The organism is Paenibacillus sp. FSL H8-0034, assembly GCF_038000305.1.
Lineage (GTDB): Bacteria > Bacillota > Bacilli > Paenibacillales > NBRC-103111 > Paenibacillus_S.
In genome coordinates, this window is the sequence record NZ_JBBOBS010000001.1 from 7,980,001 (window position 1) to 8,037,671 (window position 57,671).

Genomic DNA, 57,671 nt, shown 5'->3' on the forward strand with positions numbered 1-57,671 from the left:
AAATACATACGGATACCAGAAAGAAAAAAATAACCTCCACTGCCCACTAAATATGGACTAAGAGGAGGTTGTATAAAGTCTAATACTACTTTTTAATAGAAATTGCGTTGGCTGTAGTCAACTCATGTTGAAGCTGGTCATGGATCAATCCGTTCGACGCAAGCACATTCCGTACATGTAATGTATAGGGATTACCTTCCGTATCCGTTATCGATCCACCGGACTCTTGTATGAGCAAAGCCCCAGCTGCCATATCCCACGAATTCAGGCCTATCTCCCAAAAGCCACTCAAGCGGCCAGCAGCTACATATGCCATATGCAAAGCTGCAGATCCAGCAACACGGATATTTCTAACCTTAGGAGACAATGCATTCAAGCCACGCAGGTTAACAGGCAATGCACCCTCGCGATCTGCTGGTAATCCGGTCGCAACAAGACTCTCGATGAGCTTGCTTTCCTGCGATACCTGCATCCTTTTGCCTCTTAAATAGGCACCTTTCCCTTTTTCAGCCACGAACAGTTCATTATGAATAGGATTATAAACCACACCCACGATGACCTCCCCTTTGTGCGCCAGCGCTATAGAGACACTGAAAAACGGAAAGCCATGAACAAAGTTAGTCGTACCGTCCAAAGGATCAACAATCCACAAATATTCAGCATCGCTAACATCCTTCAATGCTTGGACCGAAGCGGCTGGCCCTGGCTCAACTCCTTCTTCCCCAAGAATCGAATGATGCGGAAAATGGGTTTGAATCAAATTGCGGATCATTTTTTCCGCACCTTTATCTACTTCAGTTACTAGATCATGAGAAGAGTATTTGGTATTCAAGCTGTTGAAATCTCCCAATTTGCTTTGAACCCATTCGCCTGCCTTGGAGGCCGTATTAATGGCTACAGCGGTAAAGCTTTTACTTCCAACCGAGAAGGAGTTATTTCCTTCATTAGACATTCCAATCAGCCCTTTTTCCAAAAAAGTTTTATAGTAGTGGTACAACTACTAGTTAGTATAGTGAATATACGCTTTAATTGCCACAAAGTTTCAACATACTTCTGAATTGTCACACTCCATACCGATAAGACAATCTATTAGTAGATTTCTAATGTTATCTTATGATGCTCACTCTTCAATCGCTTGTACGAAAGAGCAATAAAAAAAGCTGTTGATTCCTCAACAGCTTTACTGGTTTAACTATACTATTTACTTGTAATCTAAATTATACCCCTACGATATGGTATCCATTGTCTACATATATGACTTCTCCAGTTATGCCGCGGGACAAATGGCTCATCAAGAACATCGCAGTATCGCCCACTTCTGCAACTTCGGTAGTACGGCGCATCGGCGCTTTTTCCTCAACACTGCGCAGAATGGAGTTAAAATCCTTAATGCCTTTGGCTGCCAATGTACGAATAGGACCTGCAGAAATGGCATTAACACGTACATTAAACTGTCCAAGATCACTAGCCAGGTAACGAACACTTGCTTCTAGGGCAGCCTTGGCAACACCCATAACATTGTAATTTTTCATTGCACGTTCGGCACCAAGATAAGTCATTGTCATGATACTGCCACCTTCGGTCATCAACGGATACATCCTTTGAGCTACAGCTACCAAGGAGTAGGCACTAATATCCTGAGCCAGCGCATAGCCTTCACGTGAAGTATCTACAAACAAGCCTTCGAGCTCTTCTGTTTTGGCAAATGCAATACTATGTACCAAACCATGCAGCACACCAAACTGTTCCTTGACGATAGCAGCCAATGTGTCGATTTCTGCATCAACCGTTACATTACAAGGCAAAACCGTTGTATTGGGAAGTGTATTCGCCAACTTGCGTACCCGTTCCTCTACACGTTCATTCTCAAACGTAAAAGCAAGTGTCGCCCCTTGTGCAGATAAAGATTGGGCAATTGCCCACGCAATGCTGCGGTCGTTCGCAACACCCATAACAAGTATATTTTTACCGGATAAAAGTCCACTCATACTAATAAATTCCCCTCTCAACATTAAAATACGTTCATTATCACTCCTTTCTCAAGGTACTTCATTTGGACAAAATATTCAAGCAATAACGAAGTTTTTCATATGAATTATCTAATACGTTTACAACCTGATCTCAAAGCTTAAAGGAAGCCTGACTTAAAACCTCCAGATCAGATTCCTCAGTGATTTCCTTCATCAGCTGGAATAAGGCATCATCTTTCTTTTTGGCCTCAATCATCACATCAACCCTTGGCGTTAGCGGGGCAATTGACCTTAGAAATGTAAGCAGGGGTCCGGGATCAATAAAGTCGGCATGACTCCTCGCATCTTTTTCACTTTTGGGACTGGATACATGAATTTTGGGGGGAAGCTCCAATTGTGTTCCCTGCTCCGTTTGTCCTTTCCATGTCTGCAAAATACGCGGCCACAGGACTGTACAATCTGCTAATTCCTCCTCATGATTGACTTCATGATGATGTATATCGAGTACCATCGGTGTATTCGTAATTTCACATACTTCCAGTGTTTCGGAGGCTGTGAAGGTTTTATCGTCATTTTCCAATGTCATTCGATTGCGAATCCGCTCCGGCAACGCCTTGAAGCGTTCGATAAATCGCTGTGAAGCAGCTTGTTTGTCTCCATACATACCGCCAACATGGATGTTGCATTTAGCTGACTCATCAAGACCCATCGCCTCCAGCATAGCAACGTGGGAGTCCAGATCAGCAAGCGAGTTTGCGAGCACATCTGCACGCGGAGTGCTCAGGACGGTGAAATGATCGGGGTGAAAGCTGAGTCTCATCGCATTTTTAATAGCATAGCCTCCGAGCTCCGCAAATGCTTCCGTAAGCACCTCCATCGGGTTCCAATCATTCAGCATCTCATGACCACGCAGAGGGATCAGTTTGGAGGAGCATCGATATAATTCGATATCGTGTGCCCGGTTGTGCTTAAGAAGACGCAGCGTATTATGTATATTTTCTATGGCTATACGCTCCAGCTTGCGGACCGCTGCGGCCCGATTATTCAATTTATCAAAGCTGGCGGCTGTCATTGTTTTGGATGGAGACGCGTTAGATACCTGCATGGACATCGCAACATAACCAAGACGTACGATCATAGTGGCATATCAGCTCCAATTTTCAGATATGTTCATAGGATGCCCTACAATCACAGGGTCTATAAAAATTATGACAACAATAAAAAGAACACCTTGCCGCTGCTGCGCAAGATGCTCGAGGTTAATCTAGCTATTAGTTGGACACCTGGCTAAAATACATTTCATCAGCCAAAGCGGTCTGGATGCGTGCCTCTTCTTCCGTTAATCGGCGAACCAGCTCCATTTCAACCTGGGTAATCTCTTCGCCTTGAAAATTAATTTCGGCGATTGACACCAAAATTTTGACTATGGCAACCGCTTTGTTATCGAGGCTGTACGCAATAACCATTTGGCCTGTCGGGTACACACGAAATCCGCTTTTAACCATTTTGCTTCGGCCGTACTCCAATAACTCGTAGAGCTCCTGCTCGGATTTGAACTTGCATACAGAATTGAACTCAGTCTGGAACCCCATATGAACTCCCCTTTCAAAATAATTATTGTAAAAGACTTCTCATCCAATTATACCTCAAATGAATACTGCAGCCGCTGCTTGTCTTGATGGCGCTTCAATGCAAGTCCAATCAGTTCATCCAACAATTGAGCGTAAGGCTTGCCGGTTTCCTTCCAGAGTAGAGGATACATGCTGAAAGGCGTAAATCCGGGCATCGTATTAATTTCATTAATGAATAGCTGATTGTCTTCTTTACGTATGAAAAAGTCAATTCGGGACAATCCAGAACCGTCCACTGCCTGATAAGCGCGAATAGCAAGCTCTCTAATTCGTTCAGACAGCTCATCAGGAATTTCCGCAGGTATAATCATCGAGGAGGTCCCGTCTACATACTTGGCCTTGTAATCGTAAAACTCTCTTGTGGAAACCACCTCTCCCACCACAGATGCTTCAGGATCATCGTTCCCCAAAATTGCAACTTCCACCTCTCGGGCATTCACATTCTCTTCTACAATAACTTTACGGTCATATAGAAAGGCACTATGAATGGCTTCGATAAGCTCCTCACGATTTTTGGCTTTGCTGATTCCGACACTGGACCCGAGATTAGCAGGCTTAACAAAGCAAGGATAGCCGATGGCCACTTCAATCTCCATAATGAAGTAAGCATTGTCCTTCTCCCATTGTGTTCTTGTAAAGTGGCGGAATATGCATTGAGGCAAGCCTTCCTGCTCAAATACTCTTTTCATCATGACCTTGTCCATACCAACCGATGAAGCCAGAACACCTGCACCTACGTATGCAATATTGGCCATTTCCAGCAGACCCTGGATCGTACCGTCTTCTCCAAATGTCCCATGCAATAAAGGTAGAACCACATCAATCTGTTGGTTGGTCGCAGCTCCATCGGTTGCAATTGATCCTGAGGGCTGCAGGGAATTGAAAATAGGCTGAATGGAAAAAGCTTCTTCAGAGCTGGCAGCCGGTTCAAATTGCAGCTCTGCAATATGCTTGGGGGGTCCTTGCAGCTGCAAGCCTGAGCGCCATTCGCCCTGTTTGGTTATGTAAAATGGTATAATTTCATATTTACTCATGTCAATGGCTGCAGTAACGGCAAGTGCAGTTTGAAGCGAAACTTCATGTTCTCCAGACTTTCCACCGTAAATTAAGCCAATGCGAATTTTGTCGTTCATAATAACCTCCGAAAATGAATTGTAAGATGTGAATAGTAACCTACTGAATCCCGTAAGCTAAGAGCATGTTTAACCATCAGTCTTGGTCGATCACATGCAAAAACCGATACCGCGTCTGTTCTGTCCAGGCATACGAATCTTTATAGCTCCAGTATCGATGCTTGCTGTTTGTCGTATGTGCATTGACCAAGGGCATCCCATTGGCATCCTTAGCAGTTACAATCGTGCTGTGGCGATAACGCCCGTCACCATTCCAATCGTAGCTAATGACATCTCCCAACTCAAGGTTTTCGGCCTTATGGACTTCTTTTGCCCGCAGTCCATGATCATTTGATGTCATATATCCTTGTAGACTCTGTGCTACAGCCCAACTGAAGCTCCACAGCTCCTGACTGTTATTGCGGCCTTTATACCACCAGCCAGAATCTCTTTTTCCAGTATAGTGCATAGGAGCTTCACCTGCAAAGAGGCATTGGGATATATAATTGCTGCAGTCGACTTCAAACTCCAGATAGGCCGGATTAGCTTGATCCCACCATCGGTCGGCATATTGAACTGCTTTATGGCGATCGTAGTAATTTTTCCTAAGAGCCGGCTCCAAATAAGGAAGCACCTCATAATTTAAAAACGGCATAGAGGAAAGCTTCAGCAGTCCCTGGTCAACGGTTTGGGGGACTGAGGCTGCAGAAGGGGACATAGCTACACGCTGGGTAGGCTGAAGCAGCTCATTGCCTGTGGATTGAATGTTTGTAATGACCCATTTTCCTTCTTGCTCTTCGAAGGTAAGCTGCTCACTTTCCAGCCGCCTCTCTTCATGCTCAGTGACTCCTATGATTCCGACCATGGACTGCCTGAGTCTGATGGATGCTGTCACATAGGCGGGCTGCTCAGTGGTTTGTGTGATGGTAAGTCTTGTCTCATTTTTTACTGGGGAATAATGTCGATCCTGATCGTTTTGCGAGGTCCTGGCCAGACGCCTGATTTGTGCCTGCAGGAATGGAACATCCGTGACGAATGGCAGTAAGGGTTCAATCGAATAATCCAGATTCATTTGATTTTTATGATGAACATATTCGTAGAGCATCATTTTCCATGACATGCGGTCTACCTCCATTGATATCAAATGACCGATTTTCATCCAATTTGTATCACAGTCAGGACAAGCTTATGCACATACCTTAATGATTCCAATATATGAAGGAATACGTCTGATAATGATTCAATTTAACCTTTACGTAGCCTTCCGCAGCATGTATACTTAACTTATAACAATTATGAAATCTTGTTTCATTCTGTGAAACAAAAGTTGTTTTGGACAATAGCTCATTCTGAATTACAGACTTATCATTCAAAGGAGGACATTCACACATGGCTAGAAAAGATCATTACTCAGTACGCACACCGCTCGAAGTTAATGGTAAAACCTACCAATATTACAGTTTGCCTGGACTTCAAGAACAAGGTCACGGCAATATTTCCGCACTGCCTTTTTCCATTAAGGTGCTTCTCGAAGCAGCGGTTCGTCAATTTGATGGCAGAGCTATCACATCTGAGCACGTCAAACAAATCGCAACCTGGACGGAAGGCAGAGAAGAGAAGGAAATTCCTTTTATTCCCGCTCGTATTGTTTTGCAGGATTTCACAGGGGTTCCGGTTGTAGTTGACTTGGCCGCTATGAGAGATACGGTAAAGCTTGCTGGTGGAAATCCTAAGCAAATTAATCCGCTTGTACCTGTTGATTTGGTTATTGACCACTCGGTTATGGTTGATGCTTTTGGTACTGCCGACGCTTTGGAAACCAATATGAATATCGAATTCGAGCGTAATGAAGAGCGTTATCGTTTCCTTCGTTGGGCTCAAACCGCATTTGACAATTTCCGTGCTGTTCCGCCAGCTACAGGTATCGTGCATCAGGTTAACCTAGAGTATTTGGCTTCCGTAGCTGCTACCAAGCTAATTGACGGCGAGACTGAAGTATATCCGGATTCACTGGTAGGTACGGATTCCCATACAACGATGATCAACGGTCTTGGTATCGTAGGCTGGGGAGTTGGCGGTATCGAAGCTGAGGCCGGTATGCTTGGACAACCTTTGTATTTTGTCACACCTGAAGTTATTGGCTTCAAGCTGACTGGCAATCTTCCAGAAGGTTCCACGGCTACCGATTTGGCCCTGACTGTTACACAAATGCTTCGTAAAAAAGGTGTTGTCGGTAAATTTGTTGAATTCTATGGTCCTGGTCTTAGCAATATCAGTCTGGCTGACCGTGCAACAGTTGCCAATATGGCTCCCGAGTATGGTGCTACAGTAGGATTTTTCCCTGTTGACTCCGAGTCACTTAATTATTTAAAAGGAACTGGCCGTGAGGATGATCAAATCGCTCTGGTTGAGGCTTACTATAAAGCACAAGGCATGTTCCGTACTGATGATACACCTGACCCTGTATTCAGTGACGTTATTGAGCTCGATATGTCAGCAGTCGTACCAAGCTTGGCAGGTCCAAAACGTCCACAGGATCGTGTTGAACTAACTTCCATGAAGCAGGCTTTCCATGATATTGTTCGCACACCGATCGAAAAAGGCGGTTACGGCTTAAGTGACGCCAAAATCGAAGAAGTTATTGATGTACAGCATGCCAATGGCGATGTTAGCAAAATGGGTACAGGCGCTGTTGTTATCGCCGCGATTACCAGCTGCACCAACACTTCCAACCCAAGCGTTATGATCGGTGCCGGTTTAGTAGCCAAAAAGGCAGTTGCCCGCGGCTTAAGAAAACCTGCTTACGTAAAAAGCAGCTTGACTCCAGGATCGCTGGTTGTAACTGACTATTTGAAAAATGCAGGTTTGCTGGAATCCCTTGAAGCTTTGGGCTTCTACGTTGCAGGCTACGGCTGTGCCACCTGTATCGGAAACTCCGGTCCTTTGCCGGATGAAGTGAGTCAAGCGATCACTGATAACGACATGACTGTGGCTGCCGTATTATCCGGTAACCGTAACTTTGAAGGCCGTGTGCATGCTCAAGTCAAAGCTAACTATTTGGCTTCCCCGCCGTTAGTTGTCGCTTATGCTCTGGCTGGTACTGTTAACATTGATCTGGCTAACGATCCAATTGGCTATGACCAAGCTAATCAACCTGTTTATTTAAAAGATATTTGGCCATCCAATGCAGAGATTCAAGAGGCTATTGCTACAGCCATGAGCCCAAGCATTTATCGTGAGAAGTACTCAAATGTGTTCCGTGCTAATGAGCGTTGGAATGCGATCGAGGTTCCTGAGGGTGATCTGTACGAGTGGGACGAAAAATCGACTTATATCGCAAATCCTCCATTCTTCGAGCGTTTAGGCGATGGTGTAGCCGATATGGCTGATATCCATGGTGCAAAAACATTGGCACTGCTTGGCGATTCGGTAACAACCGACCATATCTCTCCTGCTGGTAACATTAAGGCCGACAGTCCTGCTGGCAAGTTCTTGATGGAGCATGGCGTTAGAAAAGAAGATTTCAACTCTTACGGATCCCGCCGCGGTCACCATGAAGTGATGATGCGCGGAACGTTCGCTAATATTCGTATTCGTAATCAGGTAGCACCAGGAACTGAAGGCGGCGTAACTACCTATCTTCCAACAGGTGAAGTCGAATCGATTTATGATGCTTCCATGAAGTATCAGGATCAAGACACGAATCTTGTCGTTATTGCAGGTAAAGAATACGGTACGGGCAGCTCCCGTGACTGGGCCGCAAAGGGTACATTCCTACTGGGTGTTAAGGCCGTTATAGCTGAAAGCTTTGAGCGTATTCACCGCTCGAACCTCGTAGGTATGGGCGTGCTTCCTCTGCAATTCAAATCAGGACACGGCTGGAGTGCACTTGGTATTACAGGTACTGAAACCTTTGATATTACAGGCTTGGATAACAATGTGCAGCCGGGTCAGGATGTAACCGTCACTGCTACTCGACTGGACGGAACCAGCTTCAGCTTTGAAGTCATTGTACGTTTGGACAGCTCGGTAGACATCGATTACTATCGCAATGGCGGTATTCTCCAAACAGTACTTCGTCAAATGATCGCCGAATAAGTTGAGGCAATAGCATAATGTATGAGAGGCTATTTCTGAGGTCCATAAACTTCAGGGATGGCCTCTTTATTTGTGGGTTATCATACCGATAGTGAAGAACACAAAGAGGAGGCTGTTCCGTAAGCACACAATCTGCTTAAGGAAACAGCCTCCTCTTTTCACCTACCTACAACCTACAGGTTAGCTGGCAGAGCCTTCAAATATTTTTGCAGCAATCGTACAGCAACTTGTCCTGCTTCAGCCCTTGTCATATTGGCTAAAGGATAGAAGTTAACAAGCGGTTTATTCTTGGAAGGGATTGGTGATACGACATTGCTGCCGACCATAATTCCTGCAGAGTTTAATGCATCAACTGCCGAGCGAGCGTAATTATTGATAGAGTCACTGTCAGCAAAAGCTTTTTCAACTTTCGCTTTAAGCTTGTCATCATTAACGGCCAGCTTCACATTCAACGCGCGTGAGATCATCACCGCAGCATCTTGGCGTGTTAATTGTAAATCCGGTGCAAATACGAGATCATTCAAGCCTTGTACAATACCAGCCCTTGCAGCTGTTTCGATTTCTTCATAATTCCAAGTGGCCGAACGGCTTCCTGGGATAATGTCGAAAAACGTCTTTTTATCATCATAATTCAATCTCATACCTAAGGAACGAACAAGCAGTGCGGCAAATTCACCACGTGTTACGTAATCGGAAGCCCCAAAATCGTTGCTGCGAAGTGCAGGCATGTACCCTTTAGCCAGCAGTGTTTGCAAAATGTTCCTTGCCCATTCATGATTGGATACATCCTCATAACCATATTTCAGCTTACCAACCATATAGTATCCGAAGTTATCAAATGGAACCTCAATGGTTTTTGCTTTAACATTGACTTCTCCGCCAATATTTCTCCAAATTCCATCGTCTCCCAAATAAAATACCGTTACTTCCGTAGCCGATTGATCCACGACAGCATCATTGTATTTAAGGGTTAACGTTCCACGGTCAGTTGGTAAAATTTTACGATTGGCGTAATTGTTATAACGCGTGTAGGTTCCTTCTGTGGAATAAGGAGCTAATCCACCTGTAACATATTTATAATCAGAAGCTCCTACCTTGGATTGCTCACCAAGACCTGCGGAAATCCAGAAATAATCTGATACTCTTGTAAAATGATCACGACCCAAATCATTTGAGAACTGCGTGGACAACGAGCTATCGATAGGGATGACAGTTTGTGATGTTTGCGGTGTCCGGTAATCAATATCTGTTCCCAATTTTTGATTATAATCATTCACAAGATCGGTATTACCATTCTGAGGATCGGCAATCCCGAACAAAATATTACCTGTCGGCTCAATCTTTCCATCAATGACGCGGCGCAGAACGTTTGTCTTAGGGAAAGTTAATTGCAGATTTTTGTTGAATACATCATGCTTTGTGCCAAGCGGTTCCATGAACATGGCGCCCACACCATTACTCGTTACATAGCGTACAGTAATCGTTTCCTTGGCTTGGTTAGTACCATTCTGTACGACCAGATTGATTTTATTATCAGTGTCACCCTTTAAACCCGTTAACGTGTAAACAAAACGATTCGCAACGTCTGTACGAGGCTTTGCAGAATTTCCATTAATCTTTACATCAGAAGCCCCAACCGCTTCCACATCGAAAGTAATAAAATTCTTATTTACAATGATCGCTTCACCCGTATTGGCAATAGGTGCAAGCAAGCGATATGGAACACTTTGACTTATAACGGTGAGCGTCTGGTTTACCTTGGCACCAGCGGTATTCGTGAATTCAATCGTATACACATGGGTTCCGGCAGATAGGGGAACATCATTCATACGAATTTTAAACCCGCTAGTTGTCCCATCATAGTTAACTGAGCTGTAATAAGCATTACCAGCAGTAGAACCTGGTGTAGGAGTACCGGTATACATCAGATTCTGACCTTCTCTGACAGTGACAAGATTCGCTCCTGCACCTTCAATGAAAAAGTCGAATTTAGCCAATGTTGTCGTATACGTGTTATTACTTAAAATTAGTTCTGGTGAAGCTGGTAAATAAATGGTTGGATCTGTACTGCTGATATCTCCACGCGGCCCGTTCGGAGGCGTTAGCGGACGAACGATGTTGATGTTAGGTGTGTTCTCATCCACGACATAGAATGTAACTTCCTTCGTGTACTTACGTAAAACACCCGGTGTAGGAAGTGCGCTATCACTGTAATCGACAATAATTTTGAGTACGTTCCGCCCTGTGAAGAGTGGTCCAGGCTGTACGCCAGGAGTGGCAAGATCCGAATCTCCAATGACTAATTGAGTCGGGTCTATATTGTATGAACCATCTGGCTGCACTGCAGAAATATTTGGAAATGGAACACTCGTATTATTAATAATTAATTGCTTAGCCAGCATACTTGTACCGAAACCAATGATTTTACCCTTTAACGTGATGCTTTGAACCGATGCTGATGAAGAATTAATGTTGAACACCTGGTCGTTGTAGATATTATCCAGATCGACATACAGCTTGGCTACGAAAGTAATTTTACCTGTATAGGAGACCGGAGCTGCTCCAGCGGAGAACGCCAACGTCTGGGTACCTTCAGGCAAACCAGTTATTTTATATATCTGCTTGCCTGCGTTAACCGTACCGGTTGGAACAACTGCTTCCAATGTCAATCCCAGTGATACAGTTCCAAGAGGCTGAATGGCAACCTTTAATTCATTAGCAGTCCCCGCTGCAGTCAAAGGTTGTGATGGATTTACCATGATATAAAATTCCGATCCGGTTACACTTGAACCATTGAAAGGAACCGCTGAAGTACTGTCGTCAACAGCACCACCTGTGTATTCAGGCGACAGCAGCTCAACACCTCTGATTACTGTTCCAGATACATGCTTGAAGCTAAAAGCTTTACCAATAGCAATCGGAGCTGCTGCTAATGTAGGATACGATAGAGACACAATAACCGGCTGTGTGGAGCTTGGATCGGTAATTGTTGCGGGCAGGTTAAAGGTAGTAGTCGTAAACTTGACCAATTTATAAGCAGGGTCGCCATACGTATTGGTAATTACCGTTTCGGCAGCAGCACCACCATCTATCGTTACAGCTTGACCGTTTATGGTAATGGCTGTATTTGCATCGTTATATGGTTCAGCTTGAAAAGGATACAGCACTTCCATCGTAAGTGATGCTGTGCCAGCTGGGTCCGTTAATGTCGGAATTGTGCCCAGAATATCCTTCGTTTCTGATCCTTCAGTGATACTAACTGCAGTGAACGGTTGAGTCGGGTCGTAGTAATAAACCTGACGCTTTACACTAACAGAATCCGTGTTGTTGGACAATGTGATATCGAATTTATTTAGCCCGGGCGTCAAGGTAATCGCAGGAGCGTAATAAAGCCCATTGCTTAGCACAGAGGCACTTTGTCCATTAACGGTTACTTTCGTGGCATTACTTGCATTCCCTTGAATGTAAGCCACACTATTCGTCAGAACCAAGCCTGTACTCTCATTCAAATCATAATTCTGGTTGTTCGATGTAATTTGCATAGTATTAATCAATGGTGCCGTATCGTACAGCACATAAAACACATCGGTTTTCGTTGCACCGCCCTGTGATCCAGTAAAGGTCAATCGGTTATAGCCGGGAAACAACTGAACACCGCTAATCTGAAACCGATTATTGGTAGCCCCCACAGACGTATTGAAAGTTCTGCCGGATTGTGCCGACCAAGGTGTATTATTTATTGAAACGATCTGATCGACAGTTAAGACCAAGGTACTGCCAGTCATTTGCTGAAATGAACCTGTGATGGAAAGTGTGGCTGCATTCGTAACTTTTGCTGTCGTACGATTCAGAGCGGCTGGCGAGGTTACGATATCCATATTACCTGTTACCGCCAGTGACGCGTCGTCAGGAATAAAAAAACTGGATGCTGCCTGAGCCGCAGGTAACGGAAGAATCGACACCAGCAATGCAAACATAAGCGTAAAGTTTATTAATTTCTTCATGTGTTTCAAGTATTTCAATGCAATCGCTCCTTATTTATAAATCGTAATTTGGCTCCAACTTCCCCCGAACTTGTCCTACCATCACCACCCTAATTCTAACCCCTCTAGCATTATTGACCTGAAAGCAGAATTTCCCCAATAGACTATGATACTTATATCGGCTTGAGAGCATATTTTTTTTAACAATCATTGAAAAAAGTTCCCCGCTCACAATCTTGCAATACAAATATCAACTTTCCTCTAAGTTTTACCGATATAATGGGAGAGATTGGAGGATTGGAACATGATAAACAAGTACGTTAAAAAGATGAAATCGGCTGCATGGCTGCTGGCCATTGCCTTAATTGTGCCCGGCCCGTCAGCCAAAGCCCAAGTTTCGTTCAGCGATATCGATATGCAGCAGAAGGCTTGGGCGGTTAGCTCCATTTATGTAATGGCGGAAAAACAGGTGCTGACAGGTTATACGGATGGAACTTTTCGACCAGACAATGCAATAACTAAAGCAGAATGGACAAAAATGATTTACAATCTGTTTAATACGTATCGTCCTAATTTAACGGCAACAGGACAGCAAAAAATTAACGGATTTGCCGATGTAACTACACAGCATTGGGCATATCAGCCTATTTCAGAAATTTTCAACTACTCGTTCCAGTGGGGCGTATACGGGGTTGCTCCGGATGGACAACTGACCTTCCAGCCAGATACAGAACTAAGCCGATTAGAGCTATCCAACATGCTGTATTCGTTTTTCGATACGCGTTTGATTGATCGGCGATTAAGCTCTAACGATGTGTGTTCCGTTACTGCCAGCCTCAAAGATGTGCCTGTGAAGTTTTTCAAAAATAAAGACGATTATGATGCAGCTGCAAAAGCAGACGGTCGATTGGATAACGCGAATGTCCAGATCACAACCAGCAATGGCGTTTTACCCTCTTTATTTATGGGAACAGACGCGGTCGACTGCAGTTTTGGAACCGATGGATTTTCCAATGCACAATCTAGCAGCTTGGCCAGTCTGCAAGCTTCCGGGATCATGACAGCAACAGCAGATGGATATTTTCGTCCACTGGATAAAGTCACGCGCGCGGAAGCTGTAACGATCCTAAACCGTATTTACAACTTTCTCAAGAAAAATTACTGGCTGCCGGATTATTCCAACATCAGCCTTGAGCAAGCCAATACCGGAGACCAAGGAAACAATGCTGGTGGAGGTGGTTTGACAGGTTCTATAGGCAACGGCTCAGGCGGTTACGGCGGAACGACCGGGGGCAGCAGCTCCAATCCAACAACAGTCAAGGTACGCGATTATTTCAAGCTGCAAGGCCCTAACAATGAAATAGGCACATTAGCCAAAAATGTCAAAAAAGACGGAGAGATCGAAACCGCCGTCACTCCTCTGGATTACAGGTATCTCACTATCAATCTGGCAAGTCAGGATAAAACGGAAATGGTCGACCTTTTAGTGAATATTGATGGTAAATCGAATTTATATAAACAGGAATTGTTTCCCTTGACTCTAGAGGTTGGCGGTGCCCAATCTGTTGGACTACGCACACAGCAAAGAAACACATCAATTATCAATAAAAAGGGTGGAACCATTACGCTGACCGTCAAGCTGGATAAGCAAAAGCCTTTGCCTATGGAGCCATAAGCTGTACAGCAGCATGCAGCATATTGCTCAAGCCTCATACACCATGTTCAATGGTCTATGAGGCTTATTTGTATTTATGGTCAGACTGGATAAACATGATAAGTTATACAGCAGATGTGTATTTCAGCAAAAAAACACAGCTTCTCCGACAATTCGGTAAGCTGTGTTGGGATTAATGAGGGGATTCATCTGAGCATCTTGCCCATTCGACGGGCAGCTTCGATCAATACAGGAGCATGCTCCTTCATCTTTGCCAGCGTTAACCGATTGGAAGGACCACTGACCGCCAATGAAGCTACCAGCTGTTGTGCCTGATTATAGATTGGTACAGCTACCGCGGCGGTCCCAAGCTCTCGTTCCTCCACGCTTGTTGCGTAGCCCAATTCCTTGGCCTCAGCCAGCTGCTGAAGAAATACAGTCCGTTCCAGGGCCGTTGGTAAGTTGTGAGCCTTCAGCAGTGACTCCAACAGCTGCGGCTCGGCGAAGGCTACCAGAATCTTGCTCGATGCACCGACATACAATGGCAGCCTTGCCCCGATCGGAGCCACTCGTCTTATCGCTTGATTGCTTTCTACCGCCTGCACGCGAACCCGCTCCAAGCCGTCACATACATAAAGACTGATCGTCTCATCCAGCTGATCACGTAAGCGTTCCATTTCCGGAAGTAGAATCATAGCGGGATCATGAGTATGCACCATGTTGGCAGAGAGCTCCCATATTCGAAAACCCAATCGATATTTATCCGTTGCAAAGTCACGCAGTACAAAGCCCCTTCCCTCCAGTGAAGCCAGCAAGCGATGCACCGTGCTTTTATGAAGAGATACGCGGACGGCAATTTCCGTCAAGCTCAGATCAGATTCATCCGTAAAACAAAGCAGTATATCCAAAGCGCGCTCAACCGCACGCACTGTTAATTTGCCGTCCTCCATCACGATTTCCTCCGATTTTAAGTTTCACTTGATGAAACCCTGTTACATATAGTATAACTCATGTCTGCCTATACCGCAAAGTGTTTATTAACTAAAATCCAGAATTTGGGTCTACTATTACATGTATATTACAACATGTTTACATTTCTCCCCGTTGATTGACGATACGCGATTCCGGTCTTACTATTATAAATAAGAAGCTGAATCAACTACAACCTACGAATGTTTTTTATAACGTATCATCGGGATCCTATTTTCTTAGTAAATAGCCGTCCGTTGTGCATTTTCAACACCATGTTATTTTAGTCAACCAGGAGGGATTTCGATGGAAACCAACCCCTTGCCATCCGTTCAATTAACTGCTGCACAATTAGAAACCGCTCTCAATCGACCACTTCAAGTCAAGCGTAGAGTTAAACAGGTTCTTATTGCACTCATTTCGCTACTACTCCTTCTATTCAGCCTTGTGATGGCGTTCCATGCCTATATTGCCTGGTCCTTGGCAAGACCTCATATCGATCCGCTGCGGTCCAATCCAAGCCTGTCGTTTGGAGTGGCGTACGAAGACATTACGTTTCCAAGCTTGAACGATAGTTCGATCTTATCTGGCTGGTATATCCCTGCAGCGTCCTCACCGAGTATCGGTAAAACCGTTATATTCTCACACGGCTATGGCGGCAACAGAGAGGAAATTTGGGTACCTTTGTACAGCTTGGCTCAAGAGCTTCATAAGCAAAATTACAACGTACTGATGTTCGACTATGGATATGTACAACCTGAAATCAGTGCAACTGGTGGACTTCGTGAATCACAGGAGCTGCTTGGTGCCGTCAAATATGCCAAAGATAAGGGAGCGGAATCCGTATATATATGGGGCTTCTCCATGGGGGCAGGTACGGCTCTGCAAGCTGCACTTCAGACTAAAGATATCGATGGGATGATTCTCGACAGCACCTTCATTCTGGAGCCGGAAACGATGTATCACAACATGAAGCAAATAGCCAATCTGCCCAAGTTCCCTTCACTGGCGCTCGTACATTTATTTTTCCCGCTTATTAACGGTGTTAGTCTGAATCAAATTCCGTATGACCAAGTGAAAGAAGCGCAGTACTCGATGCCAATCTTGTTCATTCACGGCAAACAGGACCAACGTGCTCCTTATGAAATGGTTCAGGAGATTTTCCGTAATCAATCTGCTGGCTCCAGCTCACAGCTGTGGCTTACGCCCAATGACACGCACGAGCTTATATTTAAAGCACAAAAGAAAACCTATTTATCATTGACGATGGGATTTCTTAAGGGTATGAATACCAAGCCAGCTCTCTCAGCTAGCAGCGGGATATAAGACAACAAGCAGCTGAATCAAAGTCTGGCTTGATCGGAGATTCAAGGGTATGGACATAAGAAAAGCTTCTGATCGAAGACTATTCGAGGAAGATACATCCGTGTTTTAAATGTAGCTTTTCTTGCAATATCAGAATATTCAGCTCTGCTGAAAACTTATCCATTCTGATATTATAAAAAAACAGGCTAGCATCCTTCCTTAGCTGGGGGACGTTAGCCTGTTTAGTTGTTGTTAGTGCTTGAGTAGGGACAAAAATTCAGAGCGGAGGGCCGCATTGGTACGGAAGGTGCCGCGCACAGCTGAGGTTACCGTCTGACTGCCCGTTTTCTTCACGCCTCTGGAGCACATGCATAGGTGTTCCCCTTCGACAACAACCATGCAGCCATGAGGCGTCAATTCTTCCTCAAGAATATTGGCCAAATCCGATGTAATCCGCTCCTGTACCTGCAATTTGCGAGTTACCGCGTCAACCAACCGGGCAAATTTACTAAGGCCGGCGATTTTACCGCTTGGCACGTATCCGATATGGATCTTACCGAAAAAAGGTGCCATATGATGCTCACACTGGCTGTAATACACGATATCTTTGATAATCACAAGCTCTTCATGCTTCTCATCAAAGGTTACACCTAATATATCCTTATAGTCTGCCTCATAGCCTGCGAATATTTCTTCATACATCCGGGTTACTCTTGCTGGCGTTTCCAACAAGCCCTCCCGATCAATGTCTTCACCAACCAACCGCAAAATCTCGCGGACATGCCCTTCTATTAATGCACGGTTGTTTATTACACTCGTATTCTTATAATCTTTAGCTGGCATGACTTCGGTTCCACCTCTCTCTACTTAAGGACGAAATTTCCGATTGTTCTTCATCATTTGCTGTGCTTTGCCGAGCTGCTTCTTGTCCAAATTATAACCCATTTTTTTGGCCATTTCCTGCAGCATCTCCGGATTGCTCTGCATCTTTTCAAGCTGTCTGCGCAAATAATACACGCCTGCGAAAAATCCGCCGACTGCACCGACAAGCAAAGTTAGTATTGGAATAATGTAGTTCCACATCGTTGCTTATTCACCTCACTACTATTGATCATTATTGTATCTTAACAAATAAGAGGGTTAGGTACAACTCACTTTTACCGCAAAGTGCTGCTCCGTTCTCACTGCAATACGCTATCAATGAACACGGTTGTATGCTTGGCCAGATCGACTTCTACGACCTCCAAGTCCGTCCCTGATTCGGATTTAACAACTCTGACGACAGGACGTCCGGGAAGTCCTCTGTGCTGTCCAACCACTACGCCCGTTTCTTTGGAAGATAACCTTACCGAAGTACCTGTAGGATAAACTGAGATCGTACGCAAGAACTGAATCACAATCTCTCTGTCCAGCTCTTCGCCTGCCAATACCATCATGTGCTCACAAGCTTCATGCGGCATCATGCGCCGACCAAGCGACAAATCAAACAGCAAATTATCATAGGTGTTGGCAACGGCTACAATACGTGCATACAGGTGAATTTGATCTCCCTGCATCTCTCTTGGCAGACCGCTGCCGTTCATCTTCTCATGATGCTGAAAAGCGACGTGGGCAATAAGCAGGCTTAGCTCACGTTTGTTCTTTAACAGCTCAAACCCGCGCCAGGTATGATGCTTCTTTAAATCGTCGGATGTATCGTCCGTAATCAATTCGACCTTACCGATATCATGCAGCATCGCCCCAATAACAAGCTCCCGCAGCTGATTCATAGGCATTTCCATTTGTATTCCGATCAGTGCAGACATCATGCTCACATTAAGCGCGTGCACATACATTTCATTGTCTTTGGTCCGGATATCTGACAGTTGGACCAGCACATCTTTGTTCTTCATAATCTCATCGAGCAAACTATCAATACTTACGTTAATATTACGCGTATTAAAATCTTTACCTGAACGGATGGAGTCAAACGTTTGTCCCATCCGCTGCATGACCGCGCGCTTCGTCTCCTCGGACACAATATCTATAATATCGATATCCTCAAACAGCGGATCTTTAATGTAAATCATCGTAACGCCTATGCGGTTCAGCGTATTGATCATATAAACCGTAAGCTGCACCCCAACCGATAGTAATACAGCACCATTACCGGAAAAAATCGTTCTACCCAAATGCTCCCCTGGCTCTACATTATCAATGTGTACGTATCTCATCGGGTCTCCGTTCCGAACGTGTCAACTGCTAACAATAGCAGCTGAAATCGTGTGTATCACGTCCATATTTAATTTGACAGAGCCTATTCTGCCTGTGCCACATCCACAGTCTGATAAAGAAATCAATTGTATCAGTGCTTAAAGGACGTTGAGGCTTTATCCAGCTCCATAAGAACCGTTTGGTGCTGTTCTTTACCAACTGCTTCTTCTATGGCCGCTTCGGCCTGCCTGCCCCCGATTCTACCTAATGCCCACGCGGCAGAGGCGCGGATTTCCGGCCTCTCATCTGTGAGTAGCAGATCATGAAGAACAGGAACGGCGGATTGATCCTTAAAATGTCCTAATGCATAAATCGCATTGCGTTGAATGGGCTTCCTGCCGCGCCACGCAGCGGAGCTTGTACCAAAACGCTCTTTAAATTCACGGTTGCTCATCTTGAGTAGCGGGAGCAGCAGCGGTTTGACCTGTTCCGCATCCGGCTGGAGCTCGGGATGATGCGTCCAGTTCTTTCCCTTGTTCTTCGGGCATACAATCTGGCACGTATCGCAGCCGTATAGACGATTTCCGATCTTTTCCTTCATTTCATCATCTTCTACATGCCCCTTGGTTTGAGTCACATACGAAATACAGCGGGGCGCGTTCAGCTGTCCAGGGCCCACCAATGCGCCTGTAGGGCACGCATCTATACAGAGCGTACAATCACCGCAGCTTTCAGTAACCGGCACATCAGAGGGCAATGGCAGATTCGTAATCACTTCCCCTAAATATACCCACGACCCGAATTCAGGTGTGATTATCGAACAGTTCTTTCCAGTAAAGCCAATTCCGGCTCTCTCCGCAACCGCTCGATCTACCAAAGCACCTGTATCCACCATATTTACCATCCGGGCATCAGGAACGCGCTCACGAATCCAGGCCTCCAGACGCTGCAGCCGGTTGCGCAGCACCTGATGGTAGTCCAAACCCCAGGCCGAGCGTGAGAAGATACCCCGATAAGCCCCAGGCTCCGAGCGCGGTGCATTAGCTAGCTTGGATGGATAAGCAACAGCGATCGAAATGATCGATCTGGGTTCCGCCAAGCTGAGCGCCGGTTCGGTCCGTTTATCAAGATCCGGCTCCTCAAAGCCGGATTCATAGCCCTTGGCACGATGCTGCAGCAGAATCGATTTTAATTCCACAAAGGGCTCAGCGCTGGAAATCCCTATTTTATCAATACCAAGCTCTGATGCTGCCTCACGCATGTCTTGCTTCAATCGATGCCAGTCTATGCGGTTACTTGGGTCCACAGCTTCCGTCATGTTCTGCATCACCTCGATTGAGAATTAAAGAATCCTGATTTTGGACAGCGGCCACACAATGAACTCCGCCCGCCCTTCTATCTTATCCAGAGTCACAGCTCCAAAGCTCCTGCTATCATAGCTGGCGAGACGGTGGCGATTATCGCCCATCACAAACAAAGATCCCTGTGGTATCGTATAAGGCTCCAGGCTCCCGTCTTCAATAGGCGAATCCGTATAGCTCTCCATCGCAAACAATCCGTTGACATACAGCTTCCCCTGCTGAATCCAGACTTCATCTCCAGCTACGGCAACAACCCGTTTCACCAGAAAAATAGGCTGTGGCTCACTGGCCTCCGGCTCCTTGACGACCACAACATCGCCACGACTGGGACTCCCTATGAATTGAACGGTTTTATTAATAAATAACCACTCGTTTTCTTCAAGAGTAGGCTGCATGGAAGCTCCTTTTACAGTTGAAAGGTGAAAGCCGTATTGATGGACCATCGCCACAATGAATAAGGCAATGAGAATGGATTTGGTCCAACTCCAGACCTCTGTCAAAAGCCCGGCTGAATGATCTGCTGCCAACATGTCTGTTGATAGTCGTTCTTCCGATTTTTTGGTAGTAAAGAAGCCCATTTTATGCCTCCGTTCCTTACTTAACCTTTCCACTTTTCCCACTCTCGGTAATAATAATGCACCAACTCATCGCAAAAAGGCGCTTGATCAAGCTGAATGCGGCTTAATAAATCATTCAGCCCCTGCTTTACTTTCCCTTCTACAATGGCAGAGTAATGATACATCAGCTTGTGCTGCTCATATTCATCCTGATCGACAACATGTACAGCACCGCCTGGCATTCGGATCACATCCAGGTCGTAATCGATATAAGTAATGACGTTCCCGCTCAAGTAGGGAGGTGAAGCAACATTACAGTAATATCGCACACCTGATTCCTCCAAAAGAGCGACTACATTAAACCACTGCTTGGGAATAAAAAAAGAGACACCTGGAATTCGGCTAACCCACTCTTTCCCGTCCGCCTCGATAATTTTCGTTTGACTATTGATAAGGATCATCATGGATTCCGCTTTGTGTGATTCATGATGCAGCGATTCCGGGACCAAAGCGTTCTCAACCCACATCCGGTGCAAGTGTCCGTCATGCTTAAAGCTTTTGATGATATGCGTGGAAAAAGTCGCCATGAGGTCCATACCCTTCTATATGTAACATAAGACCAACGAAGACTTCAGCAGGCTTTCCCCAAGGAGAATGATGGGAGTCCATCCTTCTCTATCGCCTCATTCTATATCGGTTGGTTCTGACTTTACTTCGGTTATACATCGTACGTTCCTGCGTAAATGATAACACATCTGGTTCATGGAAAACAGTTGTGCCAACACAAAAAAACACAGCCTCCGTTGTTAGCGAACAGACCGTGCCCGTTATAAACACTCCGTATTGTGTAAGAAAACGGAGCCTATCCGTTTACGATGCTCAAGCGGTGTGAGGAACGTGAGAAATCGGTGTCCTGGTAGCCGACGGATTCATACACCGGTAAAACCATCTCGTTATGAACATCTACTGTGATCATGATCTTGCGTACCTTACGCTGTACAAAACGTTGTCTCATCGATTCGATCAATGCCTTACCAAAACCGCGTCGCTGAAATTCCGGACTTACAGCGATACGATAATAATAGCCGTTGTGATTGTCGATCGTACCTACGATTACACCTACAATTTGTTCATTCTCGGCAGCTACTAATACAAGCTCGCTATCCCAAGAAAGCTGCCTTGCAAAAGCTTCCATTGTTTCATCATAACAGGCCTCGCTTAATACGCGCTTGAATAAATCAGTAACAGAAACATAGTCGGACAATTGAAAGGGACGAACAAGCATCAACGGAACTCTCCCCACAGCATGGTTTTGTTTATTTCTATCTGGTATAAAATACGACAAATAGAGCTAAATTCCTTCTTATTTATTTGAAAATACTAAAAAAACTTTACAAATGATTTATATTCTCTGGAAAGCGCTGTTTATTAAGCGTTTTCAAGAGTATTAGTACTCATATTTTCTATATTTTGGATAATTCCTTGGTCCTGTGGATGGATAAGTTTATAGGTCTTTTGTAATAATAAGAGTTAGAGTCTGAATCCGATTGAGCAGCGTAGTGGATACTTAATATACATACATGTTGCTTTTATATGGAATATAGGCGATAATAGGATTGAATTGGAATCTACATAACTATTAGGAGGTATTTACGAATGGCACATCAATTACCAGCTCTTCCTTATGCAAACAACGCTTTGGAACCACACATCGACGAGACTACGATGATGATCCACCACGATCGTCACCACAACGCATATGTAACTAACCTGAATGCGGCTTTGGAAGCTCATCCTGATCTTCAATCCAAGTCCATTGAAGAATTGATCTCGAACCTGGACAGCATTCCAGAAGGCATTCGTGCAGCAGTTCGTAATAACGGTGGCGGACATGCCAACCACTCCTTGTTCTGGGAAATTATCGGACCTAATGGCGGCGGCGCACCATCCGGCGCATTGGCTGATGCTATCAATGCTGAGCTTGGCGGATTTGACAAGTTCAAAGAAGATCTTGCAAAAGCTGGCGCTACTCGTTTTGGCAGCGGCTGGGCTTGGCTTTCTGTAACTCCTGCAGGTAAATTGGTTGTAAGCAGCACGCCTAACCAAGACAGCCCAATCTCAGAAGGCAACACGCCAATTCTGGGTCTGGATGTATGGGAGCATGCTTATTACTTGAAATACCAAAACAAACGCCCTGATTATATTTCAGCTTTCTGGAACGTTGTTAACTGGGATGAAGTTGGCAAACGTTACGCAGCAGCTGCTGGTAAATAATAGACTTACAATGGTAAAACCGGGACTGGATACCCTCCATTCCCGGTTTTTTTTGCGTTATCTATGGATGCAGCTCCGCTGGTTTTTCAAATGATTTGATAGGACGATTTGATCATTATACGACAAAATTTGATAAACACTTGACTTTTGTAGCATTATACACAGAATTATGTCAACCTTTGTGGAATAATGTAGCACATAGACACATGACCAGAGAACCATTGTGGCCCGTATTTCATCATCGTTATAGTGTCTAAACTACTAGTAGGCAAAGGTGATTGATACTATGAGATTACTTCCTCTTTCTATGGTTCAGCCCGGTATGCGATTAGGTAAACCCATCATCTCTGAAGAAGGTCAGACTTTGATCGGCTATAACGTGGAGCTCAGTCAATCTCTGATCAATAAGCTGATCCAATTCGGTTTCCAGCAAATCTATATTAAAGACAAGCGGACTGATGACATCTACATCGAGGATTCCATAAGAGAAGAGACACGCCTTGTGATTCGCGGCCAGTTGACTCGCAGCTTTCAAATGCTGCTTTCCTCCAAATCGGTGACGCTTAGCGAACGGCAGCAAATATCCAAAACTGCGAATCATTGTATAGGTCTGCTCAAGGACGATCTGAAATCTCATATTCGCCCTTCAGACGACACAATTATGCTGATGGTAATGAATCGCAGCACTTTTTCCATGGTCGAGCACTTTTTTCAAAATGCACTCAATGTAGCTGTTTACGCAACTCGTATCGGAATGATAGAAGGTTATAGCACGACTGACTTGGAAGCTCTCGGTATGGGGGCGATGTTCCATGATATCGGTAATGCCATGGTACCTCATTCCCTGCTGACCAAAAAAACACCCTTGTCTCCATTGGAATTTGAAGAAATCAAGAAGCATACCGAGCATGGCTTCAAGCTTCTGCGTGAAATACCCGGTGTTCCCCTACTCTCTGCTCACTGTGCACTGCAGCATCATGAGAAGGTGAATGGCACCGGCTACCCCTTAGGTCTCTCCGGTACAAGCGTACATCCTTTTGCTCAATGGGTAGGTTTATTGGACGCCTATGATGCGATGACAAACCCACGGCCCTATCGAGCTTCCTTGCCGCCAGATCATGCATTAGAAAATCTTTTCACCGGAGCTGGAACGTTGTATGATAAGAGTAAGGTGGAATTTTTCCGAAATAAGGTGGCCATTTATCCAGTCGGCCTTAGTGTTCGCTTAAGTACCGGCCAAACCGGCATTGTATCCAAAATCAACCCGTCGTTCAAGCAGCGGCCTGTGGTAAGAATTTTGACCAATGAGCAGGGCGAGCAGCTAAGGTATCCGGAAGAGATAGATTTATCCCGTCACCTACACATCATGATCTATCGTATCGGAGAGGATGCACTCGTTCATTAAGACTGGAAAAGAGATGAATTCTTTCATGAAAAGTTTAATTCCTTTGTTACAAAATGTACCCTTGTTTCAAGATTTGGCAGTAAGTGATCTGGAGATTATTTCTCCTTTATTTGTTGAACGTGATTTTAAAAAAGGCACGATTTTATTTTTCGAGGCAGATTTGGGAGAGGAATTTTTTCTTATACAATCGGGTGTCGTCAAAATTTACCGGATTGATTATGCCAAGGAAATTATTCTAGCACTGTTTCGTGATGGAGATTTTTTCGGAGAGATGTCGCTGATTCAAAAGGGCTTGACCCGTTCGGCTACAGCGGAAACGCTGGAAAACTGTAAAATCTACACCTTGATGCGTTCGGAATTTTATCATTTTCTCGAACAAACGCCTAAGCTGAGTCTGCGACTTCTTGAGGTCACGATGGAGAGACTCCGTAAAGCGAATGAGCAAATTTATGATCTTACCTTTCTCGACGTACGGATGCGCATTATCAAAGTTGTATCCAGACTTGCCCAGGACCACGGCGTCATCAAGCAGGGAAGATTGATGATCAACATGAAGCTGACTCACCAGCAGATTGCCAATCTGGCTGGTACCGTCAGAGAATCCGTAACCAAGGTGCTGCAGGAGCTGCAGGAGGATCAGATCATTACCATCGAGAAGAAAATGATATACATTAACAAAATGGAAGCCATGAAAAGACTTCTCCCCCTGTAGCTTACAGCTCGGTACAGGCTGCAAAATATGCTTTCAATATTTTCAGAAACACGTTCGGGAATGCAAAATTGTCCATTGTCGCGCTATCCACCCATTGGTAATGAGAAGGCAGCAGCATACCTGCAGGGCTTGGAATGATACCAGGCTCCAGTCTGCATGCAATAATATCCATATCCCAGTGAATATGGCTGAACGTATGCTCAGCGTGCATAAACCATCTTTCCGGAATAATACCGATCGTTTCCTCGGCCAATTGGTCCGTCAGCAGCTTGAATGATTCTGGTATAAGTTCCGGCGAGGACGGACTGGCGGCCACATAGGTAAACGGAACCTCTGTATGCGGCAGCTCCCACATACGGGCCAACAACCCTTCCTGCGGTCTCTGACGAATCAGAACTTTACCTTGGTGATCACCGCTGCCTGCAATTAATGCCGCTACCCGCTGCTCTGGACGTGGGGGCTTGGCCTTTTTCTTAATCGGCAGCTGCTCCTCCATCCCCGCTTCACGGGCCGAGCAATGCTCCATAACCGGACAGGTCAGACAGTTCGGGGACCGCGGCTTACATACCATAGCTCCAAGCTCCATCAAAGCCTGATTAAAATCCCCTGCAGCTCCTTCGGGAATTAATGCTTTTGCCAGCTTTTCCATTATTCCTCTTGTGCTCGGCTTCATAATATCTTCTTCAATCAAAAAGTACCTCGATAATACCCGCATCACATTGCCGTCTACCGCAGGCTCAGGCTTGTTATAGGCGATACTCAAAATGGCCCCTGACGTATACGGACCCACGCCACGGAGTGAGGAAATTTCTTCTTTATTATCGGGTACTATGCCGCCGTATCGTTCATGAACCTCCCTTACCGCCCCTTGCAGATTGCGTGCCCGTGAATAGTAGCCAAGACCTTCCCACAGCTTGAGTACGTCTTCTTCCGGTGCTTCAGCTAATGCTTCTACTGTAGGGAACCTTTCGACAAAACGGTGAAAGTACGGAATGACCGTATCCACCCGCGTTTGCTGCAGCATGACCTCGGAAATCCAGATATAATAGGGATTGCGGCTGCGACGCCATGGCAAATCGCGGCGGTGACGAAGATACCACGCCAGCAGTTCATTTGAAAAGTATTGTTGTTTATGTGTCGTGTCCATGAGTTCTCCTTCTGGTGATACATATTGTGGTATAATAAATGGCAGCTTTTAGTGAAGGAGTGGGACCGATGCTGACTCCTGGTGAACTTGCCGCCAGACTGAATAAACTAGTGATTTCACTGCTGCTTGTCGGCCATCAAAAATGCAGTCCCGAATGGCGACAGCTGCCCCGAACGATCCGTCATCATTCGATTTGGCTGATTATTAAAGGAAAAGGCAGCTTTACAATTAATGGAACCCATTACCCTGCGGACCCTGGCAAGTTCTTCTCCTTCAGTCCCGGGATGGAGGTTGAGCGGCAAACCGATCCCGAGCAGCCGCTGGAATACTATTTCTTTCGTTTTCATTATACGGAAACTTTCGACGAGAAGGAACAGTGGATTTCCCGAAGCTCTGAAGAATCGCCATTTCCTCTGGAGGGCATGTACACCGTACACAACACACCCCAGCTTATTTATTTGTTCGAGCAATTGGACATATTATGGAAACGTAGAGGGCATATGACCGCCATGCGTCGCAAAATATTGCTGCTGGAGTTTTTCATGACGTTGATTCAGGATTTCCGCGCACAAAAGGTCGCCGGAAACACAACAGCAGCTATAGAACTAACCCAGGATTATATGGTAGGCCACTACCAGGAGCCTCTGACTCTAGAAGGTCTTGCGCAAATGGCTGGCTTGAGTATAAGCCATTACTCACGATTATTCAAAAAATATATAGGCTACAGCCCCATCGATTATTTGACGCATCTCCGCGTTGACCGTGCCAAGGAGCTGCTGATGCTGTCTGACTATCGTCTGAAATCGATAGCAAGCAGCGTAGGCTACACAGATGAGTTTTATTTCAGTCGTATTTTCAAAAAGGTAACGGGCGTATCTCCACGTGACTATGCCAAAAAGCATCGTTTTGTTACGTCGGCAGATCGCAATTGATGCTTAGAAAAGGTGTGAAGATGATGAAATCAGTTGAAGTCATGAACCCGAAGCAGACTGTATTGCAAAACATTCAAAGCTCACGACCGTATCTCGTATGGTTGATGATCTGGGGTATCCAAGCCGTGCTGGCGTCCACATTGGAATTTATCGGGCAATGGCTGGATGTCGCTGCCTGGCAGTCGATTCCACTGTGGATAGCGCTTGCAGCAAGTGCTGTTGTGTTAGGGAGGGATGTCCGGCTTGGCGTCTGGTCCAAATTAACGATACCGGCAGGTCCATCAGTATGGGCTGTTATTATGCTCATTGTTGCGGTCTGGACACTAGGGTATGTACATGCTGCGGATACGTCCTTTATACCCTTATTAAAATCCTTCATTGTGGCTGCTGCTCTCGCTCAGCTCGGTGTATGGCTTGGAAAACCTATTCTTTATATAGGCATATGGCAGTTTGTGCTGACGCTTGTGGTTGCAACTCATTATTTGGGCTTGGCCTCGGTGGCGCTTGGTGGCGCTGGAGGACTAAGTATGATTGCGTTAGGATGGATGTTGTACATAGGAAATAAACAATCGGAGGGGGTTATCCAATGAACAGACGGACCCAATATATGCTAATTGCGATTCTTATTGTAGCGATTGGCGTCATATCAGGCTGTGGCAGCAATACGCAAAACAGCGGCAAGGAGCCTTTTGGAGCCGCTAAAAATGCCAATTCAAATGATGCGTTGGTGGGTGCGCCTGAGCAAGTCCAATCCGTATATAAGCAAAATTGCCTTTCCTGTCATGGAGGTGGACTTGAAGGACGTGTGGGACCCAAAACGAATCTGCAGCAGGTTGGCTCACGATTAACTAAGGAGCAGATTGACAAGCAGATTACTGGCGGCGGCAACGGAATGCCTGCTTTCGGGACCAAGCTGAAGCCAGAGGAAACGCAGGCGTTGGTAGACTGGCTGGCTACCAAGCGTTAAAAGGCGACCTGCGCTTCTGTCTTCTGTGGATACTCAGGCTTCGTCGAACGGCTAACTGCTATGCCCCTCTGTTCTCCACCATCACATATGCCATTGCTGTCGAATCGGTATGGGTGATGCTGAGGTGAATGACCGTGCAGGCCGGGTCAAGCTCCAGCCGCTGCAAGGCAGCATGATCGACCGTGCAAATTGGCTTGCCGCGGTCATCCGGCAGCACCTCAATATGCTGCAGCGACACCTGCTTGCCGATACCACAGCCGAGCGCCTTGCTGACCGCCTCCTTGGCGGCAAAGCGACCGGCAATAAATTCGGCCAGGCGTCCCTGCCGCTTGGCCGCCAGCTCCCGCTCTCCCGGTGTCAGTACGCGAACAGCAAACCGCTCCCCTGCGTCGCCCTTCATAATCTTATTCACTCTGGCGATATCGACTAAGTCGATTCCAATACCTATAATCATTGAAGCTTTAACCTTCTTCCATGCTTTCTATGAGAACTTCGCCCATTTAAGCTAGCTTATCTCCTGTTATATCCCCGGAATAGTTACTCGCTTGTGCTCGGTCTTCAGATACTGCTTCTCCAGCTTCTCCTTGGCTGCAGGAGAAATCTCTTTGCCCTCCAGATAATCGCTGTTGTCTTCATAAGTGATGCCAAGCTCAGACTCATCCGTCTGCCCTTCCCACAATCCAGCCGTTGGCGCTTTATCCAATACGCTTTGCGGAACACCCAGAGCCGCTGCCAGCTGTCGTACCTGTCGTTTGTTTAACGTGCTGAGTGGTGTAATATCAACAGCCCCGTCTCCATACTTCGTGAAAAATCCGGTGATCGCCTCGGATGCATGATCGGTTCCAACCACAAGTAAATTTAAATCGAAGGCCAATGCATATTGCAGCACCATCCGCGTTCTTGCCTTTACGTTGCCTTTGCCCGCACGACTTATATGACGATGAATACCGATCGATTTAAGCCCATATTCGGCTTCAAGCGCGATTTCATTGACAGTTTCCTCGATATTCGTCTCGATTTTGTAGGTTAATCCGAAGGCTTCCGCTACCGCATAGCTGTCTGTAATATCCGACTGCTCACCGTAAGGCTGAAACACACCTACCGTTTTGTACTCTCTGCCCTTTTCCGCCGTTAACTCATCGGTGGCCTGCTTGCACAATCCTGCTGCCACGGCGCTGTCTATACCTCCGCTAATCGCAATCAACAGCCCATCGACAGCGGCATTTTCTATGTATAGCTTCAAAAAGTCAACCCGTTTGCGAATTTCCTCAGCCACCTGAATAGTCGGTTTCACACCCAGCTTGGCGATAATTTCCTGCTGCAAATTCATGACTCTCCACCTCTCCTCATCCATTTTTACAAAAAAACTCCCGCAGCAGCCCAGGGAATCCTGAGGCCGGGGGAGTCTTCGTATATCGGAAGCGTTTATTGAATAAACAGCTTCCTATTTACAGTAGTTTTCAAAAGCGCTTGTCAGGTCGTTAGCGATTAAATCAGCGGAACGATCCTCAATTTGATGACGTTGAATAAAATGAACAAGCTGTCCATCCTTAAACAAAGCGATTGATGGTGATGATGGTGGATAAGGAGCCAAATACTCACGTGCTTTGGCAGTTGCTTCTTTATCCTGACCGGCAAATACCGTGAACAAGTGGTCTGGCTTTACCTCGTTTTGCAGGGCTTTGGCTACACCGGGTCTGCATTGACCAGCGGCGCATCCGCATACCGAATTAATAACAAGAAGAGCTGTACCTTTCACGTCTGCGAGGTTTTCAACAACTTCCTCCGGCGTACGCAGCTCAGTAATTCCGACTCGGGTTAAATCATCTCTCATCGGTTGGACCATATCTTTCATGTACGATTCAAATGACATCGACATCTTAGCTCATCTCCTTTACTAACATAATGATATAAAAACTATTCTAACTCTCATTATACATCGGCAAGGTTGGAAAGCAAAGGTTCTTTGTACACTCGCCATAAACTTCGGTTAGCTTTTTCCCGGTCTTAGAAATTGAAAGGTATAAGAATCCTTGCCCAGCACATCAAAATGATACCCAGACTGCTTTAAGTAGGAAATAATTTCCGGCAGTGCTTCCACTGTTGTCGTCTTCGCATCCATATCGTGCATAAGTACAATAATTTGTTTTTTGCCGCTGCTGCTGCTTTTAACCGAATCGACAATCGCTTCCTTGCTCTGAATAACAGCTGCTGCATCAGTGGAGCTCACATTCCAGTCAAAATACTGATAGCCAAGCGCCGACATCTCGCGGGTAATAGCACTCATGATATGACGCCCCCCTGATCGCCAGCTTAAGTGATTATTAGATCCTCCCGGATAACGTAATATATTCGGCCTGACCCCAACCGTTTCTTCCAATAATCGATTCAGCCGTTCCACATCAGCCTTAAAGGCTCCTACCGAACGATAAATACGGTGATAATCATGTGAATACGTGTGATTGCCAAGCGTATGCCCTTCATCTACAATTCGATGGAGCATCTGCTTGCTGTGTTCAGAGGTTTTTCCTGTAACAAAAAATGTAGCCTTGATCCCATTTTTCTGCAAAACGTCCAAAATGCGTGAAGTACTTTTCGAAGGTCCATCGTCAAAGGTTAGGTACGCTATCTTGTCTGATGACGTCGCAGCTGCAGGAGATGACGAGCTTATGACACAAATCATCGTACACAAAGCGGTAATGATCACGCAAATTAGGTATTTCATAGCAGTCCTCCCCTACGATTATTATGGACGTAAGCGAACTGCAGCAGGCTGTACGATTATTGGTTCCCATGCTATGAATTTCCTTATTTAGCAGTGGCATAGTCTGGATTCTACCACTTTTGCTGTTCGAGGTTTTTATTGGTATATTAAGTTTGAGTCTAATGAAGAAATGGAGCTTGAGTATGACTTATGAAACACTGATAACAATGATTGGACAATATGGGTATGCAGCATTATTTTTTGCTTTATGGCTGGGAATTGTCGGGATGCCTGTTCCGGATGAGGGGATTGTCATGACCGGTGGAGCCGTGACCGCAAGCGGTATGCTTTTGCCGATTCCTGCCTTTCTACTTACGTATTTGGGAGTTGTGTCAGGACTGACTTTAGGTTATGTCATAGGACGATGGATTGGCACACCGGCATTGAACCGAATGCGTCGTAAGAAAAAGCTTGCGTTATATGTTGACAAGTCGGAGCGGCTTGTAGCCCGTTATGGTTCCTATGCATTGGCGATTAGCTATTTTCTGCCGGTAGTTCGTCATATCATTCCGTATCTTGTCGGCTTGAACAAAATGTCCTTTCGACGTTACGCCCTTATCTCATACTCAACCGGATTCATATGGACACTGCTATTCTTCTCATTAGGCTACGTTGCCGGTGATCATGTACCTCAGCTGGCCATTTTGGTGCATCGGTATGGATTGCAGCTGTTATGGCTGCCTGCGATCGCTTTGATCACATTTATCGTAATAAGAATATGGAAAAAACAACGTAGGTTGTTAACCAAAGGGAGATTGGATTCATGAAGTTCGATGTAATTGTTATCGGCGGCGGTTCAGCCGGTCTTATGGCAAGTATTGCGGCAAGCGCTGGCAGTGCGAAGGTATTATTGATTGACAAGGGTGACAAGCTGGGGCGCAAGCTCGGGATTTCTGGTGGCGGACGATGTAATGTCACAAATAATAAGGATATTGATGAGCTGATCAAGAACATTCCCGGTAACGGGCGTTTTCTATATAGTGCATTTACCCATTTTGGCAGCAAGGACATTATCTCTTTTTTTGAGGGGCTTGGCATTAGGCTGAAGGAAGAGGACAGGGGAAGGATGTTTCCTGTTACTGATAAGGCCAAAAATGTAGTCGACGCGCTGATCAATCAGGTGAAGCGCCAAGGCGTCCATATTCAGACGAATGCTCCTGTTGCGGAGGTTCTGTACAAGGATGGACGAACAGCAGGTGTACGACTGAAATCCGGAGAGCTGATACACGCAGCATGTGTTATTGTCGCTACAGGAGGCAAATCCGTGCCGCAAACAGGCTCAACCGGTGACGGCTATCCATGGGCCGAGCATGCCGGGCATTCGATATCTGAGCTTTTCCCTACCGAGGTGCCTATCACCTCCAAGGAGCCTTTTATCAAGAGCAAGGAGCTGCAAGGACTATCCCTGCGTAACGTCACACTATCCGTATGGAATCCGAAGGGGAAAAAGCTCATCGAGCATGAAGGCGACCTGATCTTTACGCATTTTGGCATATCCGGTCCTATCGTATTGCGATGCAGCCAATTTGTTGTGAAGGCGCTTAAGCAATTTGGAACACCAACGATACCATTAACAATAGACCTGCTTCCCGAGCAAAGTCTGCAGGAGGTCAATGACCATACGTTAGGATTAGCACGGACAGACGCCAAAAAGGCAATCAAAAATGTACTAAAGGCGGCTTTGCCTGAACGGCTTATACCGCTCTTGCTACACAAAGCGGAGCTAAAGGAAGATATCACCTATGATAATATCCCCAAGCAGCAATGGCTTGAATTGTGCAAGTTCATCAAGGCTTTTCCTATTGAGGCAAATGGGACGCTGTCCATTGAAGAAGCCTTTGTTACAGGTGGGGGTATTAATCTTAAGCAGGTAGATCCGAAAACTATGGAATCAAAATTAATGAGCGGACTGTATTTTTGCGGTGAGATTCTTGATATTCATGGCTATACGGGTGGTTACAACATCTCGGCGGCTTTTGCTACAGGACATACAGCTGGAACCCATGCTTCACTTTCCTTGCAAAAGGTGTAGCGAGTAAAGTGAATTCATTTAGCTTCGCGGCCCAATATTCTTCCGATCTTCGATCACTGATGCTTCTCAGCATTATTGGGCTGCTTCACTCCATCATCATCCCACTTCTAGCCCTCATTCACATGCTCAGACTTGGTTTTTTGTGAGACATAATTTTGAATCATCGCTATTATCATAAAGAGTACCCCTATATTGATTGCCAAATCGGCAATATTCATCACACCTCGGCCTGAACCAAATGCCAAAAAATCAGTGACAGTACCCATTACAATACGATCGATCGCATTGCCGACTGCACCCCCGACCATAAATCCGGTGCCTATGTCCATCAGTGTTCCGCGAAGCTCGCCTTTTTTGCGATAATACAGAATTCCTGCAACGAATAAAACGGCAACCAGAGCAAACAGGCGTGCATATCCTGGAAATAGACCACGAGCCATTCCGTCATTTTCAATATAAGTGAATTGCAACACCCGATGAACAGGTATCGACTCTCCTAGCTCCATGTACAAGCGAACCAAACGTTTCGAACCTTGGTCAATCACCATGACAACAGCAGCAATCATATAAAAAAGCATGGCATTGATTCCTCTCTTGTTAAGACTTGCGCGTTTCAAATTGCCTATTTCGCGTTAATGATAAGTATCCAGTGTGTGAAGGGGAATTATAATGAAAAAAATATGGCGAACGCTTCTGATTACCTCTTTATTATCTTTAATCATGTCAGGCCTTACTTCTGCACAAACCAATGGAGACTATGCCCCTGTAGCCAAAAGCAGCGATACGCACCCGGCATACATTCAGGATATGTATACGGATAATGGAAAGACCTATATCGTTGTTGATGATATCGAATGGTATGAAGGTAAAGAAGCAGATGCTGTTTTTGCACAAAAAGAGCCTGAATTCGGGCAGATGGGTGCACCAAGCGGCTATTATATTGTTAATGATAACACTAAACTGCAAACTTTTGAAATTCAGAGCGATGCTGCAGTTTTAATGCAAATATATAATCGGAATGATCACCCTGAGGAAGCCCAGATTGTGTGGAATGAACCGGTCACCTTGAACAAATTCAAAGCTATTTTTAGCAAGGATGCTGTTATTCATGAATATCCCTACCATTTGACCGTTAAGGACGGGAAGGTCGTAAAAATCGTGCAGCAGTATATTCCATAAAAAAAAGAGCTTCAACCGGATCTGATTCGATCCTGTTAAAGCTCTTTTTGTATTCACGAATAAGCCAGCTCATGTGTACCACTTAATCCCGAGAGCCTGAATCCTCGCCAGGAGCTAGCTCTCTTCCTTTAGGTTGGAGTAAGGCTCTACATGTACATGCACATTATCAATACTATGCTGCAGATGCATACGCTGTTCGATTTCGTCACTTATATGGTGGCTTTGCTCCACGCTCAGTTCTGCACTTACCTCTACCACCACGTCAAGCAGCACACTGCTGCCATGGACTCTCGCCCGAATATTCTTGATACTCTTCACACCAGGGGTTTCACGTACGGTTTCCTGAAACACCTTCAACCGCTTATCATCAAAACCGTCAGTCAGTGCATGTGTGGCCTCAGAAAAAATGTTCCATGCCGTCTTGCATATGATCAGTCCTACGGCAAATGCGGCTATCGTATCCAATATCGGATAACCGAATCTCGAGCCTATGATACCAACCGTTGCGCCTATACTGACAAAAGCATCCGAGCGGTTGTCCATAGCCGCAGCCATTAACGAATGATTGTTTATACGTTTGGCGAGCTTTCTATTATACATATATACGCCCCACATCACGACAGCCGAGAAGAGGGCAACCCATGCCGCGAGCATATCGGGAGCCTGGCGTTCTGCAGACATCAAGCTTTGCACAGATTGAATGATAACCTGAATACCAGCAGCAAACATAATAAAGGAAGCCACCAGCGAAGCAATCGTTTCTGCCCTCATATGACCATATGGATGATCGTTATCAGGGGGTTTACGAGAAATACGCAGACCGATTAGCACAGCCAGAGACACAATAATATCGGTTGTATTATTAATACCATCAGCGGTCAACGCTTCAGAGCCCGTCATATAGCCCATACTGATTTTGAATATGGATAAAAGAATATACGCAGCGATACTGACCCATGCGCCCTTCTCACCCTGCTTCAGATTATCATATGCGTTCACTTCTGACACTCCTCCAGACCATGATGAAACATGCTCGTTATCTATATGTCCATCATAACAAACGATTCTCGTGTGGGTCTAGAGAAACAGTGTTACCCTGGCAACGAAAAATAGGGAAGGTACAACTTTGTTTTCCATGGCAAATCTTTTTCACCCAAGCTCACTTACCAACAACATGGTATCTGACTGATAACAGCCACTTGTCCCTTTTCCAACTAAGGAAATCCGTTATTAGCCATACCTACTATTATTTCCCTTGAAAAAAGAAGATATTCCAAATAAAATGAACATATGCTGTTTCAAGATTGCATACGATGGTTACAAAACATAAACAAACAGTATATAACATTGATAAGAAAGAGGTGGAACTATTGTCATCACCGTCTGAAGATCCTAATCGTTCTTCTGAACAGCTTCCTGTTGATCCAGCCGATGCCGCTGAGAACAAAGTGATGGGCATTCTTGCCTACATAATTTTCTTCCTGCCCCTCCTCGTTGCCAAGCAATCACGATTTGCCATGTATCATGCGAATCAAGGCTTATTGCTGCTATTGGTCTGCATTGCTTGCAACCTTGTATTAGGTGCTATTCCGTTCCTTAACTTGATTCTGGTGCCTATTGCCAACCTGGGTGCACTTGTATTGACGATTTTGGGTATCATTAATGCCGCTAATGGACAAATAAAACCATTGCCTCTGATCGGTAAATATACCCTGATCAAAACCCCATAGCACTTATCCTCGTTCATAAATATGCAACGAACAATCCGGCTTCGCGGTGAAGCCGGATTGTTTTTATTGACAAGATTGTTTATACTATGGCATATTAAATATAGGAAATTTACTTTACCGCTTAAAAGCCAAAAAGCGTTAAAGAAAAATAAAGCAGACCGCTGCGGTCTGACTAACGGCGCACTGACAGAAAAGGAGCAAATTCGGATGACAAAAGATCTTAATCACAAAATTTTGGACTGTACGATTCGTGACGGGGGACTCGTCAATAACTGGGATTTTAGCGTAAAAATGGTTCAGGACATGTATGCTGGCTTAAGCGAAGCCGGTGTGGAATATATGGAAGTTGGTTATAAAAATTCGGCTAAGCTGTTAAAGGGTGCCGATGCTGGTCCTTGGCGCTTTTTGAATGAGGATTTCCTTAAGGAAGTTATTAAAACAAAAACCGATACAAAACTGTCTGCATTAGTCGATATTGGCCGTGTGGATGAGAATGATATTTTACCTCGTGAGCAAAGCCATCTGGACATGATCCGGGTAGCTACTTATATCAAAGATGTGGACAAGGCGCTGGAATTGGTCAACAAGTTCAATAGCTACGGCTACGAGACGAGCATTAACATTATGGCTCTTTCTCACGTTATGGAAAATGAATTGACAGAAGCTTTTGAAGATATCGCTAAAAGCCCTGTAGATGTCGTTTATGTAGTCGATTCCTATGGCAGCATGGACAATCGTGATGTCGACTATATGGTATCCAAGTTCCAGAATTTACTTCCTAATAAAAAGCTCGGTCTTCATATGCACAACAATATGCAGCTTGCATTCGCCAATACATTAGTTGGTGCTTCCAAAGGCGTTGAATTTCTGGATACTTCCGTATTCGGTATGGGCCGCGCCGCTGGTAACTGCCCAACTGAATTGTTGGTAAGCTATTTGAAAAATCCAAGATACGAAATTCGTCCCGTATTGGATTTGATCGAAAGACATTTGATCCCTATGCGCGAAAAAGTCGAGTGGGGCTACATTATTCCTTACATGGTCGCTGGTGTATTGAACGAGCATCCACGTGCAGGAATGGCTCTACGTTCAAGCTCTGATAAGGACAAATATGTTGAATTCTACGATAAGCTGACTTCTCCGGAAGCTATGCCTACCAATCACCATTCCGACTAAGTTATTCATGAGCCAGATACACACAAAGAGCAGATGCTTCGGCAGCCTGCTCTTTTGATGTGCTCATTAACCCTTTTATTGGGATAGGTCAGTTATTTTCCAGTAAGAGCTGCTCGAAGGCATCACAAGTGTCTGCGTACAGCTGTTCAACCTCTGTAATCAGTCCTATGCATGCTTCTGTTACACAATTGGATCGTCCGATTGTCTCCAGCTTCTCAAAAGCTCTGGATAAGGCATTCATGCCAAGGCTTAAGCTCGCTGATTTTAAATCGTGAGCGACAATTCTGAGATTAACAGCATCCTTGTCATCAACAGATTGCTTCAGCAGCTTCATTTTATCCGGTGTATCCTGGCCATACAAATGAAACAATGCCGCCAGCATCGAAGTGTCTCCGTCATCGTTCAAATCCATAATTTCTTGAATTATAGACAGATTCAGCAAGCTATCCTCTTCTTCCAGCTGTTGACTCGAATGACTCTCCAATGCTGGCAACTCAGGCAGCCATTTTAGCAGTGCTTCCTTCAAGGTAGCCAGATTAACCGGCTTGGTGATATAGTCGTCCATCCCAGCCGCAAGGCACCTTTCCCGGTCTCCCTGCATGGCATTGGCTGTCATCGCGATTATCGGCAATCTTGGATTTCTGGCATCAGAAGTCTCCGTCTCCCACCTCCGGATCTTCAGGCTGGCATCAAACCCGTTCATCACGGGCATCTGATTATCCATCAAAATCAGGGAAAAGTCGCGCCGCTGGACCTCCTCGCAAGCCTCAGCTCCATTGGAAACAGTAATAACGTTGGTGAGCCCCAACTTTTTAAGCTGAAGGAGGGCAACCTGTTGATTGATTTGATTATCCTCAGCCAGCATAATCGGCAAGCTCAAATCTTTATTCAGTAAAATAGACAGGTCTTGACTCGGCGTCACAACTTCTGGTGCTGGAGCACTCTGTAATTTGACACTAGCTTCGATATCCAGCTCGATTTCAAACCAGAAGGTTGAACCGACACCGTCTGTGCTCTCGACTCCAATACGACCCTTCATGATCTCAAGCAATTTTTTGGATATGGACAGGCCTAATCCGGTTGAACTGAATTTATGAGTTCGAGACTGATCAGCTTGAAAAAAAGGCTGAAACAGCTTGCTGCGATTTTCTTCGGATATTCCGATTCCGGTATCTTGAACTTCAAAAATCAACCTTTGCTTTTTATCGGAAGCTGACAGTAATCGCACTCTCACATCAATCTGACCCTGATCCGTAAATTTCAGAGCGTTCCCGATCAAATTCAATAAAATTTGACGAATTCGATCCGGGTCACCTTTTAAGCTGGGCGCTATTCGTGGGTCTATGTGCATTTGAAGCTTGTTTCCTCTCTTCTGCGAACGTGGAATCATTAATTGCAGAATCAGATCGAGCAGCTCGCGTAGATCAAACTCCACCTCCTGAATACGCATTTGACCCGCCTCGATTTTGGATAGATCCAGAATATCATTAATAATCGTCAGCAGCATGTTAGAAGAATCCAAAATGATTGAAATCGATTTTTTATGGGCATCCGATAAATTAGAATAGGAAAGCAGTTCGGCCATCGCAATAATGCCGTTCATGGGCGTCCTAATTTCATGGCTCATCGTCGCCAGAAAGGTGCTCTTGGTTTGATTCGCCTGCTCTGCATTTTCCTTGGCCAGCTTAAGCTCAATGTTGCTTTTGGCCAGCTGTCTCTGGACGAGTACCAGTTCGTTGTTTAAAGCTGAAAACTCCTCATAGGCTCGCTGCTCCTGCTCCAGCTTCAAGAGCATTTCCTGAGACAGCTTCTTGATCGTTTCCCGAAGGGCCACCAGCTGTTGATTGTTGATTTTCATCAGCTCATCGTAGAAATATGAATAAATAGAATTATATTTTGAGCCCACGACCAATATGCTTTCCTCAAACAAGCCGCCATTAAAATAAAACAGTTCTGTGCGATCTCTGATTTTTAGATTAATTTCCCAATTAAATAAAGCTTTGTTGATCTTGACCTCTTTAAGAAATTCGCGAAATTTGCCAGTATTCATCTCATCAAATATTGAATATACGCCACTACCGGCGTCCAAGGTCGAAGATATATCCAGATCATCGCGAATAATCGATACGATCCGTCCATCCGAGTCGCACAATAGTGAGATAACAACCTGGTTCTCTCCCATCCGAAATCCCCCTATGTAGTGAATAGTTAAATATAATTCCCCCTATTTCGAGATCATGTTACTTTCATCAGTTCACGCGCCTGAGATATAGCATCTTTTGCATTATAGGCATGTCCATCTGCACCTACGCTTTTCCATAGCTCGGGATCAATATTAAAAGGAAGCCCTCCGACAATGATCTTCGTATGACACGATTGTTCATGGTTACGAATATCATCGATTAGCTCTTTGACCAGATAAACATGAAAGCTCATCGTTGCAGAGATCGCCATAATATCGGCTTGCTTGTCTATAATCGAGTCGATGACAGAACGCTTCGGAACATTGGCACCCAGATAATATGTATCCCACCCATCCATTTCAAAAAAATCACAGACCATTCGCAGGCCGATCTCATGCAATTCCTCTCCTACGCATGCTGCAACCATTTGTCTGCCATTGCGGGCTACCGAGAATATATACGGATACAACTGGGACATGATCATTTGTGTCGCCGCGGTACAATAATGCTCCTGTGCTACATTGATCTGGTTAGTTTGCCACAGTCGTCCAATCTCGTATTGTGATTTTTGAAATATGTGCAGATAGATGTCCTCGATCGAAATCCTTTGCTGAATGTTCATAATCATTGCACTTGCCGTATGACGATCTCCTCGAAGCAGCAGCTCCGTATATTGCCTGGCCTCGTCAACCAAGTATGGGTCTGTTCCCAACAGGCTCATGCTTTCTGCCAATGGTAAGGACACCTGCTTAAGCGCGTCATCCACTATAGGAAGAATCAGCTCGCACAGCTCAGGCTTTATTTGTTGTTTAATAGCTTCCATCATGCATCTCAAGTTCACGGCTATCTCTTCAGTTGTCACCTTGTGTCCCGCAAGCAGTGTCCGCAGCCAAGTCATATAGTTGGCAAACAGCAATGGACTTTTCATTTGAACGCTTTCAGAGAGATACTTCAGATTATACAGGGTATCCTGCATGGTTTGTTTACGTCCGTTCTCCCCAAAACGTATCAACAATTCGGGCTGAAGCTTATATTGCATCTCCGTAATTTGACTGGCTAGCCGCTCGCTCTGCTCCAAAAGGGCAAGTCCAGCAGCATGATAAATCGATTCGATAAAAAATCACCTCACTTAAAATCACCATTTAATATCATTTATTAAACACAATTTAAAATCTGAAAACATTCTTTTATCGCTCAATCAGACGGAATAATCTATAACCAACAGAAAAAAGCAGCCGGAGGTTCCCGACTGCTTAAGCTTGGTTTACATTAGAGTTACTTCAACATAATTACCGTTGAAGGATAACACTTATATCAAGGATCATTTGCTTTTAACGAAAATCTGGTGGAATCCGACGGGCAACACCCGTACGAATCGCCGCCTCGATAACAGCATGACGAACATTAGCTACCACATGATCGTTAAATATACTTGGGATAATGTAAAGCTCATTCAGCTCATCATCGCTCACGACCGAAGCAATCGCACGAGCGGCAGCCAGCTTCATATCCTCATGGATACGGCGTGCTCTGCAATCCAATGCCCCTCTGAAAAGTCCCGGGAAGCACAGCACATTGTTGATCTGATTCGGATAATCACTACGTCCTGTTGCCAGCACACGAACATGCGCTTGAGCAATTTCCGGATCGATTTCCGGCTGAGGATTGGCAAGAGCAAACACGATCGCATCATTAGCCATCGACTGAACATGCTCAACCTTCAGCAGTCCCGCACGCGACACCCCAATGAATACATCAGCCCCATGAATAACCTTGTCCAAGCCGCCAGCAACATCTTCAACCTGAGGTTGTTCAGCAAGCCATTGCCACATCGGTTGATCATAGGTTTGACCGCGGACAATCGCACCATCACGGTCAACCGGCACAAGGCGCTTAACCCCTGCCGCGAGCAGCATTTTGCAAACCGATACACCAGCAGCCCCAATTCCATTGACTACAACACGTATGGTTTCAATTGGCTTGTCCACAACCTTCAGTGCGTTAATCAGCCCAGCCATCATGACTACAGCTGTTCCATGCTGATCATCATGAAATACCGGTATATCGAGTTCCTTCTCCAATCGGGATTCAATCTCGAAGCAGCGCGGCGAACTGATATCCTCCAGATTAATACCGCCAAAGATAGGACTGATCACTTTCACAGTACGAATAATTTCCTCTGTATCCTTCGTGTCCAAGCAGATCGGGAACGCATCCACACCAGCCAGCTGCTTGAACAGCATCGCTTTCCCTTCCATTACCGGAGCAGCAGCCTGCGGTCCAATATCACCCAGCCCCAGAACAGCCGTGCCGTCCGTAATAACAGCTACCGTATTTCTTTTGATTGTTAAGGAATAAGCCTTTAGTGGATTTTCTTGAATAGCGGTGCAGACACGGGCTACCCCTGGTGTATATACGCGGGACAAGTCATCCCGATTTTTGATAGGCATATTCGGTTGAACAGAAATTTTACCGCCCAGATGAGCAAGAAAGGTACGATCCGACACGTTGATGAGTGTGATCCCTTTCAAATCCTTAATGGCTTGAACGACTTCAGCCTCAACCGAATCCTGCACATCTATCGTAATATCTCTAACCGAGGATTCCTTGCCGACACGGATAACGTCAATCGAGGTCACATCTCCGCCCGCACGGCTAATAACTGTAGCCACATCACCAAAGGTTACCAAATCATGTGCTAACTCTACCCGTAAGATGATACTTGTATTTGCCATAAAATCCTCCTTCTGTTCATAATAATGAACCTTGTTCTTAATACTGTTTTTACTATCATATCATGTTGACTTTTCAGTTACAATCCTAATTCTTATTTCTGTCCACAATACCATGAAAACCATGTCAACATTTACCACTAAACTTAGCTGGTTCAAGCGACGATATAATGGGTACCCCGCCAAATCTTGGACAAGCCTCGAACCCTATGAAGCGGTGGAGTCCCATATAAAGGACTTTCGATTGGATTCTAACCCCATTGTGGCTGTCAAACGGGTTAGATGTCAAATCAACAATTTCGATAACCAACCACAGCTTTTTTTATCGATTCCCAGGCAAACCTCGTTCTCCTGCTTATAAGCAATGAGAATGTTTATATACATAAGGTTTGAAAACATCAACTGGAGGTATTACATTTTGAAAAAACATCTTGCGACATTGCTGTTAGCCACCACTCTCACCACAAGCGTCGGTCTGCTCGTTCCCAACCAAGCCAATGCTTCATCAGCCGTCATTGTCAGCAGCGTTAACTTCAGAACTGGAGCGTCCGTCGATTCGAGCAGTAAAGGGTTTTTGAAAACCGGAGAAACCGTTGAAATTTTATCCAAAATTAATGACTACTGGTACAAAATCCGTGATTCCAAAGGAGAAACCGGTTATGTATCAACCAGCAGCCAATACATAAAAGAGATCTCTTCCGGTGGCAGTGTCGGCAGTGGCACCAGTGATCCTTCCTCGGCCGTCATTGTGAGCAGCGTGAACTTCAGAACGGGTGCATCCACCGATTCGAGCAGCATCAGATTTTTGAAGGCCGGAGAAACCGTTAAAATTTTGTCGAAAGTGAATGACTATTGGTACAAAGTCAGTGATTCCAATGGAGTCACAGGTTACGTATCAACCAACAGTAAATACATAAAACCGTCCACATCCGGTGGTGGTGGTAGCGGCGGAAGTGGAAGTAATAACGGCGGCAATACCAGCAACACCATTACTAGTGTTATCAATGCAGGCAAATCCTATTTAGGTACCCCTTATGAGTATGGCTCCGACCGTTCCAACACCAAAACCTTTGATTGCTCTGATTTTGTACGCCAGGCTTTTAAAGATGGTGCCAATATCACACTGCCAAGCGATTCCAGACAGCAGGGTGACTATGTCCGCAAAATCGGTAAAACCACTACCAATTGGAACAATCTCAAGGTAGGCGACCTGATGTTCTTCATGGATTACAAAGGAACAAGCAAATCCGCATATCCGAGCAATACAGCTGATCAGCGTATTACACATTCAGGCATCTATCTGGGTGACGGTAAAATCCTGCACACCTATTCCAAGGAATCCGGTGGTGTCCGTATTGATACAATTGCTAATAGACATTGGGAATACCGGTTTATATTTGGAGGAAGCGCGCTTTAAGCTGAATCCCGGACTCATAATCAATACGTAACAAAAAGAAGCAGATGCATCCATCTCATGGACAAGCATCTGCTTCTTAATTATATGCCAAAGATCGCATTGATCATCGGTTTGGTATCTCCACCGGGGTACATCACATACAGAAGAATGAATACGGCTACACCTGTAGGTGCTGTTAGAAGCCACATTACGGCTGTCCAACGCCCTATTTTGCGGTGTCTGGCAAATCTTTGTTTATACGCAAGCAGCAGGGTGACGATTCCGAATACGCCGCCTGTCGTAGCCAACGTAATGTGAAAAAATAAAAATAAATGGTAGGGAAGCTTTAAATGCTCGGGACCCCCAAAGCTTGTATTGCCGACGAACAACGTTCTCGATACATATATAATAAAAAAGGCAAGTGCGAACACCGCACCCCACACCATCAGCTTTTGATGTGTTTGACGGTTACCCTTTACAATCTGGTACCATCCACAGGCGACAAAGATCGCACTGATCACTATAAAGCTGGTGCTGATCGTTGGTAAAATAGGCATACCGAGTCCCACCTAACCCATCATAAATTTAAGCTCGATTCATTTGCACAGAAGGCTGGGCTTGTGGATGCTGAATCAAAGACTCATTCATCAGATCTTCTTCCGCTTCCATTTTGCGCTCTCTCCGGTACCAGCCGAAGAAGGTATAAGCAAGCGCCACACCATAAACAATTTCCTGAACAATCTTCATAATGACCCCGCCAAGCTGCTGATCATTAAGCACAGACATGAACAAGTACTGTTCAGGAACGTCAGCATAGGCTTGATATAAAGGTGATCCTGCAAATATGATTAATGCGCAGGCAGGTGTCAGCAAGATCCCGTTAACGAAGATATAACCCATCTTCTTCAACTCGGACATCCTGTTATATTCAGGCAGCGGACAAAATACAGGGAACCACAGCTGAAAAGCAGCCAGTAGAAAAATAGCTTTGTACAGCTCATGAAGCGGCATGTTGGCCATTAAAGTATCCATAATGATCGGAATATGATAAAAGGAAAACACCATATTAAACACGAACAATGAGATCAATGGTGATGTAAAAGCCTGCATAAAAGCCTTCATCGCTTTCGGCTTCAATACAGGGCGCAGCAGCCAGCCAGGCAAGCCCAACAGCAGCAGCGGAGGTACAACTAAATACAGAAACGACTGCTGCAGCATATGAGCGCTAAAGCTGTAGAGATGCGAATACAAACTGAGCGGCGATCCCTCTGCTACATAATACATCAACAACCCCAAATAAAAGTAGATTAGCTGGCTCCTTTTCACAGGTGCTGTATCCGCAAAACGATGACGCCAGCGAGTTACAGCCAAACTGTACAGCCAGCCGATAATGACAACAATGAGGAGCAACCCGGGGCTCCACAGGTTAGCAAAACCCGCCGACATAATATCTCCTGTTGTGTGCTCCATATGACCCATTGCTTCCATGTTCATGATGATTCTCCTTTCTCACTAACCTTAATTTCTCGCCTCTTACTTTGTGAAAAATAGTGCATGCTCAATAGAAAGAAGAGGCTTTTATTTCTAAAAGCCTCCTCTACTTACCACCAAGTCCAGTAGACGGCTGCCGCTACTGCAGTTAAAGCTACGATGAATCCAAATATAATCCCTACAATTGGAAACAGGTGGCCTCTTTCCTTCATGTGCATCCAATAAGCTAATTGGAAAATCGCTTGTACGATCCCAAGACCCGTTAGGAAAAGAATGAGAAACCAACGATCCAATCCGCCATAAAGTACAGCGGCAAAGGCAATCATGGTTAAAAGAATCGATACAATATAAGACAAGTAATGGTTCTTAGGGCTTTCCGCTTTATGGCGCTTAGCCGCTGGTGTTGCATGCTGTTGGCTGCTCATTTACGGTCCCACCTTCCCCAATAAGTACACTACGGTGAAGATAAATACCCATACTACGTCGATAAAGTGCCAATAAAGTCCGGCAACGTAATATTTAGGGGCAGTTACGACTGTAAGTCCTTTTTTGAACGAAGATATAATTAACAATGTGATCCATAGAACACCGAACGCTACGTGTGCTCCATGGAAGCCAACAAGTGTATAGAAGGAAGTAGCAAATGCGCTCTTCGTAAATACATGGCCTTCATGAACATACTCCATGAACTCGTAAATTTCCAGACCCAGGAAACCCAGACCCAGCAATACGGTAACAGCCATCCACAAGTTCAGCTTTTTCAAATCATTACGATGCATGGCCATTGTAGCGAATACGCTGGTCAAGGAGCTCGTTAACAAAATAAATGTGGAAATTCCGACTGTTGTCAGATTGAACAATTCTTGTCCAGTTGGACCATCAGGAACCTGATTACGTAATGCGATAAACGTTGCGAACAACGTACCGAACAATACGCACTCTCCGCCAAGGAAGAGCCAGAAGCCCGTGACCTTATTCTTGCCTTCCAATGTCGCGGTTTCTGCGTGAGGTGGCAGTGCACCGCCTACTTCATGATGCGCACTCATGCCTTAGCCCCCTTATCTTCGAGTTCTTCCGGCTCAATATGAAAGCCCTTGTCATCGTATACCGAACGAAGGAACATACAAGCCAGCATGATGCCTCCACCGATAATAGCGACTGAATACGTGTGATACATAAAACCGAAACCTGCAATAAAGAATCCGATTGAGAATATTAAAGGCAGGATCGATGCGGATGGCATATGAATCGAACCAATAGGCTCGGCAGGCGTCATTTCCTTGTTGCCAGCCATCTTTTCTTTCCACAATGCATCCAAACCACGAACAAGTGGAGTTTGTTTAAAGTTATATTCAGGTGCAGGAGAAGGAATCGACCACTCCAGTGTACGACCATCCCAAGGATCTGCAGGTGCATTTTTTGGTTTTCTTGCTGCTACAATTGCATTGATCAGGAATACGATAGTACCAATACCCATCAGGAAAGCACCAATCGTACTGACAAAGTTACCTTCTTCAAGCCCTACGCCTGGCTGGTATGTAAATACGCGGCGTGGCATCCCCATAAGCCCAAGGAAATGCTGCGGGAAGAATGTCAGATGGAACCCGATAAAGAATGTCCAGAAGTGAACTTTGCCAAGCGTTTCGCTAAGCATACGTCCGAACATTTTGGGCCACCAATAGTAAAGGCCTGCAAATAATCCCAGAACAAGACCACCAACGATAACGTAATGGAAATGCGCGACAACAAAGTAAGTATCGTGGTACTGGTAATCTGCCGGCGGAACTGCAAGCATAACCCCAGTTACACCACCCATAACAAAGGTTGGAATAAACGCCGTTGCAAACATATTAGCTGTCGAGAACGTAATTTGACCGCCCCACAATGTAAACAGCCAGTTAAAGATTTTAACACCTGTAGGTACGGCAATGGCCATTGTTGCAATCGCAAAAATCGCATTACCTATTGGACCAATACCTGTTGTAAACATATGGTGGACCCATACCATGAAGCCTAGAAATCCGATCAACGCTGTTGCGAATACCATGGAGCTGTATCCGAAAAGACGCTTTTTGGAAAACGTACTGACGATTTCGGAAATGATTCCGAAAGCAGGGAGAATCAGAATGTATACTTCGGGATGCCCAAAGATCCAGAATAAATGCTCCCAAAGCACGGAATTCCCACCCTTGGAAATTTCGAAGAAAGCACCGCCAAACATACGGTCAAACATAAGCTCAACCAAACCAACCGTGATCGCCGGAAAAGCGAACAGGATCAAAGCCGAAGTAATAAAAGCCGTCCATGTAAACATTGGCATTCTCATGTAAGTCATGCCTGGTGCCCGCATGTTAATAATCGTAACGAGGAAGTTAATCCCCCCGATTAGTGTACCCAATCCGGCGATTTGCAGACCTAGTACATAAAAGTCGACCCCATGATACGCGGACGTGGTATCGACAATGGCAGATAATGGAGCATAGGCTGTCCAACCAGCCGTTGGAGCACCGCCCAAAAACCAGCTCACGTTCAGCATTACGCCACCAAAGAAGAATAACCATAAGCCAAGCGCATTAACGAAAGGGAATGCAACATCTCGCGCTCCAATCTGGAGTGGAACAATCGCGTTCATAAATGCAAATATGATCGGCATTGCGGCAAAGAAAATCATCGTTGTACCATGCATTGTTGTCAGAGCATTAAACGCATCGCCAACAAAAATTTTCTGATCAGGAAACGCGAGCTGAATCCGGATCAAGATAGCTTCCAGACCGCCTATCAAGAAAAAGAAGCCGCCTGCGATTAAATACAAAATACCGATCTTTTTGTGGTCAACCGTAGTTAACCAATCCATAAGTCCACTGTAGTGCTTTACTGGATGAGAGTTTGCCAACGTATTATACCTCCTTTTTACCAAAATCGCCCTTATTTCAGAGCATTCAAATATTTAATAACATCGTTGATTTGCTGATCCTGCAATGGTTTCGATCCCGTTGGACCAAAAGCAGGCATTTTATTACCCGGTTTTACGGACTGAGGATTACTGATCCATTCATGTAATTTCTCATCATTGATATCCTTACCATCCTTGTCCTTACGCTGCAACACACCTGCAATCATCTCACGTGATGCAAAACCGTTCAGATTCGGTCCCATCCCAAGGCCTTCGGGACTGACCGCGTGACAGGCGAGACAGTTATCTTTAAACACCTGTTCACCATTCCGCGCATCTGCAGAAATAGTCGCAGGAGCTTTCATTTTATCAACCCACTTGGTAAAATCGGCTTCGGTCTTCGATATAACCTTGAAGTCCATCAATGCATGTGACGCTCCACAGAGCTCCGCGCACTTACCCATAAAGACAGCGGCATCATCCGCCTCAAAATACATCGTGTTGGTCATGCCCGGGTTGGTATCCTGCTTACCTGCAAGTGAAGGCACCCAGAAAGCATGCAATACGTCTGCTGAAGTAATCTCAAAGGCAATTTTCTTACCTTTTGGAATAACCAAATCTTGGGCTGTTGAAATTCCCAACTCCGGATATTCAAACTGCCACCAGAATTGATGCGCCGTTACTTTAACATGCACCGCGTCCTTGTTGCCAATATGATTTTCAGCAAGCTTAACGGTGTAGCTCACGGTTGGCACAGCCAGAATGAGCAGCAAAATAATAGGCACTACCGTCCAAATGATTTCCAGAACGTGACTGCCTTCCACTTGCTTCGGAATAATATCTTTATCGCCTTTTTTCTTCCGAAAGCGTACGAGCACATAAATATAAATCGCAAATACAATCACGGTTACCAATACCATGATGCCCAGACTCAGCTCCATCAAAAACAGCTGATCTCTAGCTACCGGACCTCTTGGCCTCAACGCTGAAAGCGTGTCGCTCCCACAGCCCGATAATAGCAACATTAACCCGACAAGAGGGATGTAACGCCACAGATTCTGCCATCGATTCATCTAATTAATCCCACCTCTAAAGCAAATATTTTTCGAACAAAAGGTCACATATTGTCAATGAGCCTATTTACCATATTAACTATAAATTCGTACCCCTTTTTTGTCAATCAATCTGGAGAAGTTCACAAATTGTTCTCAACCTGCGCCGCTACTCGTTTTTTCCAAATAAGCCTCTCTGATTTTATACCCTTGTTCAAGCTATTTTATGCATCGCTTTGTTTTGAACTTTCACGCATAATTCTGATTCTTTGATGAATGCTACTATCATAGTGCGAGTTCAAAAAGTCGACTTTTTGACTCTTTAACGTAAATAAACTTAAGGAGGACTTCATGCAAAATCTGCGTCTTGGCCTAACCTTTATATGTATCAGTTCCTTATTGGGTCTGTGTGGGTGCTTTAGCATCTATGACAAGAACAGTGCTTCGAACTATGGAAGTCGTACTGGAAATGCTCCACAGGATACAACGCGCGCTTATCAGACTGAACAGCAAAATTCAATCGTTTCCCATCGCCATTCCACTCTTCAATTCAATCAGGCTCTGGGTGAAAAAGTCGCGGCTATGAATGGTGTTAACAGCTGTATTGTGATGATGGCCGATAAAACGGCATATGTCGCTATCTTGATTGATAACACGGCTTCAGGTACAAAAAGCGGTCCGCTGGAAACCAATAATGCGGGAACGGTAAGAGGCTTGTACAATCCTTCAACTCCGTTCAACGACTATATGGACCCTAATCTGCTGACGAACGGCTCCAATAATTATGAGACCGTCCAATTTCATGATCAGATCACTCATTTGTTCAAGCAAAAGATCGCTGAAAAAATCCGCAGTTTGCAGCCTAATGTGTCCGACGTGTATATTTCCGCCAACCGTGATTACGTCAACGAATTAAACCGTTTAGCCCAGGAGGCTTGGAGCGGGCATGATTTGACGCCTTATTTGCCTGAATTTGATGCTATATCTGAACGTATATTCGGTACACTGCCTACGATTCCGACGCAGTCTGAGCAATAAACCAGCTCGAACCCCCCTCAAAGTTTCTCTTCATTAATATATATGAAGAAACCGAGAGGGGTTTTTGGCGTGAATCACATGACACGCTGGTTTCTTTTTCCTACCGATTCCTGTAGAATGCAAGGTAAGCGCCTTGAAAATACCACCACATTATTGGTTTGAATAGTGAGCCTGTTTGCACGTATAACCTGCAGTTGCAAGATGTGATCAAGGAATGAACCGATAGATGAAGGAGATAACTAACAATGAAATCCAATATGTTCACCGCACTCGGCATTAGTGAAGAAGTCGCCGAAGCATTGGCACAGCAAGGATATACCGAGCCGACGCCAATCCAGAAGGAAGCGATTCCGATCGTATTGACAGGCAAGGATATTATCGCTCAAGCCCAAACCGGAACAGGTAAAACCCTTGCTTTTGTATTGCCGATTCTGGAAAATTTCGATCCTGTCAAAAACTACACACAAGCGATGATTTTGACACCTACTCGTGAACTGGCTATTCAAATTACGGCTGAGGTACAAAAGTGGGCTCCACTTAAAGGCATGAATGTACTGGCCGCTTACGGTGGACAAGATGTCGAACGTCAGCTGAAAAAGCTTGCGGGTACGATCCATCTGATCATCGCGACGCCTGGACGACTGCTCGACCATATACGACGCGAAACCGTGCAGTTGAATAAACTGTCTACCCTGGTGCTCGATGAGGCCGATCAAATGCTGCATATGGGGTTTCTCAAGGACGTTGAGGAGATCATCATGCAAACACCGGTTAAACGACAAACCCTGCTCTTCTCCGCAACGATGCCGACACCGATTCGCAATCTCGCCAAAGGCTACATGAGGTCACCACAGGAAGTCAAGGTCAAATCCCGACAAATCACGCTCACCGAGATCGAGCAAATTGCCATCAAAACAACAGACCGTGGAAAGCAGGATGCTCTTGTCCATTTAATGGAAGAAATGCGTCCGTATTTGGCTATGATCTTTTGCCGTACCAAGCTGCGGGCTGCCGAATTGAATCAGGCCTTGCAGGAAATGGGCTATGTGTCCGATGAGCTGCATGGCGATCTGACCCAGGGCAAGCGCGAGCAGGTCATGAAAAGATTCCGCGATGCCAAAATTCAATTTTTGGTCGTGACGGACATTGCCTCACGTGGCCTTGATGTTGAAGGGATTACCCATGTATTTAACTACGATATGCCGCATGACACTGAGGCTTATATTCACCGGATCGGTCGGACCGGACGGGCTGGACAGCGCGGAATGGCAGTTACACTGCTCACTCAGCGTGATATGAAGACGCTTGTCGAAATCGAGCAGGGTATCAACGCACAGCTTCCGATTCGTACGATGCATGCTGATGGTGAGCTGAGCGTAGAGCAAACCAGTGGGCGCACCCGTGTTGTCCGCAGCGGCGACAAGGATCGCGTGAGCATGAGCACAGAGCGGGCGGAGCGCGATGGAGCACGCGGACGTGGTGAGCGTGGCGGCGCACGCCGCGGAGCAGCCGGCGCAAGCGACGGGCCTCGCCGCAGCCGCAGCGGCTTTGGCGGCAACGCGCCAGGCGGACGTGGACGCGCAGGAGCGGCTGGCGGACAGCGTGGCGTGGACGCTGGCGGCTGGCGTGACCGCAGCGGCGCAGCACCTGCAGCGCGTGGCGATGAACGCGCCAATGCTGGCGGTGCTCGCACCGTGCGGGGCGATACGCGGCGTGGAGAAGCAAGCGGTGATACGGAGCGTGTGCGCGGTGGCGGCGAAGAAAGAGGCTTAAGCGGGATTTTTGGCAAGCCCGGTGCTCCCAATCGAAATCGTGATCGCGAGTACGGCACACACAATCGGTCAGGTGGCTCTTCCCGCTCAGAAAGGCCAAGCCGTGAAAACGGTGAATCCACGAATAGCCGTGCCGGGGCATCTGCTTCCAGATATGGAGCTGGGACAGGGGCCGGTCGGGCCAGTAATGGTGGTGCTGCGGGATCAGCTCGTGACGGTGGAGAATGGACCAGCAAGCGTGACGCTCAGCAGCGAGCCAAGGCAAGCACAGGCCGTGGTGCTTCAGCCGCCCGTGGCGGTGATCGTACCGGTGCAGCAGGCGGCGGACGACAGGAACGGAATCCACAATCAGCTCCAACCCCTAGAGGCTCCGCACCTGCAAGCCGAGGTGCCCGTCCTGGCAGCAAGGGCAGTGGACCTCGTGGACGCAGCGGACGTTAAAACCTTGATTTACACAACATAAATACAGAATGAAGCCTTTACCATGAGAGTGAAACCATGTAAAATAAAGGGTACGCAACAACTCTCAACTCAAGGAGGGGCTTCTATGTACGAATTAAAGGACCATGACATTATTTTCATTTTCACCGGCCCTAATGGTGCTGGTCGGAAAACCGTAGCACAAATGTTGGGTGATACGCTTGGCATGAAACAAGTTCTTTCGCACACTACAAGAGCACCCCGATCTGGAGAAGAGGATGGACTGGATTATCATTTTGTAACCCCTGAGGCTTTTACACAAGCGCAGCAGAACAACGAATTTATTGAGGTTATTGAACTAGACGGTAATCGTTATGGCGTTCTAGAGCGAGATTTGGCAAATTCCCTGCAAGCGCATGGCGTGATTTATCTGGTTCTGAATCGGCAAGGTGCCGATACCGTGAAGCAGCTCTATGGACGAAAAGCAATTCGTATCTTCATCTATACGGATCGGCAAACCATTATCAAACGTGAGGAGCTGCGCGGCTATTCAGCTGACAGCATTGTGAAATCCACAGCTCATTATGATGAAGAAATGGCATACAAAGAACAGTGTGAACATATTTTTGAAAATCTTGATCTGGCTCATACCGTGTTCGATTTGACCAAGACTTTGGACGACAACTACTTACATCGTAATCTCGTTGATAAGGACTAGGCTCAACAGCACATACTAAAAGACCGGTACTTGCGCGGACGTGCGTGAACGGTCTTTTTTTATATGATGCTCGCGTTCCATTATCACTTGACGGTACAGCCGTTAACTCATGCATAGAAAGGTGGCAATATCCTTGCATATCGTATCCATCGAACCGACACCAAGTCCTAATTCCATGAAAATCCAGTTAGACGAGCGTATTCCCGACGGTGTGCGGTCGACTTATACCAAAGCGAACATCGATCAGGCTCCAGCTTTTATCGCCAAGCTGTTTGCCATCCATGGAGTCAAAAGTGTGTACCACGCTGCTGACTTTCTAGCTGTCGATCGGATTGGCAGCAACGATTGGCAGCCGATTTTGGCGCAAATTCACGAAGTACTGGGCGGCACCCCATCCACCATGGATCAGTTCCAACCTGCTGCAGATGCAGCTGATTCGAGCAATATCTCTTCTTTTGGTGAGGTTCAGGTACTGCTGCAGCACTTTCGGGGTATCCCGCTTCAGGTTCGTGTAACAAGCGGTATGGAACAGCAGCGTGCCGGACTGCCGCAGCGCTTTACTGATGCGGCTATCCGTGCAGCGTCTGCAGCACCTAATCTGATCAAGGAGCGCTCACTTGAGGATTGGGGTATCCGGTACGGCGAGCTCAAGGAAGTATTAGAAGAAATCACTCAGGAAATAGATGCAGCTTATGATGAAACCCGCCTACAGTCTCTAATCAAGCAGTCACTGCAGCTGGGTGGTGCATCGGTAGAAGGTACGGCTGCTGTAAGCTCGGCAGGACGAGCCACTTTATCCAAAGAAGAGCTGCTGCTGCAATTGGCAGCCCCTGATTGGAAGCAGCGCTATGCAGCTTTACAGCAAATTAAACCCTCTATTGAAACGCTGCCGTTGTTGACACATGCTCTTAAGGATGAAAAATCGTCTATTCGCCGGCTCGCAACTGTATATATAGGTGATTTAAAGGATACGTTGGATGTGCTGCCTTATTTGCAGCCTGCGCTTGAGGATTCAACAGCTTCGGTACGTCGTACGGCGGGCGATACGTTGTCAGATATCGGCGATCCAGGCGCTGTTCCCATGATGATGAAAGCACTGCAGGACCCCAATAAGCTGGTTCGCTGGCGGGCAGCACGTTTCCTCTATGAGGTCGGTGATGAGCAAGCCTTAACAGCACTGCGGCCCGCAGAGGATGATCCTGAATTTGAAGTCCGCATGCAGATCAAGATGGCAATCGAACGGATTGAAGGCGGCCACGCAGCAGAAGGTTCAGTCTGGCAGCAAATGACGCGAAGATCTGAATAGCAGAGATTGAAAACTTTTGAAACCCGGCTGATATTATTTCACAAATGTGGTATCTATTTAATTTACCGAGATGATAATAACCCTCCAAAACTCACTTTGGAAGTGATTCCGGGGGGTTATTCATTTTATATTATTTGAATAATTATTACTTGATCAACGTTTCACCATGCTTCAATACCCGCAGCTTCTCTATGGGCAGCTCCCGCCTGCTCCATTCCGCATACAAACGATCCAACGCTTCGCGCGGAGTATCGTCTGCCAGTCGGAAAGCTCCATAGTGCATCGGTATAAATTCCTCCGCCTGGACATCGATGAAAGCTTGTATCGCTTGCTCAGGCGAAACATGCTGCAAGGACATAAACCATTCCGGCTCATAAGCTCCGATCGGCATCAACGCATAGCGGATCGCAAACCTTTCGCCGATCCGCTGGAAGCCGGGGAAGTAGCCGCTATCCCCGACAAAATAGACCGCCTCACGCTCCATGTCGGTACGGGTCGCAGGCTGAATGACCCAACCGCCCCAATGCGAACGGTTAATATCAAACGGTGTCCGGCGCGTCCAATGCTGCGCTGGCACAAAGTGCAGCTCAATGCCTTCAAGCTGCACATGACCCCACCAGCTGAGCTCCGTTACATGAGCATAGCCTCTGGCTCGCAGCTTGCCGCTAAGTCCTTCGGGTACATATAAAGGTGTATCTTTGAACGCTCGTAAGGTGCGCATATCCATATGATCATAATGACTATGCGAAATAAGCACGGCATCGATACGAGGCAGTTCCTGCATACGTAAGCCTGGAGGCGCCAGACGCCGCTCCAGTCCCATTCGTTCCGACCAGACCGGATCAGTCAGCAGGTTGAAGCCGCCCATTTGAATCAGAAAAGTGGAGTGACCAATCCAGGTGATCGTCGTCTTCTCCCGGTTACTGCGAAGAAAATCAATTTCCTTCTGCTCACAGGTCGGTACCACATAGGATAAGTCCTTGATTTTTTCCTTACGCTCTTTGCGCCATTGACGTAAATCCTTAAGAACCTTGCCATGTCGGACGCCATTCATATTTTCAAAACGTTTCCCCTTCATTGTCTTCCCTCCCTCTTGAGTATCTTTTCTTTACTATAGCCTATTCATTACCTGACGCAAAACGACAGATTTCCCCATTTAAACCAGCTCCATAATAACCGTACAGTGCCTTTGCGACTTGGTGAAGCCGAGGATCTGTTGTTTAAATAGTTGTTGAGATGATCGCCCTAAAAAAGCATGCCGCAAACGGTTAGGTCGTTCCGTTGCTCATGCTTTTTCAATATTATTACGAATATTCGATTGTGAGGTTGCAGTCGATCCAGAATGCCTCATTCTTTAATACCCGTTGTACTGAGCTGCTAATCTCTGATATCTGCTCTTATTCGTCGGTCCAAGTTTGTGTTTATGAAGTTGTCGAAGTTGGCTGGATATGAGCTGTCTCATGCTTGTTATTGTCCCCGCCCTTTTGCAGCTGATACATTCTGTAGTAGCGTCCCTGCAGCTCCATCAACTGCTCATGATTGCCGCGCTCCACAATCTCGCCATGATTCAAAACGAGAATCAGATCGGCATCACGAATCGTCGACAGCCGGTGGGCGATCACAAACGTTGTTCGGCCTTCACTGACAACTTGCAGCGCCTGTTGAATCAAGCCCTCAGTTTCACTGTCGATACTGGCAGTCGCTTCATCTAATATCAGGATCGAGGGATCAAAGGCAAGCGCTCGTGCAAAGGAAATGAGCTGTCTTTGACCAGCTGACAATGTGCTTCCCCGCTCGACTACCGGCTCATCATAGCCCTTGGGGAGTTTTTCAATGAACCCGGCAGCTCCCACATCAGTCAGCGCCTGTTTGACTTTGCGCTCGTCAATCGCTTCATTATACAAGCCTACATTGAATTTAATATCCCCAGCGAACAGAAAAGGGTCCTGTAGGACAATCCCCATATGCTTGCGCAGCGCCTGCTTGGATATTCCCGCAATACTGCGCCCATCAATACGGATTTCGCCTCCGGAGGGCTCGTAAAAACCGAGCAGCAGGTTCATAATTGAGCTTTTGCCTGAGCCTGTATGACCAACAAGCGCAACCGTCTCGCCTTTTTTGGCCTCGAACGTGATATTGCGCAGCACCGGCTCGCCTTCTTTGTAGGCAAAGGTTACATTATCAAAGGCAACATGCCCCTCCGGTCTGGCTAGGCCAATCGCGTTCTCCAGCTCAACACCTTCCAGATCGAGAATATAAAATACTTTCTCTGCCGACACCACAGCCCGCTGGGCGTTCGTTAACTGGTCAAAAATCCCGATAATCGGCTGGAAAAACCGGCCTAAATAATCGATGAAAGCATAAAACACACCAAACGAAATGGCCGTCTGCAGCGATTGCCCGCCAAAATACCAGATCGTTCCGGCTGTGAACAACGATCCGACCAGACCGGTAAAATTACGGGAGGATAGCGAGAATACACGAAATTGCTTTTGATTGCTGCGATAACGGTCCTCATTCAAAACCTCAAATTCTTTCAATCGGGCCTTCTCTTGACGAAAAGCTTGTATGATCGGCATCACGGCAATCGATTCACTGATCATTGCGTTCATATCACTCAATCTGGCACGCATGATAGCAATGTAACCTTTGGAAAACTTCAGATGCACCCACATCACAGCGATAAATAACGGGATCAAAATCAACGTAACCAGAGCCAATTGGACGTTCAGTAAAAACAAAGCTACATAAATACCTATAACATTAATTGTACTGACCACGAAGGTAGCCATAAAGCTCATAAAAAGATCACGGATCGCTTCCGTATCATTGGCAACGCGGGAAACAACCTGACCAATCGGCGTGTTATCAAAAAACCGCAGTGGAATCTTTTGAATATGTCGCATCAAGTCCATCCGCATCCGCTGAATGATTCGCAGCGCCGTCGATTGCAGGGTGTAAGCCTGGATATAATGCAGGGTACTGGCAATGACCAGCAAGGCAATGAATACCCCGAGCCAGCCCAATACAGGTTTTACCTCGTATTGATAAAGCGAAGCTACCTCTGTTGAGGATAGCTTGCGGGCCGGGTACAGTTCAGGTGCGGCCCCTTTGCGAATGACCTGCACGGTTACCTGTGAAGATTCCGGAGCTGCTCCACTCAGCTCAGCTGCCGTAGCAGGCTGAACCGACCAATTGCCGTCAAATTGCTGGGCTGTGTTGATCAGGTACATTCCGCTTTCCAGCTGCATGAAGCGCACTTCCTTCCAGCCTGAACGGATCGCTTGCTGTCTGGCTTCTGACGGATCGGCATGCAGCCAATCGCTGCGGTAATAAATAAGGCCGTTTAACTCGACAACCTTCGTGGTTTGCGCTAAAGCCGGGTATTCCTTCGCTTCATACCAAGGCAGCTGTACGCTGCTGATATGTTTATCAATAATCGTTTTCGCGATATAAGGACCGCCCAGCTCCGCTCCTACCGCACAGCACAGTACAAGCAGCGCAGCCATAATACGCACT

General features: G+C 45.8%; 52 protein-coding genes (1 of these 52 running past the window's edge). 19 read left to right on the top strand and 33 right to left on the bottom strand.

Features of this window, described 5'->3' with window-relative positions:
- Positions 1–85: 85 nt before the first annotated feature.
- From NST47_RS35635 to NST47_RS35660, 6 genes are all read right to left on the bottom strand, one after another.
- Positions 86–952 carry an inositol monophosphatase family protein gene (locus NST47_RS35635; protein WP_341159331.1) on the bottom strand — a complete coding sequence of 289 codons (867 nt, stop codon included), beginning with the start codon at positions 950–952 and terminating at the stop codon, positions 86–88.
- 265 nt (positions 953–1,217) lie between these two features.
- Complete coding sequence (fabI, locus tag NST47_RS35640) at positions 1,218–1,988, bottom strand: enoyl-ACP reductase FabI (protein ID WP_240417911.1); 771 nt, start codon at positions 1,986–1,988, stop codon at positions 1,218–1,220.
- A gap of 133 nt (positions 1,989–2,121) precedes the next feature.
- The gene (gene uvsE, locus NST47_RS35645) at positions 2,122–3,108 is read right to left on the bottom strand and encodes a UV DNA damage repair endonuclease UvsE (RefSeq protein ID WP_341159332.1); all 987 of its coding nucleotides are present in this window, start codon (positions 3,106–3,108) and stop codon (positions 2,122–2,124) included.
- 133 nt (positions 3,109–3,241) lie between these two features.
- Positions 3,242–3,562: a hypothetical protein gene (locus NST47_RS35650; protein ID WP_240417913.1), complete on the bottom strand. Its 321-nt coding sequence runs from the start codon at positions 3,560–3,562 to the stop codon at positions 3,242–3,244.
- Between the two features lie 47 nt (positions 3,563–3,609).
- Positions 3,610–4,734 (bottom strand): D-alanine--D-alanine ligase, encoded by a 1,125-nt coding sequence (locus tag NST47_RS35655; protein WP_341159333.1) that lies wholly within the window; start codon positions 4,732–4,734, stop codon positions 3,610–3,612.
- Between the two features lie 76 nt (positions 4,735–4,810).
- On the bottom strand, positions 4,811–5,833 hold the full coding sequence (locus NST47_RS35660; protein ID WP_341159334.1) for an amidase domain-containing protein: 1,023 nt from the start codon (positions 5,831–5,833) through the stop codon (positions 4,811–4,813).
- Positions 5,834–6,102: 269 nt separating this feature from the next.
- On the opposite strand from NST47_RS35660, the gene acnA reads away from it, so the two are divergent.
- Positions 6,103–8,811 (top strand): aconitate hydratase AcnA, encoded by a 2,709-nt coding sequence (gene acnA / locus NST47_RS35665; RefSeq protein WP_341159335.1) that lies wholly within the window; start codon positions 6,103–6,105, stop codon positions 8,809–8,811.
- 173 nt (positions 8,812–8,984) lie between these two features.
- Here the strand turns inward: acnA and NST47_RS35670 are convergent, their stop codons facing one another.
- Positions 8,985–12,815, bottom strand: coding sequence for an S-layer homology domain-containing protein (locus NST47_RS35670; RefSeq protein WP_341159336.1), 3,831 nt, complete (start codon positions 12,813–12,815; stop codon positions 8,985–8,987).
- A 283-nt stretch (positions 12,816–13,098) separates the two neighbouring features.
- Here NST47_RS35670 and NST47_RS35675 point away from each other — a divergent pair, with 283 nt between their 5' ends.
- Positions 13,099–14,469 (top strand): S-layer homology domain-containing protein, encoded by a 1,371-nt coding sequence (locus tag NST47_RS35675; protein ID WP_341159337.1) that lies wholly within the window; start codon positions 13,099–13,101, stop codon positions 14,467–14,469.
- 185 nt (positions 14,470–14,654) lie between these two features.
- Here the strand turns inward: NST47_RS35675 and NST47_RS35680 are convergent, their stop codons facing one another.
- Positions 14,655–15,398, bottom strand: coding sequence for an IclR family transcriptional regulator (locus tag NST47_RS35680; RefSeq protein WP_341159338.1), 744 nt, complete (start codon positions 15,396–15,398; stop codon positions 14,655–14,657).
- 325 nt (positions 15,399–15,723) lie between these two features.
- Between NST47_RS35680 and NST47_RS35685 the strand changes: the two genes are divergently transcribed.
- A complete protein-coding gene (locus NST47_RS35685; protein WP_341159339.1) occupies positions 15,724–16,743 on the top strand; it encodes an alpha/beta hydrolase in 1,020 nt (339 codons plus the stop codon).
- Positions 16,744–16,974: 231 nt separating this feature from the next.
- Here the strand turns inward: NST47_RS35685 and folE are convergent, their stop codons facing one another.
- From folE to NST47_RS35720, 7 genes are all read right to left on the bottom strand, one after another.
- The gene (gene folE / locus NST47_RS35690) at positions 16,975–17,565 is read right to left on the bottom strand and encodes a GTP cyclohydrolase I FolE (RefSeq protein WP_076230314.1); all 591 of its coding nucleotides are present in this window, start codon (positions 17,563–17,565) and stop codon (positions 16,975–16,977) included.
- Between the two features lie 24 nt (positions 17,566–17,589).
- A complete protein-coding gene (locus NST47_RS35695; RefSeq protein ID WP_240417922.1) occupies positions 17,590–17,805 on the bottom strand; it encodes a YneF family protein in 216 nt (71 codons plus the stop codon).
- 98 nt (positions 17,806–17,903) lie between these two features.
- A complete protein-coding gene (locus tag NST47_RS35700) occupies positions 17,904–18,935 on the bottom strand; it encodes an HD-GYP domain-containing protein (RefSeq protein ID WP_341159340.1) in 1,032 nt (343 codons plus the stop codon).
- Between the two features lie 131 nt (positions 18,936–19,066).
- A complete protein-coding gene (queG, locus tag NST47_RS35705) occupies positions 19,067–20,233 on the bottom strand; it encodes a tRNA epoxyqueuosine(34) reductase QueG (protein ID WP_341159341.1) in 1,167 nt (388 codons plus the stop codon).
- Positions 20,234–20,257: 24 nt separating this feature from the next.
- Entirely contained in the window at positions 20,258–20,854 is a 597-nt protein-coding gene (gene lepB, locus NST47_RS35710) for a signal peptidase I (RefSeq protein ID WP_341159342.1), read from the bottom strand.
- Between the two features lie 20 nt (positions 20,855–20,874).
- Complete coding sequence (locus NST47_RS35715; RefSeq protein WP_341159343.1) at positions 20,875–21,420, bottom strand: DUF402 domain-containing protein; 546 nt, start codon at positions 21,418–21,420, stop codon at positions 20,875–20,877.
- Positions 21,421–21,695: 275 nt separating this feature from the next.
- Positions 21,696–22,118 (bottom strand): GNAT family N-acetyltransferase, encoded by a 423-nt coding sequence (locus tag NST47_RS35720; protein WP_341159344.1) that lies wholly within the window; start codon positions 22,116–22,118, stop codon positions 21,696–21,698.
- 371 nt (positions 22,119–22,489) lie between these two features.
- Here NST47_RS35720 and NST47_RS35725 point away from each other — a divergent pair, with 371 nt between their 5' ends.
- The 3 genes from NST47_RS35725 to NST47_RS35735 all read left to right on the top strand — a co-directional run bounded on the left by NST47_RS35725 (position 22,490) and on the right by NST47_RS35735 (position 25,224).
- Positions 22,490–23,107 carry a superoxide dismutase gene (locus tag NST47_RS35725; RefSeq protein WP_341159345.1) on the top strand — a complete coding sequence of 206 codons (618 nt, stop codon included), beginning with the start codon at positions 22,490–22,492 and terminating at the stop codon, positions 23,105–23,107.
- Between the two features lie 286 nt (positions 23,108–23,393).
- On the top strand, positions 23,394–24,512 hold the full coding sequence (locus tag NST47_RS35730; protein WP_341159346.1) for an HD-GYP domain-containing protein: 1,119 nt from the start codon (positions 23,394–23,396) through the stop codon (positions 24,510–24,512).
- A 25-nt stretch (positions 24,513–24,537) separates the two neighbouring features.
- Complete coding sequence (locus NST47_RS35735; protein ID WP_341159347.1) at positions 24,538–25,224, top strand: Crp/Fnr family transcriptional regulator; 687 nt, start codon at positions 24,538–24,540, stop codon at positions 25,222–25,224.
- Position 25,225: 1 nt separating this feature from the next.
- Here the strand turns inward: NST47_RS35735 and mutY are convergent, their stop codons facing one another.
- The gene (gene mutY / locus NST47_RS35740; protein ID WP_341159348.1) at positions 25,226–26,371 is read right to left on the bottom strand and encodes an A/G-specific adenine glycosylase; all 1,146 of its coding nucleotides are present in this window, start codon (positions 26,369–26,371) and stop codon (positions 25,226–25,228) included.
- 38 nt (positions 26,372–26,409) lie between these two features.
- Between mutY and NST47_RS35745 the strand changes: the two genes are divergently transcribed.
- From NST47_RS35745 to NST47_RS35755, 3 genes are read left to right on the top strand one after another with little or no spacing between them, the layout of a single operon-like run.
- Positions 26,410–27,303: an AraC family transcriptional regulator gene (locus NST47_RS35745; protein WP_256711275.1), complete on the top strand. Its 894-nt coding sequence runs from the start codon at positions 26,410–26,412 to the stop codon at positions 27,301–27,303.
- Positions 27,304–27,326: 23 nt separating this feature from the next.
- Positions 27,327–27,893, top strand: coding sequence for a hypothetical protein (locus NST47_RS35750; RefSeq protein ID WP_341159349.1), 567 nt, complete (start codon positions 27,327–27,329; stop codon positions 27,891–27,893).
- Positions 27,890–28,270, top strand: coding sequence for a c-type cytochrome (locus tag NST47_RS35755; protein ID WP_341159350.1), 381 nt, complete (start codon positions 27,890–27,892; stop codon positions 28,268–28,270). Before NST47_RS35750 ends, NST47_RS35755 begins: the two co-directional genes overlap by 4 nt.
- Positions 28,271–28,328: 58 nt before the next feature.
- On the opposite strand, the gene acpS is transcribed toward NST47_RS35755, so the two are convergent.
- The 4 genes from acpS to NST47_RS35775 all read right to left on the bottom strand — a co-directional run bounded on the left by acpS (position 28,329) and on the right by NST47_RS35775 (position 30,995).
- Entirely contained in the window at positions 28,329–28,724 is a 396-nt protein-coding gene (gene acpS, locus NST47_RS35760; protein ID WP_341159351.1) for a holo-ACP synthase, read from the bottom strand.
- Between the two features lie 66 nt (positions 28,725–28,790).
- Complete coding sequence (nadE, locus tag NST47_RS35765; protein WP_341159352.1) at positions 28,791–29,600, bottom strand: ammonia-dependent NAD(+) synthetase; 810 nt, start codon at positions 29,598–29,600, stop codon at positions 28,791–28,793.
- Positions 29,601–29,714: 114 nt separating this feature from the next.
- Positions 29,715–30,149 (bottom strand): BrxA/BrxB family bacilliredoxin, encoded by a 435-nt coding sequence (locus tag NST47_RS35770; protein ID WP_341159353.1) that lies wholly within the window; start codon positions 30,147–30,149, stop codon positions 29,715–29,717.
- Positions 30,150–30,260: 111 nt separating this feature from the next.
- Positions 30,261–30,995: a polysaccharide deacetylase family protein gene (locus NST47_RS35775; protein ID WP_341159354.1), complete on the bottom strand. Its 735-nt coding sequence runs from the start codon at positions 30,993–30,995 to the stop codon at positions 30,261–30,263.
- 182 nt (positions 30,996–31,177) lie between these two features.
- Between NST47_RS35775 and NST47_RS35780 the strand changes: the two genes are divergently transcribed.
- The gene (locus NST47_RS35780) at positions 31,178–31,801 is read left to right on the top strand and encodes a DedA family protein (protein ID WP_341159355.1); all 624 of its coding nucleotides are present in this window, start codon (positions 31,178–31,180) and stop codon (positions 31,799–31,801) included.
- Entirely contained in the window at positions 31,798–33,066 is a 1,269-nt protein-coding gene (locus tag NST47_RS35785) for a BaiN/RdsA family NAD(P)/FAD-dependent oxidoreductase (RefSeq protein ID WP_341159356.1), read from the top strand. Before NST47_RS35780 ends, NST47_RS35785 begins: the two co-directional genes overlap by 4 nt.
- A gap of 107 nt (positions 33,067–33,173) precedes the next feature.
- On the opposite strand, the gene lspA is transcribed toward NST47_RS35785, so the two are convergent.
- Positions 33,174–33,644 (bottom strand): signal peptidase II, encoded by a 471-nt coding sequence (gene lspA / locus NST47_RS35790; RefSeq protein WP_341159357.1) that lies wholly within the window; start codon positions 33,642–33,644, stop codon positions 33,174–33,176.
- 91 nt (positions 33,645–33,735) lie between these two features.
- Between lspA and NST47_RS35795 the strand changes: the two genes are divergently transcribed.
- The gene (locus NST47_RS35795; protein WP_341159358.1) at positions 33,736–34,245 is read left to right on the top strand and encodes a hypothetical protein; all 510 of its coding nucleotides are present in this window, start codon (positions 33,736–33,738) and stop codon (positions 34,243–34,245) included.
- 114 nt (positions 34,246–34,359) lie between these two features.
- On the opposite strand, the gene NST47_RS35800 is transcribed toward NST47_RS35795, so the two are convergent.
- Entirely contained in the window at positions 34,360–35,244 is an 885-nt protein-coding gene (locus NST47_RS35800) for a cation diffusion facilitator family transporter (protein WP_341159359.1), read from the bottom strand.
- Positions 35,245–35,696: 452 nt separating this feature from the next.
- Here NST47_RS35800 and NST47_RS35805 point away from each other — a divergent pair, with 452 nt between their 5' ends.
- Both NST47_RS35805 and NST47_RS35810 read left to right on the top strand, forming a co-directional pair.
- Positions 35,697–35,975: a hypothetical protein gene (locus tag NST47_RS35805; protein ID WP_341159821.1), complete on the top strand. Its 279-nt coding sequence runs from the start codon at positions 35,697–35,699 to the stop codon at positions 35,973–35,975.
- A gap of 207 nt (positions 35,976–36,182) precedes the next feature.
- Positions 36,183–37,151 carry an aldolase catalytic domain-containing protein gene (locus tag NST47_RS35810; protein ID WP_341159822.1) on the top strand — a complete coding sequence of 323 codons (969 nt, stop codon included), beginning with the start codon at positions 36,183–36,185 and terminating at the stop codon, positions 37,149–37,151.
- A gap of 88 nt (positions 37,152–37,239) precedes the next feature.
- On the opposite strand, the gene NST47_RS35815 is transcribed toward NST47_RS35810, so the two are convergent.
- From NST47_RS35815 to NST47_RS35825, 3 genes are all read right to left on the bottom strand, one after another.
- Positions 37,240–39,333: an ATP-binding protein gene (locus NST47_RS35815; RefSeq protein ID WP_341159360.1), complete on the bottom strand. Its 2,094-nt coding sequence runs from the start codon at positions 39,331–39,333 to the stop codon at positions 37,240–37,242.
- Between the two features lie 53 nt (positions 39,334–39,386).
- Positions 39,387–40,373, bottom strand: coding sequence for a cobalamin-dependent protein (locus NST47_RS35820; RefSeq protein WP_341159361.1), 987 nt, complete (start codon positions 40,371–40,373; stop codon positions 39,387–39,389).
- A 292-nt stretch (positions 40,374–40,665) separates the two neighbouring features.
- Positions 40,666–42,069, bottom strand: a complete 1,404-nt coding sequence (locus tag NST47_RS35825) for an NAD-dependent malic enzyme (RefSeq protein ID WP_341159362.1) — start codon at positions 42,067–42,069, stop codon at positions 40,666–40,668.
- A gap of 415 nt (positions 42,070–42,484) precedes the next feature.
- On the opposite strand from NST47_RS35825, the gene NST47_RS35830 reads away from it, so the two are divergent.
- Positions 42,485–43,483, top strand: a complete 999-nt coding sequence (locus NST47_RS35830; protein WP_341159363.1) for a C40 family peptidase — start codon at positions 42,485–42,487, stop codon at positions 43,481–43,483.
- An 80-nt stretch (positions 43,484–43,563) separates the two neighbouring features.
- Here the strand turns inward: NST47_RS35830 and NST47_RS35835 are convergent, their stop codons facing one another.
- From NST47_RS35835 to coxB, 6 genes are all read right to left on the bottom strand, one after another.
- A complete protein-coding gene (locus NST47_RS35835; RefSeq protein WP_341159364.1) occupies positions 43,564–44,019 on the bottom strand; it encodes a DUF420 domain-containing protein in 456 nt (151 codons plus the stop codon).
- Between the two features lie 28 nt (positions 44,020–44,047).
- Positions 44,048–44,956: a cytochrome c oxidase assembly protein gene (locus NST47_RS35840; protein WP_341159365.1), complete on the bottom strand. Its 909-nt coding sequence runs from the start codon at positions 44,954–44,956 to the stop codon at positions 44,048–44,050.
- Between the two features lie 107 nt (positions 44,957–45,063).
- Positions 45,064–45,378 carry a cytochrome C oxidase subunit IV family protein gene (locus tag NST47_RS35845; protein ID WP_076230340.1) on the bottom strand — a complete coding sequence of 105 codons (315 nt, stop codon included), beginning with the start codon at positions 45,376–45,378 and terminating at the stop codon, positions 45,064–45,066.
- Positions 45,379–45,999 (bottom strand): cytochrome (ubi)quinol oxidase subunit III, encoded by a 621-nt coding sequence (locus tag NST47_RS35850; RefSeq protein WP_076230341.1) that lies wholly within the window; start codon positions 45,997–45,999, stop codon positions 45,379–45,381.
- Positions 45,996–47,807: a cytochrome c oxidase subunit I gene (gene ctaD / locus NST47_RS35855; RefSeq protein WP_341159823.1), complete on the bottom strand. Its 1,812-nt coding sequence runs from the start codon at positions 47,805–47,807 to the stop codon at positions 45,996–45,998. The genes NST47_RS35850 and ctaD overlap by 4 nt, the downstream gene beginning before the upstream one ends.
- A gap of 71 nt (positions 47,808–47,878) precedes the next feature.
- Positions 47,879–48,919 carry a cytochrome c oxidase subunit II gene (gene coxB, locus NST47_RS35860; RefSeq protein WP_341159366.1) on the bottom strand — a complete coding sequence of 347 codons (1,041 nt, stop codon included), beginning with the start codon at positions 48,917–48,919 and terminating at the stop codon, positions 47,879–47,881.
- Positions 48,920–49,249: 330 nt separating this feature from the next.
- Here coxB and NST47_RS35865 point away from each other — a divergent pair, with 330 nt between their 5' ends.
- The 4 genes from NST47_RS35865 (at position 49,250) to NST47_RS35880 (ending at position 54,152) form a co-directional block, all read left to right on the top strand.
- Positions 49,250–49,936 carry a hypothetical protein gene (locus NST47_RS35865; protein WP_341159367.1) on the top strand — a complete coding sequence of 229 codons (687 nt, stop codon included), beginning with the start codon at positions 49,250–49,252 and terminating at the stop codon, positions 49,934–49,936.
- A gap of 245 nt (positions 49,937–50,181) precedes the next feature.
- Positions 50,182–52,149 (top strand): DEAD/DEAH box helicase, encoded by a 1,968-nt coding sequence (locus NST47_RS35870; RefSeq protein WP_341159368.1) that lies wholly within the window; start codon positions 50,182–50,184, stop codon positions 52,147–52,149.
- A 106-nt stretch (positions 52,150–52,255) separates the two neighbouring features.
- Positions 52,256–52,846: a guanylate kinase gene (locus NST47_RS35875; RefSeq protein ID WP_341159369.1), complete on the top strand. Its 591-nt coding sequence runs from the start codon at positions 52,256–52,258 to the stop codon at positions 52,844–52,846.
- 133 nt (positions 52,847–52,979) lie between these two features.
- Positions 52,980–54,152, top strand: coding sequence for a conserved virulence factor C family protein (locus NST47_RS35880; RefSeq protein ID WP_341159370.1), 1,173 nt, complete (start codon positions 52,980–52,982; stop codon positions 54,150–54,152).
- A gap of 145 nt (positions 54,153–54,297) precedes the next feature.
- Here the strand turns inward: NST47_RS35880 and NST47_RS35885 are convergent, their stop codons facing one another.
- Positions 54,298–55,230, bottom strand: coding sequence for an MBL fold metallo-hydrolase (locus NST47_RS35885; protein ID WP_341159371.1), 933 nt, complete (start codon positions 55,228–55,230; stop codon positions 54,298–54,300).
- A 343-nt stretch (positions 55,231–55,573) separates the two neighbouring features.
- A protein-coding gene (locus NST47_RS35890; protein ID WP_341159824.1) for an ABC transporter ATP-binding protein crosses the window boundary here: on the bottom strand, positions 55,574–57,671 show its 3' portion. 56 nt of this gene lie beyond the right edge of the window; only the last 2,098 of its 2,154 coding nucleotides appear in the window; the start codon falls outside the window, past its right edge; the stop codon is at positions 55,574–55,576.

Excerpts from the sequence above, each read along its gene's own strand:
- NST47_RS35635 (WP_341159331.1), bottom strand. The coding sequence starts at position 952 with ATGTCTAATGAAGGAAATAACTCCTTCTCGGTTGGAAGTAAAAGCTTT.
- fabI (WP_240417911.1), bottom strand. The coding sequence starts at position 1,988 with ATGAGTGGACTTTTATCCGGTAAAAATATACTTGTTATGGGTGTTGCG.
- uvsE (WP_341159332.1), bottom strand. The coding sequence starts at position 3,108 with ATGATCGTACGTCTTGGTTATGTTGCGATGTCCATGCAGGTATCTAAC.
- NST47_RS35650 (WP_240417913.1), bottom strand. The coding sequence starts at position 3,562 with ATGGGGTTCCAGACTGAGTTCAATTCTGTATGCAAGTTCAAATCCGAG.
- NST47_RS35655 (WP_341159333.1), bottom strand. The coding sequence starts at position 4,734 with ATGAACGACAAAATTCGCATTGGCTTAATTTACGGTGGAAAGTCTGGA.
- NST47_RS35660 (WP_341159334.1), bottom strand. The coding sequence starts at position 5,833 with ATGTCATGGAAAATGATGCTCTACGAATATGTTCATCATAAAAATCAA.
- acnA (WP_341159335.1), top strand. The coding sequence starts at position 6,103 with ATGGCTAGAAAAGATCATTACTCAGTACGCACACCGCTCGAAGTTAAT.
- NST47_RS35670 (WP_341159336.1), bottom strand. The coding sequence starts at position 12,815 with ATGAAGAAATTAATAAACTTTACGCTTATGTTTGCATTGCTGGTGTCG.
- NST47_RS35675 (WP_341159337.1), top strand. The coding sequence starts at position 13,099 with ATGATAAACAAGTACGTTAAAAAGATGAAATCGGCTGCATGGCTGCTG.
- NST47_RS35680 (WP_341159338.1), bottom strand. The coding sequence starts at position 15,398 with ATGGAGGACGGCAAATTAACAGTGCGTGCGGTTGAGCGCGCTTTGGAT.
- NST47_RS35685 (WP_341159339.1), top strand. The coding sequence starts at position 15,724 with ATGGAAACCAACCCCTTGCCATCCGTTCAATTAACTGCTGCACAATTA.
- folE (WP_076230314.1), bottom strand. The coding sequence starts at position 17,565 with ATGCCAGCTAAAGATTATAAGAATACGAGTGTAATAAACAACCGTGCA.
- NST47_RS35695 (WP_240417922.1), bottom strand. The coding sequence starts at position 17,805 with ATGTGGAACTACATTATTCCAATACTAACTTTGCTTGTCGGTGCAGTC.
- NST47_RS35700 (WP_341159340.1), bottom strand. The coding sequence starts at position 18,935 with ATGAGATACGTACACATTGATAATGTAGAGCCAGGGGAGCATTTGGGT.
- queG (WP_341159341.1), bottom strand. The coding sequence starts at position 20,233 with ATGACGGAAGCTGTGGACCCAAGTAACCGCATAGACTGGCATCGATTG.
- lepB (WP_341159342.1), bottom strand. The coding sequence starts at position 20,854 with ATGGGCTTCTTTACTACCAAAAAATCGGAAGAACGACTATCAACAGAC.
- NST47_RS35715 (WP_341159343.1), bottom strand. The coding sequence starts at position 21,420 with ATGGCGACTTTTTCCACGCATATCATCAAAAGCTTTAAGCATGACGGA.
- NST47_RS35720 (WP_341159344.1), bottom strand. The coding sequence starts at position 22,118 with ATGCTTGTTCGTCCCTTTCAATTGTCCGACTATGTTTCTGTTACTGAT.
- NST47_RS35725 (WP_341159345.1), top strand. The coding sequence starts at position 22,490 with ATGGCACATCAATTACCAGCTCTTCCTTATGCAAACAACGCTTTGGAA.
- NST47_RS35730 (WP_341159346.1), top strand. The coding sequence starts at position 23,394 with ATGAGATTACTTCCTCTTTCTATGGTTCAGCCCGGTATGCGATTAGGT.
- NST47_RS35735 (WP_341159347.1), top strand. The coding sequence starts at position 24,538 with ATGAAAAGTTTAATTCCTTTGTTACAAAATGTACCCTTGTTTCAAGAT.
- mutY (WP_341159348.1), bottom strand. The coding sequence starts at position 26,371 with ATGGACACGACACATAAACAACAATACTTTTCAAATGAACTGCTGGCG.
- NST47_RS35745 (WP_256711275.1), top strand. The coding sequence starts at position 26,410 with ATGGCAGCTTTTAGTGAAGGAGTGGGACCGATGCTGACTCCTGGTGAA.
- NST47_RS35750 (WP_341159349.1), top strand. The coding sequence starts at position 27,327 with ATGAAATCAGTTGAAGTCATGAACCCGAAGCAGACTGTATTGCAAAAC.
- NST47_RS35755 (WP_341159350.1), top strand. The coding sequence starts at position 27,890 with ATGAACAGACGGACCCAATATATGCTAATTGCGATTCTTATTGTAGCG.
- acpS (WP_341159351.1), bottom strand. The coding sequence starts at position 28,724 with ATGATTATAGGTATTGGAATCGACTTAGTCGATATCGCCAGAGTGAAT.
- nadE (WP_341159352.1), bottom strand. The coding sequence starts at position 29,600 with ATGAATTTGCAGCAGGAAATTATCGCCAAGCTGGGTGTGAAACCGACT.
- NST47_RS35770 (WP_341159353.1), bottom strand. The coding sequence starts at position 30,149 with ATGTCGATGTCATTTGAATCGTACATGAAAGATATGGTCCAACCGATG.
- NST47_RS35775 (WP_341159354.1), bottom strand. The coding sequence starts at position 30,995 with ATGAAATACCTAATTTGCGTGATCATTACCGCTTTGTGTACGATGATT.
- NST47_RS35780 (WP_341159355.1), top strand. The coding sequence starts at position 31,178 with ATGACTTATGAAACACTGATAACAATGATTGGACAATATGGGTATGCA.
- NST47_RS35785 (WP_341159356.1), top strand. The coding sequence starts at position 31,798 with ATGAAGTTCGATGTAATTGTTATCGGCGGCGGTTCAGCCGGTCTTATG.
- lspA (WP_341159357.1), bottom strand. The coding sequence starts at position 33,644 with ATGCTTTTTTATATGATTGCTGCTGTTGTCATGGTGATTGACCAAGGT.
- NST47_RS35795 (WP_341159358.1), top strand. The coding sequence starts at position 33,736 with ATGAAAAAAATATGGCGAACGCTTCTGATTACCTCTTTATTATCTTTA.
- NST47_RS35805 (WP_341159821.1), top strand. The coding sequence starts at position 35,697 with ATGGGCATTCTTGCCTACATAATTTTCTTCCTGCCCCTCCTCGTTGCC.
- NST47_RS35810 (WP_341159822.1), top strand. The coding sequence starts at position 36,183 with ATGACAAAAGATCTTAATCACAAAATTTTGGACTGTACGATTCGTGAC.
- NST47_RS35815 (WP_341159360.1), bottom strand. The coding sequence starts at position 39,333 with ATGGGAGAGAACCAGGTTGTTATCTCACTATTGTGCGACTCGGATGGA.
- NST47_RS35820 (WP_341159361.1), bottom strand. The coding sequence starts at position 40,373 with ATGCAATATAAGCTTCAGCCCGAATTGTTGATACGTTTTGGGGAGAAC.
- NST47_RS35825 (WP_341159362.1), bottom strand. The coding sequence starts at position 42,069 with ATGGCAAATACAAGTATCATCTTACGGGTAGAGTTAGCACATGATTTG.
- NST47_RS35835 (WP_341159364.1), bottom strand. The coding sequence starts at position 44,019 with ATGCCTATTTTACCAACGATCAGCACCAGCTTTATAGTGATCAGTGCG.
- NST47_RS35840 (WP_341159365.1), bottom strand. The coding sequence starts at position 44,956 with ATGAACATGGAAGCAATGGGTCATATGGAGCACACAACAGGAGATATT.
- NST47_RS35845 (WP_076230340.1), bottom strand. The coding sequence starts at position 45,378 with ATGAGCAGCCAACAGCATGCAACACCAGCGGCTAAGCGCCATAAAGCG.
- NST47_RS35850 (WP_076230341.1), bottom strand. The coding sequence starts at position 45,999 with ATGAGTGCGCATCATGAAGTAGGCGGTGCACTGCCACCTCACGCAGAA.
- ctaD (WP_341159823.1), bottom strand. The coding sequence starts at position 47,807 with ATGGATTGGTTAACTACGGTTGACCACAAAAAGATCGGTATTTTGTAT.
- coxB (WP_341159366.1), bottom strand. The coding sequence starts at position 48,919 with ATGAATCGATGGCAGAATCTGTGGCGTTACATCCCTCTTGTCGGGTTA.
- NST47_RS35865 (WP_341159367.1), top strand. The coding sequence starts at position 49,250 with ATGCAAAATCTGCGTCTTGGCCTAACCTTTATATGTATCAGTTCCTTA.
- NST47_RS35870 (WP_341159368.1), top strand. The coding sequence starts at position 50,182 with ATGAAATCCAATATGTTCACCGCACTCGGCATTAGTGAAGAAGTCGCC.
- NST47_RS35875 (WP_341159369.1), top strand. The coding sequence starts at position 52,256 with ATGTACGAATTAAAGGACCATGACATTATTTTCATTTTCACCGGCCCT.
- NST47_RS35885 (WP_341159371.1), bottom strand. The coding sequence starts at position 55,230 with ATGAAGGGGAAACGTTTTGAAAATATGAATGGCGTCCGACATGGCAAG.